Source organism: Bradyrhizobium semiaridum (genome assembly GCF_020329505.1).
Classification (GTDB): domain Bacteria; phylum Pseudomonadota; class Alphaproteobacteria; order Rhizobiales; family Xanthobacteraceae; genus Bradyrhizobium; species Bradyrhizobium semiaridum.
This window is the reverse complement of record NZ_JAGKJJ010000010.1, coordinates 168,047-219,831: the sequence shown is the minus strand read 5'-3', so window position 1 is coordinate 219,831 and position 51,785 is coordinate 168,047. Positions and strand designations below refer to the sequence as shown.

Annotated in this window: 50 protein-coding genes, 1 tRNA gene and 1 pseudogene (1 of these 52 cut by a window edge); 22 read left to right on the top strand and 30 right to left on the bottom strand. The window is 65.0% G+C overall.

Annotated features, from left to right (window positions below):
* From J6500_RS15065 to J6500_RS15045, 5 genes are all read right to left on the bottom strand, one after another.
* Positions 1-625 (bottom strand): carboxyl transferase domain-containing protein (locus J6500_RS15065; protein ID WP_283842920.1); only part of this gene is annotated, 625 nt, incomplete at its 3' end.
* Between the two features lie 5 nt (positions 626-630).
* Positions 631-1,593, bottom strand: coding sequence for a thiolase family protein (locus tag J6500_RS15060; RefSeq protein WP_225713481.1), 963 nt, complete (start codon positions 1,591-1,593; stop codon positions 631-633).
* Between the two features lie 66 nt (positions 1,594-1,659).
* A complete protein-coding gene (locus J6500_RS15055) occupies positions 1,660-2,409 on the bottom strand; it encodes an SDR family NAD(P)-dependent oxidoreductase (protein ID WP_225713480.1) in 750 nt (249 codons plus the stop codon).
* An 18-nt stretch (positions 2,410-2,427) separates the two neighbouring features.
* Positions 2,428-4,080 (bottom strand): AMP-binding protein, encoded by a 1,653-nt coding sequence (locus tag J6500_RS15050; protein WP_225713479.1) that lies wholly within the window; start codon positions 4,078-4,080, stop codon positions 2,428-2,430.
* A gap of 40 nt (positions 4,081-4,120) precedes the next feature.
* Positions 4,121-5,587, bottom strand: coding sequence for a flavin-containing monooxygenase (locus J6500_RS15045; RefSeq protein WP_225713478.1), 1,467 nt, complete (start codon positions 5,585-5,587; stop codon positions 4,121-4,123).
* A gap of 213 nt (positions 5,588-5,800) precedes the next feature.
* Between J6500_RS15045 and J6500_RS15040 the strand changes: the two genes are divergently transcribed.
* Positions 5,801-7,018 carry an ABC transporter substrate-binding protein gene (locus J6500_RS15040; protein ID WP_225713477.1) on the top strand — a complete coding sequence of 406 codons (1,218 nt, stop codon included), beginning with the start codon at positions 5,801-5,803 and terminating at the stop codon, positions 7,016-7,018.
* Between the two features lie 23 nt (positions 7,019-7,041).
* On the opposite strand, the gene J6500_RS15035 is transcribed toward J6500_RS15040, so the two are convergent.
* Positions 7,042-7,641 carry a TetR/AcrR family transcriptional regulator gene (locus J6500_RS15035; protein WP_225713476.1) on the bottom strand — a complete coding sequence of 200 codons (600 nt, stop codon included), beginning with the start codon at positions 7,639-7,641 and terminating at the stop codon, positions 7,042-7,044.
* Positions 7,642-7,898: 257 nt separating this feature from the next.
* On the opposite strand from J6500_RS15035, the gene J6500_RS15030 reads away from it, so the two are divergent.
* Genes J6500_RS15030 through J6500_RS15015 form a run of 4 tightly spaced genes read left to right on the top strand, consistent with a single transcriptional unit; the run spans position 7,899 to position 12,429 of the window.
* Positions 7,899-8,993: an acyl-CoA dehydrogenase family protein gene (locus J6500_RS15030; RefSeq protein ID WP_225713475.1), complete on the top strand. Its 1,095-nt coding sequence runs from the start codon at positions 7,899-7,901 to the stop codon at positions 8,991-8,993.
* A complete protein-coding gene (locus tag J6500_RS15025) occupies positions 8,990-10,138 on the top strand; it encodes an acyl-CoA dehydrogenase family protein (protein WP_225713474.1) in 1,149 nt (382 codons plus the stop codon). The genes J6500_RS15030 and J6500_RS15025 overlap by 4 nt, the downstream gene beginning before the upstream one ends.
* 54 nt (positions 10,139-10,192) lie before the next feature.
* Positions 10,193-11,248, top strand: a complete 1,056-nt coding sequence (locus tag J6500_RS15020; protein ID WP_225713473.1) for an MBL fold metallo-hydrolase — start codon at positions 10,193-10,195, stop codon at positions 11,246-11,248.
* A 44-nt stretch (positions 11,249-11,292) separates the two neighbouring features.
* On the top strand, positions 11,293-12,429 hold the full coding sequence (locus tag J6500_RS15015; protein ID WP_225713472.1) for a CaiB/BaiF CoA transferase family protein: 1,137 nt from the start codon (positions 11,293-11,295) through the stop codon (positions 12,427-12,429).
* 20 nt (positions 12,430-12,449) lie between these two features.
* Here J6500_RS15015 and J6500_RS15010 read toward each other — a convergent pair whose 3' ends face one another.
* The 5 genes from J6500_RS15010 to J6500_RS14990 all read right to left on the bottom strand — a co-directional run bounded on the left by J6500_RS15010 (position 12,450) and on the right by J6500_RS14990 (position 18,262).
* A complete protein-coding gene (locus J6500_RS15010) occupies positions 12,450-13,349 on the bottom strand; it encodes an isocitrate lyase/PEP mutase family protein (RefSeq protein WP_225713471.1) in 900 nt (299 codons plus the stop codon).
* Positions 13,350-13,361: 12 nt separating this feature from the next.
* Positions 13,362-14,531, bottom strand: coding sequence for an ABC transporter substrate-binding protein (locus J6500_RS15005; RefSeq protein WP_312018216.1), 1,170 nt, complete (start codon positions 14,529-14,531; stop codon positions 13,362-13,364).
* Between the two features lie 115 nt (positions 14,532-14,646).
* Entirely contained in the window at positions 14,647-15,474 is an 828-nt protein-coding gene (locus tag J6500_RS15000) for an SDR family NAD(P)-dependent oxidoreductase (RefSeq protein WP_225713469.1), read from the bottom strand.
* A gap of 168 nt (positions 15,475-15,642) precedes the next feature.
* Positions 15,643-16,728 (bottom strand): amidohydrolase family protein, encoded by a 1,086-nt coding sequence (locus tag J6500_RS14995; protein WP_225713468.1) that lies wholly within the window; start codon positions 16,726-16,728, stop codon positions 15,643-15,645.
* A gap of 124 nt (positions 16,729-16,852) precedes the next feature.
* On the bottom strand, positions 16,853-18,262 hold the full coding sequence (locus tag J6500_RS14990; protein WP_225713467.1) for an MmgE/PrpD family protein: 1,410 nt from the start codon (positions 18,260-18,262) through the stop codon (positions 16,853-16,855).
* Positions 18,263-18,548: 286 nt separating this feature from the next.
* Here J6500_RS14990 and J6500_RS14985 point away from each other — a divergent pair, with 286 nt between their 5' ends.
* The gene (locus J6500_RS14985; protein WP_225713466.1) at positions 18,549-19,010 is read left to right on the top strand and encodes a flavin reductase family protein; all 462 of its coding nucleotides are present in this window, start codon (positions 18,549-18,551) and stop codon (positions 19,008-19,010) included.
* 57 nt (positions 19,011-19,067) lie between these two features.
* Here the strand turns inward: J6500_RS14985 and J6500_RS14980 are convergent, their stop codons facing one another.
* Positions 19,068-20,291, bottom strand: coding sequence for an ABC transporter substrate-binding protein (locus J6500_RS14980; protein ID WP_225713465.1), 1,224 nt, complete (start codon positions 20,289-20,291; stop codon positions 19,068-19,070).
* Between the two features lie 121 nt (positions 20,292-20,412).
* Between J6500_RS14980 and J6500_RS14975 the strand changes: the two genes are divergently transcribed.
* The 4 genes from J6500_RS14975 (at position 20,413) to J6500_RS14960 (ending at position 24,668) form a co-directional block, all read left to right on the top strand.
* Complete coding sequence (locus tag J6500_RS14975; protein WP_225713464.1) at positions 20,413-21,375, top strand: LysR family transcriptional regulator; 963 nt, start codon at positions 20,413-20,415, stop codon at positions 21,373-21,375.
* A gap of 244 nt (positions 21,376-21,619) precedes the next feature.
* On the top strand, positions 21,620-22,975 hold the full coding sequence (locus J6500_RS14970; RefSeq protein ID WP_225713491.1) for an LLM class flavin-dependent oxidoreductase: 1,356 nt from the start codon (positions 21,620-21,622) through the stop codon (positions 22,973-22,975).
* Entirely contained in the window at positions 22,972-24,333 is a 1,362-nt protein-coding gene (locus tag J6500_RS14965; protein WP_225713463.1) for an acyclic terpene utilization AtuA family protein, read from the top strand. The genes J6500_RS14970 and J6500_RS14965 overlap by 4 nt, the downstream gene beginning before the upstream one ends.
* 2 nt (positions 24,334-24,335) lie before the next feature.
* Complete coding sequence (locus J6500_RS14960; RefSeq protein WP_225713462.1) at positions 24,336-24,668, top strand: DUF4387 domain-containing protein; 333 nt, start codon at positions 24,336-24,338, stop codon at positions 24,666-24,668.
* 67 nt (positions 24,669-24,735) lie between these two features.
* Here the strand turns inward: J6500_RS14960 and J6500_RS14955 are convergent.
* A pseudogene (locus tag J6500_RS14955) lies at positions 24,736-25,377 on the bottom strand (nitroreductase).
* 268 nt (positions 25,378-25,645) lie between these two features.
* On the opposite strand from J6500_RS14955, the gene J6500_RS14950 reads away from it, so the two are divergent.
* Positions 25,646-27,274, top strand: a complete 1,629-nt coding sequence (locus J6500_RS14950; RefSeq protein ID WP_225713490.1) for a class I adenylate-forming enzyme family protein — start codon at positions 25,646-25,648, stop codon at positions 27,272-27,274.
* Here the strand turns inward: J6500_RS14950 and J6500_RS32210 are convergent.
* The 5 genes from J6500_RS32210 to mnmA all read right to left on the bottom strand — a co-directional run bounded on the left by J6500_RS32210 (position 27,255) and on the right by mnmA (position 30,394).
* Positions 27,255-27,641 (bottom strand): alpha/beta hydrolase family protein, encoded by a 387-nt coding sequence (locus J6500_RS32210; RefSeq protein ID WP_376707805.1) that lies wholly within the window; start codon positions 27,639-27,641, stop codon positions 27,255-27,257. The two genes, J6500_RS14950 and J6500_RS32210, sit on opposite strands and share 20 nt — an antisense overlap.
* 294 nt (positions 27,642-27,935) lie before the next feature.
* Positions 27,936-28,012, bottom strand: a tRNA-Met gene (locus J6500_RS14940).
* Positions 28,013-28,125: 113 nt separating this feature from the next.
* Positions 28,126-28,500, bottom strand: a complete 375-nt coding sequence (locus J6500_RS14935; protein WP_225713461.1) for a hypothetical protein — start codon at positions 28,498-28,500, stop codon at positions 28,126-28,128.
* Between the two features lie 53 nt (positions 28,501-28,553).
* Complete coding sequence (locus tag J6500_RS14930; protein ID WP_225713460.1) at positions 28,554-29,192, bottom strand: class I SAM-dependent methyltransferase; 639 nt, start codon at positions 29,190-29,192, stop codon at positions 28,554-28,556.
* A gap of 17 nt (positions 29,193-29,209) precedes the next feature.
* Positions 29,210-30,394 (bottom strand): tRNA 2-thiouridine(34) synthase MnmA, encoded by a 1,185-nt coding sequence (gene mnmA, locus J6500_RS14925; protein WP_225713459.1) that lies wholly within the window; start codon positions 30,392-30,394, stop codon positions 29,210-29,212.
* Between the two features lie 389 nt (positions 30,395-30,783).
* Between mnmA and J6500_RS14920 the strand changes: the two genes are divergently transcribed.
* The 3 genes from J6500_RS14920 (at position 30,784) to J6500_RS14910 (ending at position 34,181) form a co-directional block, all read left to right on the top strand.
* The gene (locus J6500_RS14920; protein WP_225713458.1) at positions 30,784-32,370 is read left to right on the top strand and encodes a flagellar hook-length control protein FliK; all 1,587 of its coding nucleotides are present in this window, start codon (positions 30,784-30,786) and stop codon (positions 32,368-32,370) included.
* 10 nt (positions 32,371-32,380) lie between these two features.
* Positions 32,381-33,091 (top strand): flagellar hook assembly protein FlgD, encoded by a 711-nt coding sequence (locus J6500_RS14915; RefSeq protein WP_225713457.1) that lies wholly within the window; start codon positions 32,381-32,383, stop codon positions 33,089-33,091.
* Between the two features lie 178 nt (positions 33,092-33,269).
* Complete coding sequence (locus tag J6500_RS14910; RefSeq protein ID WP_225713456.1) at positions 33,270-34,181, top strand: right-handed parallel beta-helix repeat-containing protein; 912 nt, start codon at positions 33,270-33,272, stop codon at positions 34,179-34,181.
* A 430-nt stretch (positions 34,182-34,611) separates the two neighbouring features.
* On the opposite strand, the gene J6500_RS14905 is transcribed toward J6500_RS14910, so the two are convergent.
* From J6500_RS14905 to mdcA, 4 genes are all read right to left on the bottom strand, one after another.
* Positions 34,612-34,953 (bottom strand): DUF1236 domain-containing protein, encoded by a 342-nt coding sequence (locus J6500_RS14905; protein ID WP_225713455.1) that lies wholly within the window; start codon positions 34,951-34,953, stop codon positions 34,612-34,614.
* Between the two features lie 424 nt (positions 34,954-35,377).
* Positions 35,378-36,148, bottom strand: coding sequence for an alpha/beta fold hydrolase (locus J6500_RS14900; RefSeq protein ID WP_225713454.1), 771 nt, complete (start codon positions 36,146-36,148; stop codon positions 35,378-35,380).
* A 35-nt stretch (positions 36,149-36,183) separates the two neighbouring features.
* A complete protein-coding gene (locus J6500_RS14895) occupies positions 36,184-37,440 on the bottom strand; it encodes a malonyl-CoA decarboxylase (protein ID WP_225713453.1) in 1,257 nt (418 codons plus the stop codon).
* Between the two features lie 11 nt (positions 37,441-37,451).
* Complete coding sequence (gene mdcA, locus J6500_RS14890) at positions 37,452-39,083, bottom strand: malonate decarboxylase subunit alpha (protein ID WP_225713452.1); 1,632 nt, start codon at positions 39,081-39,083, stop codon at positions 37,452-37,454.
* A gap of 102 nt (positions 39,084-39,185) precedes the next feature.
* Between mdcA and J6500_RS14885 the strand changes: the two genes are divergently transcribed.
* The 7 genes from J6500_RS14885 to flbD all read left to right on the top strand — a co-directional run bounded on the left by J6500_RS14885 (position 39,186) and on the right by flbD (position 46,039).
* On the top strand, positions 39,186-40,046 hold the full coding sequence (locus J6500_RS14885) for a LysR substrate-binding domain-containing protein (RefSeq protein WP_225713451.1): 861 nt from the start codon (positions 39,186-39,188) through the stop codon (positions 40,044-40,046).
* Positions 40,047-40,446: 400 nt separating this feature from the next.
* On the top strand, positions 40,447-40,722 hold the full coding sequence (gene sciP / locus J6500_RS14880; RefSeq protein WP_002714638.1) for a CtrA inhibitor SciP: 276 nt from the start codon (positions 40,447-40,449) through the stop codon (positions 40,720-40,722).
* A 174-nt stretch (positions 40,723-40,896) separates the two neighbouring features.
* The gene (fliF, locus tag J6500_RS14875; protein WP_225713450.1) at positions 40,897-42,519 is read left to right on the top strand and encodes a flagellar basal-body MS-ring/collar protein FliF; all 1,623 of its coding nucleotides are present in this window, start codon (positions 40,897-40,899) and stop codon (positions 42,517-42,519) included.
* 1 nt (position 42,520) lies between these two features.
* Complete coding sequence (gene fliG, locus J6500_RS14870; RefSeq protein ID WP_225713449.1) at positions 42,521-43,606, top strand: flagellar motor switch protein FliG; 1,086 nt, start codon at positions 42,521-42,523, stop codon at positions 43,604-43,606.
* A complete protein-coding gene (locus J6500_RS14865) occupies positions 43,606-44,229 on the top strand; it encodes a FliH/SctL family protein (protein ID WP_225713448.1) in 624 nt (207 codons plus the stop codon). The genes fliG and J6500_RS14865 overlap by 1 nt, the downstream gene beginning before the upstream one ends.
* Before the next feature lie 19 nt (positions 44,230-44,248).
* Entirely contained in the window at positions 44,249-44,599 is a 351-nt protein-coding gene (fliN, locus tag J6500_RS14860) for a flagellar motor switch protein FliN (RefSeq protein ID WP_225713447.1), read from the top strand.
* A 54-nt stretch (positions 44,600-44,653) separates the two neighbouring features.
* Positions 44,654-46,039: a sigma-54-dependent transcriptional regulator FlbD gene (gene flbD / locus J6500_RS14855; protein ID WP_225713446.1), complete on the top strand. Its 1,386-nt coding sequence runs from the start codon at positions 44,654-44,656 to the stop codon at positions 46,037-46,039.
* A gap of 128 nt (positions 46,040-46,167) precedes the next feature.
* Here flbD and J6500_RS14850 read toward each other — a convergent pair whose 3' ends face one another.
* Complete coding sequence (locus J6500_RS14850; RefSeq protein WP_225713445.1) at positions 46,168-46,323, bottom strand: hypothetical protein; 156 nt, start codon at positions 46,321-46,323, stop codon at positions 46,168-46,170.
* Positions 46,324-46,475: 152 nt separating this feature from the next.
* Between J6500_RS14850 and J6500_RS14845 the strand changes: the two genes are divergently transcribed.
* On the top strand, positions 46,476-46,856 hold the full coding sequence (locus tag J6500_RS14845; protein WP_225713444.1) for a hypothetical protein: 381 nt from the start codon (positions 46,476-46,478) through the stop codon (positions 46,854-46,856).
* Between the two features lie 95 nt (positions 46,857-46,951).
* Here the strand turns inward: J6500_RS14845 and J6500_RS14840 are convergent, their stop codons facing one another.
* From J6500_RS14840 to J6500_RS14810, 7 genes are all read right to left on the bottom strand, one after another.
* Complete coding sequence (locus tag J6500_RS14840; protein ID WP_225713443.1) at positions 46,952-47,542, bottom strand: flavin reductase family protein; 591 nt, start codon at positions 47,540-47,542, stop codon at positions 46,952-46,954.
* Positions 47,543-47,549: 7 nt separating this feature from the next.
* Positions 47,550-48,395, bottom strand: coding sequence for an ATP-binding cassette domain-containing protein (locus J6500_RS14835; RefSeq protein WP_225713442.1), 846 nt, complete (start codon positions 48,393-48,395; stop codon positions 47,550-47,552).
* Positions 48,396-48,411: 16 nt separating this feature from the next.
* The gene (locus tag J6500_RS14830; RefSeq protein ID WP_225713441.1) at positions 48,412-49,218 is read right to left on the bottom strand and encodes an ABC transporter permease subunit; all 807 of its coding nucleotides are present in this window, start codon (positions 49,216-49,218) and stop codon (positions 48,412-48,414) included.
* A complete protein-coding gene (gene ssuD, locus J6500_RS14825) occupies positions 49,215-50,393 on the bottom strand; it encodes an FMNH2-dependent alkanesulfonate monooxygenase (RefSeq protein ID WP_225713440.1) in 1,179 nt (392 codons plus the stop codon). The genes J6500_RS14830 and ssuD overlap by 4 nt, the downstream gene beginning before the upstream one ends.
* Positions 50,375-50,524, bottom strand: a complete 150-nt coding sequence (locus tag J6500_RS14820; RefSeq protein WP_225713439.1) for a hypothetical protein — start codon at positions 50,522-50,524, stop codon at positions 50,375-50,377. Before J6500_RS14820 ends, ssuD begins: the two co-directional genes overlap by 19 nt.
* Positions 50,525-50,554: 30 nt before the next feature.
* Positions 50,555-51,505, bottom strand: a complete 951-nt coding sequence (locus J6500_RS14815) for a sulfonate ABC transporter substrate-binding protein (RefSeq protein ID WP_225713438.1) — start codon at positions 51,503-51,505, stop codon at positions 50,555-50,557.
* Between the two features lie 214 nt (positions 51,506-51,719).
* Positions 51,720-51,785, bottom strand: the end of a protein-coding gene (locus J6500_RS14810) for an LLM class flavin-dependent oxidoreductase (RefSeq protein ID WP_225713437.1). The gene runs 1,140 nt beyond the window's last position; 66 of the gene's 1,206 nt are visible here — the last part of the coding sequence; the start codon falls outside the window, past its right edge; it ends in the stop codon at positions 51,720-51,722.

The window sequence follows — 51,785 nt, the reverse complement described above, 5'->3', positions numbered from 1 at the left end:
CGGCGGTCACCACCTCGTTGGTGACGGTCTTCACCACGTCGGGGCCGGTGACGAACATGTAGCTGGTGTTCTTCACCATGAAGATGAAGTCGGTCATCGCGGGCGAATAGACGTCGCCGCCGGCGCAGGGGCCCATGATGACGGAGATCTGCGGGATCACGCCCGAGGCGATGACGTTGCGGCGGAACACGTAGGAATAGCCCGCCAAGGCGGCTACGCCCTCCTGGATGCGCGCGCCGCCGGCGTCATAGAGGCCGATGATCGGCGCCCTCGCCTTCATCGCCATGTCCTGCAACTTCGTGATCTTCAGCGCGTGGGTTTCCGACAGCGAGCCGCCGAATACGGTGAAGTCCTTCGCGAACACGAAGGCCTTGCGGCCGTTGACGGTGCCCCAGCCGGTGACGACGCCGTCGCCGGGGATCTTGCTTTTCTCCATGCCGAATTCGGTCGAGCGGTGCTCGACGAACATGTCGAATTCCTCGAACGAGCCCTTGTCGAGCAAGAGCTCGATGCGCTCGCGGGCCGTCAGCTTGCCGCGGGCGTGCTGCGCCTCGATGCGCTTTTCGCCGCCGCCGAGTCTGGCGCCTGCGCGCCGAGCCTCCAGTTTGCTATTGATAGTAAGCATCCTATTCAGGCCCGTTCTATAATTGTCGCATTTGCCATTCCGCCGGCCTCGCACATCGTCTGCAGGCCGTAACGGCCGCGCGTTTGTTCGAGCGCATTCACCATCGTGGTCATTAGGCGCGCGCCGGAGCAACCCAAGGGGTGCCCGAGCGCGATCGCGCCGCCGCGCGGATTCAAACGGGCAGGATCGACTTCGAATTCGCGATTCCAGGCGAGCGGAACGCTCGCGAACGCTTCGTTTACTTCGAAATGGTCGATTTGATTGGGGAAGCGCTGCGCGAGTTCCTCATTGCGGAACGCGGGCTTCAGCTGGGCGAGGCTCTCGACAGTGGTCGACGGCCGGATCGATTCGTCGACAGCGACCATGCGGCCGCGAACATCAACCCCGATGATCTCATCGACAAAGCCACCGGCCTCGCTCGTCTGCGCTGCAAGCTGCTGCGAGCGTGCCGCATAGGCGTCGAGTTCGGCCCGTGAGAGTTGCCACTTCGCCGCAACCAACTCGGCAGCGATCCCCTGCGAGACCAGTCCCGGTGCGAAACGGGCATGCACGCCGGGGCCGTGGTCGTCCATCCGCATCCGGTTCGATCCCATCGGCACCCGGCTCATCGATTCGACACCGCCGGCGATGACGATGTCGTGGGCCCCGGCGGCGACACCCTGTGCGGCGAAATGCACGGCCTGCTGGCCCGAGCCGCATTTGCGGTCGATCATCGTCGCCGGCACATGCACCGGAAAGCCGGCGGAGAGCACCGCCATCCGCGCGGCATTGGCCTGCTCGCCGGATTGCGTGACGCAGCCGACGATGACGTCGTCGACCAGAGCAGGATCGAGCGCGTTTCGCGCAATGACCGCCTTGAGGACGGTCGCGAGCAGATCAACGGGGTGCACGGATGACAGCGCGCCACCCTCCTTGCCCTTGCCCATCGGGGTTCTGACGGCGTCGACGATCACGGCATTGCGGGTCAAGGCAGCGCTCCTTCCAATCCAGCCCGACACTGTGCGGCTGCGATCGCCGCACGGCGGTTCCTTGCGTCAGGCATCCGCAGGCTGCGGCAGGAATTTCGCGATCGACCAGCCGCCGTCGACCGGGAGAACGACGCCATTGACGAAGCTTGCGGCGTCCGACGCAAGGAATGCACAGGCCTCGCCGATCTCCTCGGGCTGGCCGACCCGGCCGAGCGGGCAGTTCTCGATCATCATGCGGTGCCACCATGCGTTGTTCTTGATCCGGTCGTCGGTGCCGGGGCTCCAGATCAGGCCGGGCGCCACGGCATTGACGCGGATCCCGTCCCTGCCGAATTCGGTCGCCAGCATCCGGGTGATGCCGACGACGGCGAACTTGGTGGGGACGTAGGCCGCGGCACCCGCAATGCCGACCAATCCGAACGCCGACGCGATATTGACAATCGCGCCGCGGTTCTTCGTCAGGGCAGGAAGCGCGAGGCGGCAGAGCCGCAGCACCGGCCGGACATTGATCGAATAATATCGTTCGTAATCGTCGTCGGTCGTCTCCAGGAAGGAGCGGGCATTGCCGAGGCCGGCATTGTTGACCAGCGCGTCGAGCCCGCCGAAGCGATCGACGCATGCGGCCATGACCTGCTCGCAGGCGTTGCCGTCGCGAAGGTCGGCCGTGACGTGAGCATAGCTGCCTGACGCCGCGACCGTCTCGCTCGCCGGCTTCTGGTCGACGCCGAACACCTGCCAGCCATGCTTGAGGAACACCTTCGCGATCCCGAGGCCTACGCCCTGGGACGAACCCGTCACCATCACCGTGCGCGTCATATTGATCTCCCTCTGGTTTCAGCTCGTGAGTTTGTCGCGCTTGATCCGGATGCCGGCTTTCTCGCGATCCCAGGTGTCGGCCGTGATGCCCTGCTGCCGCAGCACGTACTTCTCGACCTTCTGCGTCGGGGTGCGCGGCAAATCGGCGACGATGCGCACGTAGCGCGGGATCATGAAGTGCGCGAGCCGGGCCTGCAGGAACTCCAGCAATTCCTCCGGCTGCACCGCCGCGCCGGGCGCCGGCGCCACGACCGCGAGCACGTCGTCCTCGGCAAGTTCGTTCGGCACCGCGACCACAGCGCATTCGCGGATCGCCGGATGCGACAGGATCTCGGCCTCGACCTCGAACGAAGAGATGTTCTCGCCACGGCGGCGGATCGCATCCTTGATGCGATCGACGAAGAAATAGTTGCCATTCTCGTCCCGGCGGAACGCATCGCCGGTGTGGAACCAGCCGTTGCGCCAAGCTTGCGCCGTCGCCTCGGGATGCTTGAAATAGCCAGAATTGAGGGCCCATGGCGCGTCGCTGCGGATGATCAATTCGCCGACGTCGCCCGGCGCAACTTCGCAATCATGCTGATCGACGATACGAAGCGCGTTGCCCGAACGTGCCTTCCCGCATGTGCCCGGCACCAGCGGATTGCGCTCGGATACGATCGGCGTGTTGAGCTCGGTCATGTTGAACAGCGTCCACACGTCGACGCCGAACCGCTCCGCGAATGCCTGGGAGTCGCCTGGAAGGGGAATCATGGTCACCTTCTTCAGCGTGTGCTTGCGATCGGCATCCGACGGCGGGAGCTTGGCGATGAAGCTCGACATCACGCCGAGCAGGATCGTGTAGGTCGCCTGTGTGGCATCGACGGTCGGCCAGAACCGATCGGTGCTGAAATCGCCGCCCAGCCCCACCGCGCCGCCGCGATTGAGCATCGCCGAGACCGGCAGCGTGCCGCCGATATGGAAGAACGGCAGGAAGCACAGCACGCTGTCGGTCTCGTCGAGCATCGGATAGGCGGCCGGACCGCACATGTGCCACATATGCGCGTAGGAGCTGACCACGCCCTTGGATCGGCCGGTCGTGCCCGACGTGTAGACGATCGATTGCGGATCCCAGGGCTCGATCGGCCGTGCCAGCGGCGGCAGATCCGCAGGATCAAGATCGAGCGCGGCGAGCGGGAGCTGCCTTTTCCCCGTGATCTCGGCGGCGGGCTCGCCGGCGACGACGATCGTCTCGATCGCACCGCAGTCGATCTCCCGCAGCCTGTCCACAAGGCCGGCGTTCGCCAGCAGCACCGTCGCGCCGCCATTGACCAGGACGTGCGAAAGAAGTCCGCCGCGATAGGCCGTGTTGATCGGCACGTAGATCCCACCGAGCCAGTTGATCGCAAACCAGGCCCGCACGATATCGACCGTGTTCGGCAGCCAGACATTGACCGTATCGCCCTGCTTCACGCCGATGAAGGCAAGGCCCGCGGCAAGCCGCTGGACCGAGGCGCAGAACGCGCCATAGGTCGTCACCGTGCCGTCGGGAAAGCGCAGGAACGGCCGCTCCGGATGCATGGCGGCGCGGCGCTCGAGCACGTAGCGCAGCACGGCTTCGTCGCGCGCGGGAACGCGTTGCGCATCGACCAGCGCCGCGGCGACGTCGGGTTCGTTCGCGATTGAACCGGCCATTGACCTCCTCCCTCTCAGTTGCTGGCGCCGCCGGCGGCGCCTAGGCGACCTTGAATTCCTCCATGCGGGGCTGCTTCAGGTCGGCCTCGAACCGACCGTACGACCACGGCCATGAGACGACCTTGCCCTGCTTGTCGAAGTACCAACTCGTGCATCCGCCGGTGACCCAGACCGTATGCTTGATCGCCTGCTCGACATCGGAATTGAATGCGTCGGTCGCCTGCTGCGTCGGCTCGACCTCGCGACAGGCGCCTTCGGCCAGCAGCTTTATGAGCTGCGTCACATAGCCGATCTGGACCTCGGCGGTGCGCAGGAACGAGAAATTTCCGATCGGGCTGTTCGGGCCGCCGATGAAGAACAGGTTGGGAAAGTCGGGGACCGCGACCGAGCGATACGCCTGGCACGATTCCTTCCAGCGCTCGTTCAGGCTGACGCCGTTGCGGCCGACGATGGTCGCCGGACGAAAGAAGGTGAACGGATCGAAGCCGGTCGCATAGACGATCACGTCGAGGTCATGCAGCAGGCCGTCCTTGGTTCGAACGCCGGCGGGCTCGATGCGCATGATCGCGGTGTCGACCAGGTGCGCGTTCGGACGCTGAATCGCCGGGTAGAACTTGTCCGACACGATCAGGCGCTTGCATCCGGCCTGATAGGACGGCGTCAGGCGCCGCCGAAGGTCCGGATCGCGAACGTTGTCTTCCAGGTTCTGGCGGCACGCCCGCGCCATTTCGGCGAGGCCAGCCGCGTTCTCGCCGACCAGTGACGCCGCGAAGCGCTCGTTGAACAGGTTGTTGAGGTGCTCGTAGAGATCCGCCATCTTCTGCGGTTCGTTTCGAAACGCGGTTTTCTTCGCTTCGGAGAACGGGTTGTTCGGAACGTTGATGATCCACTGCGGCGTTCGCTGGAACAGCGATACCGACGCAACCTCATCGACGATGGCCGGCAGGATCTGCGTGGCGGTCGATCCGGTGCCGATAATGCCGACGCGTCTGCCCGCGAGCGGAACCGAATGGTCCCATCGCGAGCTGTGGAATGATGCGCCGGCGAAGCTGTCGCGGCCTTCGATCTCCGGCAACACAGGCTTGTGCAGGACGCCGGTCGCCGCGACCACGGCGTTGAACAATCCCTCGTCACCCTTGACCGTGGTGATCCGCCACATCCCCTCGCCGACGAACTGCGCCCTGGTGACCTCGCTCGACAGCCGAACATTTTCGAGAACGCCGAGTTCGTCCGCCACTCTGCGGAAATAGGCGTGGATCTCCGCCGCCGGCGAATATTCGTGGCTCCACTCGGCGTTCGGAGCAAAGGAATAGCGATAGAGGTGCGAAGGAACGTCGCAAGCAAGACCCGGATAGGTGTTGTCTCGCCAGGTTCCACCGACATCGTCGGCACGCTCGAAGATCGTGTAGGCGATGCCCGCGCGCGCCAGATACACCGCCGTCGCGATCCCGGAGGCGCCGGCGCCGATGATAGCCACTCTGAAGGAGCCGTTGCTCGCGTTGATCATCTTTGACGCCTCCCGTGTCCGGACAGAGCCCATATTCTGATCGATATAAAAATATACCATCTAGTATATGTCAAGCTAGAATCGTCCTGCGCTGCCATCCTCCCGTCTCCGGCCGGGATCATCGATTTGGCGCGCTCCGAGTTGCCTTTGCGACGTTCGTACTGTATGAGATATAAAACTACCAATAAGTATATACGAGGAATGGAGGGTCTTATGCTGCTTCCTGCTGGTAGAATGCTGCTCGCGTGCCTGATCGTGCTGTCGGCGAGCGTCGCCCGGTCCGAAGAGCGGGTATTGAAGATCGGGGTCCTTGACGACATGTCGGGCCCCTATGCCGACCTGTCCGGACAGGGATCGGTCATCGCCGCGAAGCTGGCAGTAGAGGATTTCGGCGCGGGCCTGGGTCGAAAGATCGAAATCGTGTCGGCCGATCACATGAACAAGGCGGACGCCGCCGTCGCGATCGCGAAACGATGGATCGAGGCCGAGGGCGTCGAGATGATCACCGGCCTCAGCAACTCCGCGGTGGCGCTTGCGGCCCGCAACGTGGCTTCATCGAACGGAAAGATCGATATCGTCGTCAATGCGGGCTCCAGCGACCTCAGCGGCAAGGCGTGTACGCCGACATCGTTCCACTGGGTCTACGACAGCTACGGGCTCGCCAAGACAGTCGGCATGGCCACGATCCGCTCCGGTGCGGATACCTTCTACCAGGTGCTCGTAGACTACGCATTTGCCACCGCGATGGGCCGCGACGGCTCGCGCTTCGCGGAGGCCGCAGGCGGCAAGCCGGTCGGCAGCGTCCGTGTGCCGTTGAACACGGCGGACTACAGCTCCTTCATTCTGCAGGCGCAGTCGTCAAAGGCGAAGGCCATCCTGCTCGCACTCGCGGGAGCGGATTTCATCAATTTCGTCAAGCAGGCCCACGAATTCGGCATCACCGACAGCGGCCAGAAGCTGGCCTCCTTCATCACCTACGCCAACGATATCCACTCCCTCGGGCCCAAGACCGCCCAAGGCCTGCTGTCGTCGGAAGCGTTCTACTGGGATCTCGACGACAAGACGCGCGCCTTCTCCAAGCGCTTCTTCGCGGCCGCCAAGAAGATGCCGAACAGCATGCAGGCCGGCGTCTACAGCGCAGTGATGCATTATCTCAAGGCGGTGCAAGCCGCAGGAACGACCGACGCCAAGCAGGTCGTCGCGAAGATGCGGGAACTGCCGGTCAACGACTTCATGACCGACAACGGTCACGTCCGCGAGGATGGCCGTCTGCCGCGACCGATGTACCTGTTCCAGGCGAAGTCGCCGAAGGAGTCCGCCGGAGACTGGGATATCCTGAAGCCGATCGAGAAACTGAGCGCCGAGGAAGCGACCCGCCCGCTCTCGGAAAGCGAATGCCCGCTGGTCAAGGACGTGCAGGCGAAGAAGTAAGGGGAAGCGAGGTCGGATGCGCTTCAGGCGCGGACGCATCCGACCAGGTTCAAGGCAAGGTCGCTCATCGTCCGTGTCAGGTCCGCTACCGACAGCCGCCCCTGCGGCGAATACCAGCGATGCGTCCACCGTACCATGCCGCTGATCGCAAGCGATGCAATCATCGGATCGCTGACGTGAAACTCGCCGTTTGATGCGCCCTCTTCGATCAGGCGTGCGAGCCGGGCGTCGAAGTCGCGTTGCTTGCGCCTGATGTCGCCGATTTTCTTCGAGCTGAGGCTCTTCTCCTCCTCGAGCATGATCGCCGAGAACTTCTGGTATTCGATGTTCTTCGCGACGTAGAGCGCGACAAAACGTTGCAAGCGATCCTTGGCGCTGCCCTTCTTGTCGTTCAGCACCTGGGTCAGGTCGACATAGAGGTCGCCGTAGGACTGATCGAACAACTGCTCGAGGATCGCGTACTTGTTCTCGAAATAGGTGTAGATGAACGGCTTGGTGACACCGAGTGCCGCGCCGATGTCGTCGATCGTCGTCTTCTGAAAGCCCTTCTCGTAGAACAGCTTCGCAGCCGCCTCCAGGACCAGCTCCCGCTTGTATTCCTTGATGTGCTGCTTGACGCTCATGTCGGCCCCTCGTGGCGGTTCTTATTGATAGGTGATTCTCCGGGCTCCGCGCCAAACGCCACCTCAGCCGAGGCGTGCGGGGCGAGCGACCTACCGACATCCGGGAACCCGGTATCCACCTGGCAGAGCCGCCCGTTCTTCATAGCATATCGATTGGACAAATAAATATACTACCCAGTATATTGGATCAAGCCGTGGGGAGGACGCATCACCGTGAGCCGGGCCCCGCCACATAGCCACCGCGAATGGACCTGGATATGTCGACCTTGCAAGACCACAACGAGACGGGAGCGCTTCTCAATGAAAGCGCCGGCCGCCTGTTCGCATCCGTGCTTGACCGCGAGATCAGGGAGGCTCAGCTCGGAGAGTGGCCGGAGGCGCGCTGGCGGCAGGTCGAGGACGCCGGCTTTGCCCTGGCCTTGGTCCGCGAGGAGGCCGGCGGCTTCGGCGTCGATCCGGCGGAGGCTGTTGGGCTGTTGCGCATCGCCGGCTCTCACGCGGCGCCGGTGCCGCTCGCCGAAACCATGCTGGCCAATCGCCTGCTGACCGAAGCGGGATTCGAGGCCGCACCGGGTCCGGCAACGATCGCGCCCGTGACCGGCACGGCGGCCTTCTCGCTCGCACGACAGGGCGCGGGGTGGCGTGTCCGCGGCAGCGCCTCCGGCGTGCCGTGGGCGCGCCATGCCAAGGTGATCGCCGCGCTGGCCGACCATGACGGCAAGCCGTGGATGATCAGGCTGGACCGAAGGCGCGCCGACATCGCGCCGAACGCGTCGTTGGCGGGCTTGCCCTCCGATGTCGTCAAGCTCGACGCCGAATTGTCCGACGATGACGTGCGCCCGGCGCCATCACGCTGGACTTGCGAGAGCCTGACGGCAGCAGGCGCTGCACTGCGCGTCGCCGAGATGGCGGGTGCGCTGGAGCGCGTGCTGGAGATGACCGTCACCTACGCCAATGAGCGCGTACAGTTCGGCAAGCCGATCGGCAAGCAGCAGGCGGTGCAGCAGTTGCTCGCCGTCCTCGCCGGACAGGTCGCGGCTTGCGGGGGCGCCGCCGCGATCGCCGGCGCGGCGTTCGACGCGCTCGACATCCTGCCGATCGCCGCGGCCAAGGTCCGCGCCGGCGAAGCGGTGAGCATTGCAGCTCCGATCGCGCACCAGGTCCACGGCGCAATCGGGTTCACGGAAGAACACAGGCTACACTTCTTCACGCGGCGACTGTGGACCTGGCGGGACGAGTTCGGTCCGGAACGACACTGGAGCGCCATTTTGGGACGACGGGCAATCGCGGCCGGAGCCGACGGGCTCTGGCCATTCGTGACGTCGTTCGGCGCCGCGCAGGAGGCAAGATGACCTACTTCACCTTCCCCAACGCACCGCTGCTGCCGGAAGCCGAGAAGCTGCGGGGCGAGGTGCGCGCCTTCCTTGCCGAGGAGCTGCGCAGCGTGCCGGCCCATGTGCGGGCCGCCTCCTGGAGCGGCTTCGACGCCGATTTTTCGCGCCGGATGGGCGAACGCGGCTGGATCGGCATGACCTGGCCCAAGCAGTATGGCGGCCATGAAAGGAGCAGCCTCGAACGCTACGTCGTGCTCGAGGAGATGCTGGCGGCCGGCGCTCCCGTCGCGGCACACTGGATCGCGGACCGGCAAAGCGGGCCGCTGCTACTGCGCTTCGGCACCGAGGAGCAGCGCCGCAGCGTGCTGCCGAAGATCGCCGCCGGCGAGCTCTATTGCTGCATCGGCATGAGCGAGCCGGATTCCGGCTCCGATCTTGCCGCGGTCCGCACCCGCGCCGAGCCGGTCGACGGCGGATTCCGCGTCAACGGCACCAAGCTGTGGACCACCTACGGCCATCGCGCGCAATACATGCTGCTGTTCTGCCGGACCAGCGGCGGCCCCGGCGACCGCCACAAGGGAACCAGCCAATTGCTGGTCGACCTGACGCTGCCGGGAATCACGATCCGGCCGATCGCCGATCTCTCAGGCGCCAAACATTTCAACGAGGTCGTGTTCGAGGATGTCCTCGTGCCAGCCTCGGCGCTGATCGGCGAGGAGGGCAACGGTTGGCACCAGGTGACCAGCGAACTCGCCTATGAGCGGTCGGGCCCAGAGCGCTTCCTCTCTTCCTTCGTCCTGTTCGCCGAACTGATCCGCGTGCTCCAGCGCTATCCGTCGGAGCATGCGACGGTGGCCGTCGGCCGGCTGATCGCGCATTTCGTCGTGCTGCGCCAACTGTCGCGCGGCGTTGCATGGTTGCTGCAGAACGGCGCGAATCCGGCGCTCGAGGCCGCCATCGTCAAGGATCTCGGCGCACTGGTCGAGCAGGAGATGCCCGACGTGGTGCGGAGCCTGGTCGAGATCGAGCCCGATGCGGAGCACACACAGGAGCTGATGCGGACCTTGCACTACATCGTGCTTGCAGCGCCATCGTTCTCGCTACGCGGCGGCACGCGCGAAATCCTCCGCGGCATCATCGCGCGCGGCCTCGGCCTGCGCTGACCGGTTGGGAAGAGCCGCGGACCAAAACGACGGTCAAGGGAATGAGGAGCAATCATGACAATGCACACACGTCCCGACCGGCCGCGCGCGCTGACATTCCCGTTCGAAACGCCGCCCGCCTATGGCGAGGTATTCGAGGTGGCGCCCGGCCTGCGCTGGCTGCGGGTGCCGCTGCCCTACCGCCTCGATCACGTGAACATCTATCTCTTGGAAGATGACGGCGGCTGGGCCGTTTTCGACACCGGCATCCGCACGGCGGAGGCGCAAGCCGTCTGGGACCGGTTGTTTGCCGGTCCGCTCGCGGGCACGCGCATCACCCGCATCATCGTCTCGCACTACCATCCCGATCACATCGGACTGGCCGGCTGGCTTTGCGCGCGCTTCAACGTCCCGCTGCTGACGAGCTATTCCTCCTATGCCGCGAGCAAGATGCTCTCGCTCGACCCGCACTCGACCGCTTCCGAGCAGAACCGGTCATTCTACCTGCGCTACGGCATGACGGCGGAGACGGCATCGATCGTCGCGACCCACGGCCTCGACTATCTGCATGAGGTGGCTCCGCTGCCCGAGACGTTCTACCGGCTGCTGATGGGCGACACGCTGAACATCGGCCGCCGCCGCTTCCGCGTGCTGAGCGCCGATGGCCACGCCCCCGAGCAGGTGCTGCTCTACTGCCCCGAGGAATTCCTGCTGCTCGCCGCCGATCAGGTGCTGGAGAAGATCACGCCCAACATCAGCGTGTGGGCGGAGGAACCGACCGGCGATCCGCTCGGCCACTACATGCGCACGCTGCGCGGCCTCACCTCGGAAATCCCGGATGATGTCCTCGTTCTGCCGGGCCACCGGCGGCCGTTCTACGGCCTGCACCAGCGCTGCGCGGAAATCCTCCAGCATCACGAGGAACGTTGCCGACGGGCCATCGAGGCTTGCCGCGAAGGACCGAAGTCGGTCGACGAGCTCGTTCCCGCGCTGTTCCACGCCCGCAGTCTCACCCCGCATGAGATGAGCTTCGCCTTCACCGAAACCATGGCGCATGTGAACCGCCTGGTCAGGCGCGGCGATCTGGTCTGGCGCATCGACGCCGATCGCCCGGTCTGCGGGCTGCCGTGACCGCGCCAACCCGGCATACCCATCGATCTCGGAAAGGAAGCATCATGGCAAGCGCCGGCCCCCTCGCGGGCATTCGTATCGTCGAGATGGCCGGCCTCGGTCCGGCGCCGCTAGCCGGGCAGTTGCTCGCCGACCTCGGCGCCGAGGTGATCTGCGTCGATCGCGCGCCAGGCAAGGCCGACCCCACCGATATCAATCGCCGCAACAAACGCTCGATCGCGCTCGACCTGAAGCAGGCCGAAGGGCGCGAGGCCTGCAAACGCCTGATCGCGCGCGCGGATGTCGTGATCGAGGGCTTTCGTCCCGGCGTGATGGAGCGGCTGGGCCTTGGCCCCACCGAGATGTGCGCCGCCAATCCACTCCTGGTCTACGCGCGCATGACCGGCTGGGGACAGGACGGCCCCTGGGCGTCGATGGCCGGCCACGACCTCAACTACATCTCGCTATCAGGCAGCCTGAACTCGATCGGACGGCGCGGCGACCCTCCGGTGCCCCCGCTCAACTTCGTCGGCGACTATGGCGGCGGCACCATGTTCCTGATCTTCGGCATTCTCGCCGCGCTGGTGGAGCGGCAGAGTTCCGGGCGCGGACAAGTCGTCGATGCCGCGATGGTGGACGGCGTCGCGGCCATGATGTCGGTGTTCTACATGTTTCACGCCCGGCACGACTGGTCCGAACAGCGCGAGGCGAACCTGCTCGACGGCGGCGCGCCATTCTATCGCTGCTACGAGACCGCGGACGGCAAGGCGATGGCGGTCGGGCCGATCGAGCCGCAATTCTACGCCGAGCTCTGCGCGAAGCTTGGACTGCCGGAGCAGCCGGCGGAGGCGCAGAACGATCGCAGCACGTGGCGCGAACAGACCGAACGCTTCGCGGCGGCCTTCAAGACGCGAACCCGGGATGAATGGGCCGATGTCTTCGACGGCTCCGACGCCTGCGTGTCGCCGGTGCTGACAATCGCCGAGTCCGAACACCATCCTCATCTGATGGACCGCGGCACCGTCTTTCGCGGCAGCGGGGGCGTGCTGCAGGCTGCGCCTGCGCCGCGTTTCGAACGCACGCCGGCGCCGCAGGTCCGTCCGCCGCTGGCGGCCGGCGCCAATGGCGGCGAGATCCTCGCCGAGTTCGGCTACTCACCCGACGAGATCGATGGCATGCGCGGCCGCGGCGCGCTCAGGTAGCGATCGGAGCAAAGGCCCTGCTATGTCGGCGACGCCTTGAAGGCGGTGTCGCGCGCAACGTAGCTCTCGACGCCAACGGCCTGCATGATTTCGAGCCGATCGAGCGAGGCTCCCCGCTCGTGGAAGTAGGCCTCGGGGCGGCCGGTTTCGCGCGAAACCCGAAGCAATCGTCCCACGGCATCAAATGCGGCTTGGATCGCCGAGGTCGGCGAGAGCACGATCTTGCAGCCGAGCTTCTGCATGTCTTGCAGCGAGGAGCCGGGAACGGAATCGAGGCACATGACCGGCCCGCGGATCTCGCGGACGAGCCGGCGATATTGATCGAGAATAACGGACGGATCCGCCTCGGTATGCGGCTTGCCGTCGTAGACCAGCATCATCGGCAGCACGACGTCGGCGCCCGCCGCAAGATAGGCGTTCGACCGCGCGATCAACTCGTCGACGGACACGATGTCCGCATCGGTCCGCGCGATATTGACGAAGTCCTTGCTTGCACGCGCCGCGGCGGCGGTCCTGATGCGCGCGGCACCCTCCTCGACCGAAACGAGCGACTTGCCCGGAAGCACCGGGCAAAGTTTTGGGAACACCTGATCCTCGATCTGGACGCCCGAGGCCCCCGCGCGCTCCAGATCCTGCACGGTCCGCCAGATATTGTTCGGACCACCGAATCCGGTGTCGATGTCGCAGAAGATCGGAACCGTCGTGACCGAGGCGATCCGCGATATCGTGTGCGAGAGCTCCGGCAGGCTCATGAGGCCCATGTCGGGGGCGCCGATACCGGAGAGCTCGTAGGCAAATCCACCGAGATACACCGCCGGATAACCGGCGTTTTCGGTCATGCGCGCCGTGAGCACGTCATAGCATCCGACCGTCGTAAACCCTTGATCGATGAGTTGCCTGAACCGGGCATGTCTCGACATGGATCGGCGTCCTCATTTCCTGACAAGCGGACAAGCGCTGTCGGCCAGCGGCCGGAACGCCTCCTCGCCGGTCAGCTTCTGAACGACCTTCAGCATGTCCCACTCACCGGTCGATTCCGCCGGCGATTTCACCTGGAAGAGATAGAAATCGCGCAGCAGCCGGCCATCCTCCCGAACCTTTCCATTTGCGGTCATGAAGTCGTTGACCGGCAGCTCGCGCATCTTGGCCGCGACGACCTTGCCATCCGCAGTTCCGGCGGCCTTCACCGCCGTGAGATAATGCTTCACCGCACTGTAGGCGCCGGCCTGGATGCTGTTCGGCATCCGCTTCTGGCGCTCGAAATATCGTTTTGCAAAAGCGCGCGTCTCGTCGTTCAGGTCCCAATAGAAGGCTTCGGACAACAGCAAGCCCTGGGTGACCTTCAGGCCGAGCGCGTGGACATCGGTCGCGTAGGTGACGAACGAGGCTAGCTTCTGTCCCCCGCCGACCACATTGAATTCGTCCGCCTGCTTGATGAAATTGACGATGTCCTGGCCGGCGAGCCCGAGCAGAATGGCCTTCGCGTGGGTCGATTGCGCCCGCAGGATGAAGGAACTGTAGTCGGCCGTGTTGATCGGCACGCGAACCTCGCCGAGCGACTTTCCGCCGGCCGCAATACCGAACTGAATGCCGTCGCGCGTCATCGCCGTGCCGAAAGCGTTGTCGGTTGCAATGGTGAAGAAGGTATCGGCGCCCGACTTCACCGTCGCAGCGCCGATCGTCTTTGCGAGCGCGTAGGTATCGAAGACCCAGTGGAACGAGGTCGGCGAGCAGGCCTTTCCGGTCAGATCGCTCGACCCGCCGGTGGTCACGATGTCGATCTTCCCCCGCGCGCTGAGGACGGTTCGCGCCGCAAGCCCGACCGCGGAGCTTCCGGTCCCCGTGACCATCTCGACGCCGTCGAGGTCGATCCAGCGCTTGGCGATTGCCACAGCGGTGTCTGGCTTGCTCACCGTGTCGGCGTAGACGATTTCCACCTTGCGGCCGAGCACGGCACCAAAATCTTCAGCGGCCAACTGCGCGGAAACGACAGAGCCCATTCCCGTCGCGTCGGCATAAACGCCCGACATGTCCTCGAGCACGCCGATTTTCAGCGGCGGCTCCTCAGCCGCAGCTTGATGCGCCAGCAAAGAAACGCCCACGGCTGCGAAAAATCTAACAATTATGCGCATGTTTCCCCCAATAGTCGTCGCACAAAGTTAGCCGGCGTGGCGACAGATGCCGCGCTGGCTTGGTCTCTCCTTCTGCCGGAAAGCGTCACAAATCCGGATTGAACTTCTGCACCATCAGCGCCTGGGAAAGCCCGCCGTCGCAATTGAGGTTCTGTCCGGTGATGAAGGAGGCCATCGGCGAGGCCAGAAAGACGATGGTGTCTGCGAGCTCGGACGGCCGCCCCAGCCGCCCCATCGGGATGCGCGCCGCGCGCTGCTCGACGACCTCGGGGGTCAACACCGCGCGCATTAAGGGCGTTTCGACGGTGCCGGGGCTGACGATGTTCACGCGAACGCCGTCCTTGACCCACTCCATCGCCATCGTCTTGGTCAGCGCGATCAAGGCCGCCTTGGTCGTGCCGTAGGCGCCGCCATTTGGATAAGCGCCCATCCCGGACAATGAGGCAATCTGGACGATCGAGGCATGCGGGCTCCCGCGCAAATGCGGCAGGCACGTCCGCGCCAGCATGATCGCACCCTCGACGTTGACGCGGAAAGAAAGCGTCCAGTCGGCGAGATCACAGGTCTCGATCGGGCCGCCTTTCACCACCGCAGCGGCGTTGACCACGATGTCGAGCCGGCCGTAGGCCTCGATGGCCCTTGCGACCGCGGCGTCGATGTCTGCCTGATTGGCGACATCCATCGACACGGATGTTGCGTCTCCTCCCGCGGCAACGATCGCCGCGGCGACGTCGTTCGCCGCGTCCCCGCGAATGTCGGCGACGACGACCTTGCCGCCGTTGGCCGCGATGACACGCGCCGATTCCTCGCCGATACCGCTCCCCGCTCCGACAACGAGCGCAACGAGCCCGACCAGGCGCGAATGCTGCATCCAGTCACGTGGACGATCCTGAAAGGCCTGATCGGCTTCCATCTTGTCTCCTCCCAGCAGGGCGACGTAATCCGCCACACATCATACCTATTGATACTAATTTATACTGTTTAGTATTCCGAGGCAAGCGCCGGCTTTTGTCCCCATAATGCCGATTGCCGGAAAACGGGCATCGCGCGCCGGCGGTCGGCTTTCGCGTCAATCACCCGCTCAAATCGCTGGAAATTCGGACTCGAGCCGGTAGGCACGGCGCGCGGTGCCTGCGAAGAGCCACTTGAGCTCCGTGTCGGATGCCCCGGCACAGATCCGCTTGAAGGTGTTCCACAAGGTGGCGTAGCTGACACCCATCTTATCGACCGGAAAGTTGCTCTCGAACATGCAGCGCTCAGCGCCGAACGCCTCGATGCAGGTTTCAAACCACGGACGCCATAGCGCCGCCAGGTGCTCCGACGTCGGCGGACGCTCTGCATGGATGTAGTCAAAGGCTGCACCGCGCCCGAGCACGCCGCCAAGCTTGCAGAAAACGTTCGGATGTCGCGCCACCTCCCGGATCCCGGCACGCCATCGCGCAAAATTCTCCTCCTTGTTGCGCGCGTAAGGTCCGTAGCCGAGAGGGCCGCCGCAGTGATCCATGATGATCAGCAGATCCGGCAACGCGCTAGCCGTGTTCGCCAGTTCATCGAGTTGAGTGAAGTAGACCCAGGCGTCATATGACAGCTTCAGATCGGCGAGCTTTCGCAGCGCCTGCCGGATCTTCGGCTCGAGCAGCATATGCGCCCGGGTGCCGGGATTGCTGCTGATGACGTCCTCGCTCGCGTCCCAGGTCGTGGCGAAGCGGATACCCTTGAATCGCCCATTGCCGGCTGCGATGTGAGCCTGCAGCACCTCTTCGATGGCAGATCCAAGATTCAGATCTGCTGCCCCGAACATTCCGGCTGCGACGCGCGCAGGCCCGTAGCATCCGCTTGCGCTCATGGCGGCTACGCCGAGGGCAAATTCCGTCTCACCGACGGGACGCATATGGACGGGGCCGTCGGCGCGATACATGGCGAAGCAGTCCGCAAATACCGTACCGATCAGCTTGTGCCCGGTCATGGCATCCGCGAGGAACTCTTCAAACAGATACCGGAAATTCGGGAGATCCCAAAGATGATGATGGGTGTCGATGATCGGCAGGTCGGGCAGCAGGGTGTCCTCTTTCGGCGCGCGCGCAAGCCAGTCGTTGTCCGGCGGAAAGATTCGTCCGAACACCGTCGGGCGGCTGGATTGATCATTCGCGAATACCGAGGCAGCCATTATTCATCCCTTCAAGCCAGACGATCGCCGAAGCGCCCGCGATGGATTCCAACCAGGCGTGCGAACCACATGAATTTTGGTGCCGCGGCCTAGTACGCAGCACCGTCGTCGTGTCATTCATCAATCAAGACTCGTGCCCTACCCGACCGATGGCGAGCAGTTCTCTGATCGAGGAGCGCTTCTCGATATCGAGTACGAACTCCGCGATCCGGTCGGCGGCCGCGCCCGAGATCACGCGCGTCGCGTTTTTCGCGAATTTCGCTAGAAGCGCTTCACGCGACAGCGGGACGTCGATCGTTCCGAGACTGCTCGGCTTTCGACAGCCGAACTTGCGTCCGTCTTTCAGATAGACGATGACTTCACCCGGGAAATGGCCCGGATAGTCACTTTCGGGATCGTCGACGCACCAGGTTTTCTCGGCAATGACGGTTATGTCCGGCGCGTCCAGCGGATCGTCGTGAAACGCGGCAAGGTCGACGCGGCCACGCACCAGCGCCAGAGCGACCACATACTGGACGCTGAAGAGCGCTTCATAGGGATTGGACGGATAGATGCACCTGGCGCGCGGTTCGGCGACCATCTTGTGAAGTTGCGGCGTCAGCGGGCATTCGATCCGTTCGACGTCATCCAGTGCGAAACGGCCCCTGAGCTCGAGCGCCGCATCGACGAAGGCGTGAATGAAATGACAGCAGGGATAGGGTTTCAACGCAATGCCCCGCGACTGCCAGACGGCGCCGAGCGCATGGGACGGAAGTTCGCTCCCTGTCGGGATCCGGTCGATATGCGAATAATAGAAGCCCCGCGCCCCCTCAAACACTGTTGCTGGTCCGGTAAATCCCGCCTTGGCCATTGCGACCGCCGCGAGCGCGCTGTGGGCCGCCCACCCCGGATGCAGCCTCTTCAGCCAGGAGCCGCCCTGTTCGAGAATTCCGGCGGCCTGGCTTCCGCAGAGCCCGAGCGCCCAGACCAGGTGCTGATGGTCGAGGCCGGACAACCGTCCGGCGGCGACCGCCGCAGCAAAGGTGCCGCAGAGCGACGTCGGATGGAACGAGCGATCGTGAAACGCTCCGGCGCCCACGGTGGCAAGGCGGCAGCCGATTTCGAGTGCGCTGACAAGGGCCAGCAGCACCGCCTCCCCGCTCGCGTCATTGGCTTCGCCGGCGGCCAGCACCGCCGCAAGGGCCGGCGCGGTCGCGTGATAGATCGCCCCGATGTGGGTGTCGTCGAAGTCGAGACCATGCGCCAGCACGCCGTTGACCAGCGCAGCCGACGGCGCCGGCAATCGGACCCCGCTTCCAATTGCCGTGGCACCTGCTCCCTCCCCCAATTCCCTCGCGCCCGCGAGAATTGCCTTGCCGAAATCGAAGCCCGTCGACGCCAGCGCGATGCCGAAAGCATCGAGAAGGTGCTCCTTGGCCAGCACCAGCACGTCCGCGGGCACATCTTCCAGGCGCAGACCGAGGGCGAAGGCTGCGAGCCTGCCCGACTCGGTGAGATGGGCGCGCGCCTGCTGCATGCCCGCCGAAATATTCATCTCTCACCTCCCTACCCGTGCGCCGATGCCGCGCCCCACCTCTCGGATAGAGCATCGCACCAGCACCAGCGACAAATGCTCTTTCGAAATGGATCGATAGCCTGGTGCTATGGGTTCGGCAGTCCGTCGCGGGCCGAGTGCCATTCATGCCCGCAACTAATCTCTCCATAGCCTTTGCAAATTTGATGTTGCGCGGCCGTCGCCTAATCTCTCGAACCGGGACACGTCTTTGGGAGATATTCGAACCTTGAACGCACATTTCACCAGCAACGACTTTCGTGCCGCATTGGGCGCCTTCGTCACCGGCGTCACTGTGGTGACGACCCGTGATCCGGCCGGCAAGCCACATGGTGTCACCGCTAACTCTTTCAGCTCGGTGTCGCTCGATCCGCCGCTGGTGCTCTGGAGCCAGGCGGTCACCTCGAAAAGCCATCCAGCGTTTTGCGGCAGCGACCATTTCGCCGTTCATATTCTGGCCGAGGATCAGATCGCCATCTCCAACCATTTCGCCCGGTCCAGGGACGACAAGTTCGACGACGTCCTGCACACCGACGGAATCGGCGACATCCCGCTGCTCGCCGGCTGCGTGGCACGGCTTGAATGCGCCAAGGTTGCGGCCTATCCGGGCGGCGATCATATCGTATTCCTCGGGCGGGTCGAACGGATATCCTGTTCAGACCGGCGCCCGCTCGCCTTTCATGGCGGCAAATATGCACGTTGCCCCGTCCTCGACGATTGCACCACATAGGACAGGAGGATTGCGGCTCAGCACGCACGGCGCGCGTGCTGAGCCGCGACGGCGATGTCAGCGGCCCACCTCACCCTGCATGACATCTCCGAATGTATGCCAGGATTCACCGTCGAATCTCATAAGCTGCATCTGCTCGATCGGATAGAAATCGTTCGGCGCAGTCGTGACCTCGATCCCCGGCAGCAGCATGTCCAACTTGACGTGATCGAGGCTTGCGGCCTGCTTCATGAGATTGGTGCGCGTCAAATCGTTTCCACAGCGCCTGAGGATCTCCACCACGAGCTGCGCGGCCGAATAGCCATATACGGTGTTGGCGTTGGTCTTGTCGCCCTCGGGCATGTAGCTGTCCATGAAGGCGACCCACGCCTTCATGCCGGGGTCGTCGCTCCAGATCTTGTCCGTAGGATCCTTCGTATAGGCCGTCGAGATAATGTCCCTGGCGTTCTCAAGACCCGCGGGCTTGAGGATCGCCCCGACCGAGGTCGACGGATTGTTCAGGATGAAGGTCGGCTTCCAACCGATTTCGGCGACCTTCCGGATCGCCTGCGCCGCGGTCTTCGGCGAGAGGAAGCCGACGAACACGTCAGCCCCCGACGCCTTTAGCGCGACGATCTGCGAATCTACGGTCGGATCGGTCGATTCGAATTTCGTCTCGGCCACGATCATCGCGGCCTTGTCGCCGAGACCATCCCGCAATCCCTTGACCCAATCCTTGCCGGCATCATCGTTGATGGCAATGACCGCGATCTTGCCGTTCGGATGCTGGTCCAGAATGAATTTAGCGTAGATCCGCGCCTCGCTCTGGTAGCTCGGCTGCCAGCCCATGGTCCACGGGAAATGCTTGGGGTCGCCCCACTTCGTCGCACCGGACCCGACCAGCAGTTGCGGGACCTTCTTCGCGTTCAGATATTTCTGGACCGCCGAATTGGACGCGGTCCCCAGCGGGTTGAACAGAAAGAACACCTCGTCGCTCTCGACCAGTTTGCGCGCCTGCTCGACGGTTTTCGGCGGGCTGAAGGCATCGTCGTAGCTGATGAAATTGATCTTGCGGCCGTTGATGCCGCCTTCATCGTTGATTTTCCTGAAGTAGGCCGCCTCGGTCAGACCGATCACGCTGTATGACGATGCCGGTCCGCTATAGGGCATGAAGCTGCCGATCTTGATTTCCTTGTCGGTGACGCCGACGTCGTAGCCTTGCTCCGCCTTCGCCGCGCCGCTCGCAACGACAAGGCTCAGTGACACTGCCGCGCACCAGCCTGCAAATACCTGCTTCTGCATGAGCGCCCGTTCCCTCCACCGAATTTTGGTCTATCCAGAGCCGGTAGACTGGGTCGGCGTTGGGCTGTTATCAAATGATCGGTGGCTATCGTCCTATAGCTCGTGATTATATAAGTGCCGCATGACCAGCTCTTCGGCTTCCGTGAAACAGCGCTTCGATATCTCGCTCGAGGATCTCGAGACGTTCCTTGTCGTGGCAGATCTCGGAGGGTTCAGTCACGCGGCCAAGCAGCTCAACCTGTCGCAGCCGTCCGTCAGCAACAGAGTTCGCCGTCTCGAGGAGAAACTGGGTGTGCGGCTGCTGCTGCGCAACACGAGGAGCGTAGCCCTTACTGCCGACGGCAACCGATTGTACAAGCAGGCCTCCGCGACCCTTCACGATCTCAGGCTTCTTTGCCAGGACTTCAACGCGACCGCCGAAGCCAGGCGCAACCAGGTCGAGGTGGCGGCGACGATGATGGTGGCGACCATCGCCTTGCCTCCGATCGTCAAGGCGTTTACCGACCGCGACCCGCAAAGCACCGTCCGCCTGCTCGACAGCAGTCCTGCGGGAGCGATCAGCGCCGTCCGCGAGGGACGCTGCGACATGGCCGTGATGGTGCTCGCCGAGCCGACATCGGGCCTGCAATTCGAAACCCTCACCTCGGACGAATGCGTCGTGGTCACGCCGCGCAACCACCCGCTTCTCGCCAGGAGCCAGCCGACACTGGCGGAAGTGTTGGCCTATCCCCTGCTGAGTCCCGACACGCATGTGGCGCTGCGCCAGTTTATCGTGGACGAGGCAACGAAGCGTGGCTTGAACGTCCGATTGGCGCCCGAGGCGGTCGGCGTCTCCAACGTCATGACCATGCTGGCAATGACCGCGGCCGGTATCGGCGTCTGCATTCACCCACGGACTCTGATTCCTGCCGACTTTCTCCCTGCAATCGGCGTCGTGCCACTCAAGGACTGCCAGTTCGTTCGAACGTTCGGCATCGTGACCGCCGAAAACCACGAGCTTTCTCCAGCAGCGCGCAAATTCCGGGATTTCCTGCGCAGCGCGATCAAGCGCCCGGATGCAGGATGGCAAAGCGCGCTCGCCTAGCCGTGTCACCGCGACGTCGCGAATATCTATAGCGGCTCCCTATAAGTCCATTGCCTGCCGCGATTTGTCGGCCGACGCTGCAAGTCCTAGCCTGATGGCCATGCCGCGTCGCGGCTGCCGCCCGACCGCTTCGCCGCGCATCGATCGCGATGACGCGCACGGACGCGTCCGCGACCGCACCGGGACACCGCCCTCAACAAGTCAGGAAGGACAAGTCGCAGACATGACGCACCGTTCACGGCAGATGAGCCTCATCGCATTCATGCAGGCACAGAACTGCTCGAATTATGTCGGCTCCTGGCGCCATCCGTCCTCGATGTCCGACTTCCTCACGCCGCATTACTTTCAGCGCATTGCGCGCACGCTGGAGGATGCGAAGTTCGACATGGCGTTCTTTGACGACCGGCTCGCCATGCCCGACATCTACGGCAATGACCACCGCGAGACGGTCGCCAACGGCGTGCGGTGCGTCAAGCTCGATCCGAGCACGGTGCTCATGACGATGGCCGCGGTCACCAGGCGCCTCGGGCTCGGTGCCACCTACTCGACGACCTACTACCAACCCTTTCACGTCGCACGCCTGTTCGGGACCCTCGACCTGATGACCGGCGGACGCGTGGCCTGGAACATCGTGACCTCGCTGAACGACTCCGAAGCGGAGAACTTCGGGTATGAGGAACACCTCGCGCATGATCTCCGCTACGATCGCGCCGACGAGTTTCTCGAAGTGGTGAAGGGGCACTGGGACAGTTGGGAAGATGACGCGCTGATCGTCGACAAGTCCGACGGGCGCTTCGCGGATCCCGATAAGGTCCATCGGCTCGATCACAAGGGACGCTACTTCCGCTCCAAGGGGCCGCTGCCGGTGCCGCGATCGCCGCAGGGCCATCCGGTTCTGCTTCAGGCGGGCCAGAGCGGCCGCGGCACCGCCTTTGCTGCACGCTGGGCGGAGCTGGTGTTCGCGTCTTACGCGAACCTGGAGGCCGGCCGCAAACAATATGCGTCGCTGACGGCTGCTATCGAGAAAGCAGGCCGTGATCCCGCGCAGGTCAAGATCGCGCCCGCGATCAAGGTCATCGTCGGCGAAACGGCCGCGCAGGCACAAGAACAGCTCGCCTTGACCGAAGCGCTCGCGAAGCCGATCGACGCCCTTGCGCTGCTCTGCGAGGTTCTCAATGTCGACTTCTCGACGCGCCCCTATGACGAGCCGTTCACCGATGAGGAACTCGCCGCCGTGTCCTGGCACAGCCTGAGAGACAAGGTGATCGAGGTGTCGGGCAAGAAGAATCCCTCGGTTCGCGATTTCGTCGAGGCTTCGGGCCGCGGCACCATCCACGAAGGGCCGACCTTCGCGGGAACGGCGAAGCAAGTCGCCGACCAGATGGAGGAATGGTTCGGCACGGCCTGCGACGGCTTCGTGATATCGGCAACCTGCGTGCCCGGTTCATACGAGGACTTCGCCCGGCTGGTGGTGCCCGAGCTGCAGCGGCGCGGTCTCTACCGCAAGGAGTATCCCGGCTCCACCTTGCGTGAAACGCTCGGCATCGCCCGGCCCACGGTCGACGCGCGCCGCGCGACCGCCGAGCGGAGGCGCGCATGACCAAGGAGCTGAAGATCCTGACGCCGATCGGCATGCTCGGCTACGGCATACCCGAGGCGCACTTCTGGCGCGGGGTCGATCGCGATCCCGACGCCATCATCGTGGATTCCGGCTCGACCGATCCCGGCCCTTATCTGCTTGGAATGAGCAAGACGCTGGTGACACCCGAAGCATATCGCCGTGATCTCTCCCTGATGCTGCGCGCGGCCGCCGAGCGCAAGATCCGTTTGATGATCAGTTCTGCCGGCGGTCCGGGAATCGACCAGCATGTCGACGACATGATCGAGACGATCCGCGATATCTCGCGAAGCCGAAGCTACCATTTCAGGATCGCAGCGATCTACGCCAATGTCGACAGGACGATCGTCCACAGCCGCCTGGATGAGGGCCGGATCAAAGGATGCGGACCGGTTCACAGCCTCACCCATGAAGCGATCGACAAGGCGACCAACATCGTGGCGCAGATGGGCGCCGAACCGTTTGCGAAGGTCCTCCGCGAGCGGCCGGACATCGACATCATCGTGAGCGGCCGATCCTACGACCCCGCACCGCATGCCGCGCTTTGCATGGTCAATGGCGTCGATCCCGGTGTCTACTGGCACATGGGCAAGATCGTCGAGTGCGGCGCCAACTGCGCGGAGCCGAAGGGCCGGGTCATCCTCGCGACCGTCCGCAAGGACAGCTTCGATCTCGAGCCGATGAATCCCGTCGAGTGCTGCACGCCGGCGTCGGTCGCAGCCCATACCCTTTACGAGAAGACCAGGCCGGATCTGCTGCCGGGTCCCGGCGGCGTCCTCAATCTCGCAGGCGCGCGCTACGAACCGCTCGACGATCGGCGCGTCCGGGTCAGCGGCGGCGCGTTCGACCCGTCCAACCCCTACACCGTGAAGCTGGAGGGGGCGGCCGTGATCGGTCATCGAACGATCTTCATCGGCGGAATCAGAGACCCAATCCTCATCGGCCAAGTCGACGATTTCCTTGCCCGCGTGAGGCAACGAGCGGAAGCAATTTTCGAGCAGCTTGGCGACGGCACCGCCAGCCTTGCATTTCATGTCTACGGCAGGAACGCCGTGATGGGTGCATTGGAGCCGCTCAAGGAAGTCGTGCCGCATGAAGTCGGCCTGCTCGGCGAGGTGACAGCCCCCAACCAGGATCTGGCCAACGCGATTTGCAGCGCGGTGCGGATCGACGTGCTGCACATGCCGTATCCCGGCCAACTCGCAACGTCCGGCAACTTCGCCATTCCGCTCAATCCACCCGAAAATCCGATCGGTCCGGTCTGCGAGTTCTCGATCTATCACCTGATGGACATCGACGCTCCGGCCGACTTCTTCCCCATCCGCTATACGGAGACATAGCCGTGAACACCGTCCCCTTGCGAAAGCTTGCCAAGGTCATTCGCAGCAAGAACTCCGGTCCCTTCGAGCTGACCTTCGACGTCATCTTCGACGATCAAAGCGTCTATGAGAAGGTCAAGGCAAGCGGCGCCCTGAACAGGGAAGGCCTGGCGAAGACCTACAATGTCGACGTCAGCGACGTCGTGGCGTTCATGTTTTTCGACCCGGCCCTCGCCTTCAAGATGACCCTGCGCCGCAACTGGGGCCAGGGCACGACCGCCGAACGGGATACGTTCGGCGCGCAACAATACGCGCCCTTGCTGGACGTCGAGGTCCCGTTCTCATCCAATTGGTAGGCGCCAATCCCCGAACTGTCCGCCGTCCACGTCAATACCCGCGCCTTGGACGCCATCACCAATCGGCTTACCGGCCATCGTGGAAGCGGACGACCTCCGAAAGCGGCGCGCGGTCAGTCCGGAAGCCGTTGGCGGGATGGGATGGATCTGCGTAGCCGAACGAAATCGCGCATACGATCCGCCGGTTCGCAAGCAAACCGAAATGCTCCCTGACCAGATCAGATCTGACCGTCAATGCCGCCTGCGGGATCGTGGCGACGCCGAGCGCCGTCGCGGCATTGAGGAAATTGGCGACGAAGCCGCCGCAATCGATGGCGCCGTAGGTGGAAAGACCGGCGTCGGAGGAAATGATCGCGACGTGCGGCGCGCCGAAGAAGCGGTAATTTTCGGCCATCTGACGCCGGTAGCCGTCCTTGTCACCGCGCGCGACGCCGACGCTCTGGTACAGCGCAAATCCGCAGGAGCGGCGGCGGTCGCCGTAGACCCCCTCATAAGCCTTGGGCCAGAAATCGGTCACGGGCTGGTCCTCGACGTGAGCCAGCATCAGTCTGCGAAACGCTTCGGTCGCTTCTCCACGTGTGATCTCGATTTACCAAGGCTGGGCGTTGCATCAGGAGGCCGTGCGCTGCGCGATCTCGACGATCCGTCCGATCACCGCATCCGGCACCGGTTTCGGCAAGAAGCCGCGGCACGAGTGACGCCGACGCAGGAGGCGATCCAGCGTGGCTTCTTCAGTCAAGGGACTGGCCTCGATTTCATTGATTTCACTCATCATTCTTCTCGACGGTTGGGCTTCTTCGGTGTCTTGGCTTGATATACTTTGTAGTATATATTATCAACTCTCCGGTATTATCGACCGTCTGGCTTCTGCAAGCGCAGGAGCAACTTTTCACGCAATCCGGTGCGCTGACGCAGCGAGGTTGTGGTTGGCCGACGTTGGCACCGGATGCATAAAAACTGCGAGGGAGCAAAACGTGATGTCTGCAACCGCATCAAGATTCGGCGACTTGCCGCGGATCGCCGCCGATCGCTGGCGCGGCGAGGTCGCGATCTGCTTTCGGGATGCGCAACTGACCTTCGGCGAACTCAACGATGAGATCGACCGTGCGGCGCGTGCGCTGCTGGCACGCGGCATCCGCAAGGGAGACGTCGTCGGCCTGTGGGTGACGAACCGTATCGAATTCACGATCGCGCTCTACGCAACCCTGCGGATCGGCGCCATCGCGGCCCCCATGAACACCCGTTACCGGCAACATGACGTGGCCTATGCGCTCAAACTTGCCGAGTGCAAATTGCTGTTTGTCGTCGAACGCTCCGGCCCGGTCGAATATGTCGAGATGCTGAAGGCCGTGATCCCGGACTTCGACGGCGAACGATTTGATAAGACGGCTGGCTTTCCGCACCTGATGGACATCGTCGTCATGAGCGACACCGCTGATCAGGGACCGCTGTCCTGGGAGCGTTTCCTCGACGACGCCGAGCGGGTCACCAGCGAACGGCTCGAAGAGGTCGCGGCGAGCGTGAAGGTCGAGGACATCGCGCTCATCGTGTTCACGTCGGGCACCACGGGCAATCCGAAAGGCGTGATGCACGATCACTCGCTGTTACGCAACATTTGCGAGCGCTACGACATTTGGCCCTTGCAGGAGGGAACCACCGTCCTCAACTTCCTGCCGATGTTCCACCTCTACGGCATGTCCGAGACGGTGTTCGGCTGCATGCACGCAGGAGCCCGTCAGGTGGTGATGGATACATGGGATCCCGAGCTCGCGGTGCGGCTGATCGAGAAGGAGCGCATCACAGGCCTGCATGGCTTCGAAACGCACTATGCCGACATCATGCGCGCGCAGCAGCATCTGAAGGCCGATCTTTCCAGCCTGCGTTTCGGTTCGCTGCCTGCGGGTATGGAGAATTCCAACGCCGTCGCCGCGCTGGTTCAGAAAGCCATATGCCCGACCGCGTCAGGCTGGGGCATGTCGGAAGCCGGCTGCTACGTGTTCCTGAGCTCACTCGACGACACCGAGGAACAGCGCTGCACGACGTCCGGCCGCCCATCGTCCGGCCTGGAGTTCAAAATCCTCGATCCGGCGACCGGCGAGGAGCGCCCTAATGGCATCGAGGGTGAGATCGCCGTACGCGGTTACACGGTGATGCGCGGCTATTTCCGCGATCCGGAGGCGACTGCGGCGGCGATCAACCGCGACGGATGGCTACTTACTGGCGATCGCGGTTTCAAGCGGCCTGACGGTTTTCTCCAGTTCCTGGGGCGATACAAGGAAATGCTCAAAGTTGGTGGGGAGAACGTGTCGCCTGCCGCGCTGGAAACTGAACTGATGGCTCTAGTACCCGCGATCGAGCAGGTCGCCGTCGTGGGCGTCCCCGATCCAAGGCTAATTGAAGTCCCTTGCGCTTACGTTGTGCTCAAGCCAGGCACAGAATGCTCGCTCGAGGACGTGAAGGCCCGCTGTAAGGGGAAGATCGCCAGCTTCAAGATTCCGCACTATGTGGTGCCTGTGGATGCCTTGCCAATGACCGCCTCCGGCAAGGTCCAGCGTGTGCTTTTGCGCGATCGGGCGCGACAGGAGATCACGTTGAACTCTGAATAGATTCGACAAACCGGCTCACACCGTTTGCCGATGGTCGGCTCGGCGCAGGGCATGAACCACGCTTGGCAGCGCTCAGCGAGATTTGCCCTGAGCATCTCTCAGCGAGGGTCGACGCCGCTTTGGGATCGGGCTTGTTCGGCCGCGTTGCGCTAGTGCCGAGATGCTGCCTGAGAGATGGAATGAGCTTGGCGAGCGCCTGCGCGACCGGCTCCGGCTTGTCATAGAGATCGTAGTGGGACCATCCATCCAACTCGACCAATTGCCGGTCCTTCGAGGCAGCCGAACGCCAGTAGATTTCCATGCCGTCGCGATAGGCGCCGAGCGCTCCCACCTTCTTGCCGACCACGACCATCATCGGCTGCGTCATGAGCATCTCCGCGAAGGCGAATGCATTCCCAACCAGCGTGTTCTGGGCATGCGAGAACAGCATCCGGGTCGAGCCGCCGGGCTTCTGGTCGGTCGGCTTGAAGGAGCACTGGGTAAAGCTGTCAGTGCGGGCGACGGAGAGGGCGCAGAAGCCATCAGGGACCTGGTGAGACCGTCACTGTGTTCCGTGATCCAGGACGCCCAGCTGGAGTAGCCGTGGAGATAGCAGGCCGGCTAAATGCCCTGCTCGGGGAAAAGGCCTATCCAAACCAGGTCAAAGGAGTGTGGGGAAAGGTGGTAGCGGGGGAGGGACTCGAACCCCCGACCCCAGGATTATGATTCCCGTGCTCTAACCAGCTGAGCTACCCCGCCACGGCGTCGCGGCCGGCGGCGATGCCGCGGGCGCGAATGCGCGGCATATAAAGAGCGGGCGCCGGGCCTGTCAAGCAAACCCGGCCCCGCCCGCAACGTATTGGACAGCGGTGCTATTTCGGCCGGACCGACTGGTCGCCGCCGGGGCTGCCGGGCGGCGGGATCACCGGGGTGGTGCCGCCTTCCGGGGTCGGCGCCCGCATCTCGGGATCGACGCCGGTCGGCGGGCACAGCACGCCGTCCGATTTGGCGAGCTTGTCGCCCAGCGGCTGCGAGCTCTGGCCGGTGGTGGTTCCCTCCGGCGGCTTGGCATCCGGATGCGCCGGCTGCTGCTGCATCGGCACACAATCGTTGGCGGCGGCATGCATCGGCGATGGCGGCGCGGTCTGGGCCGGCGGAGTCGCGGGCGTCGGCGGCGCCTGGGCGAACGCTGCAACCGGCGCCAGCATCAGCGCGCAGGATAAAGCGAGTGTTCGGTTTGTCCTCATGAGGAGAAAACCGCGACGGCTCGCCGATGTTCCCGGTCAGAATCGTCGCAAGCTCACGATTTGCGGAAGCGGATCAGCGAGAAATGCCCCATCGGCGGCATCGGCCGCCGTTCTGCAAGGCTGACGCCGCCATGCTTCGCGGCCCAATCGGTCAGCCGTGCCCACGGAAATTCCGGCCGCCAGCCGAGCCGCCGCGCCAGCGGCGCGAAGGCGAGTTCGAAGATGCGCCGCGGACCGCTTTCGGCACCGATGTGATTGACCAGGATCAGCTCGCCGCCGGGCTTCAGCACGCGAACAAAATCGTCGAGCGTGGCCTCGGGATCGGGCACCGCGGTGATCACATATTGCGCGACCACGGCATCAAAGAACGCGTCCGGAAAGGCGAGGTTCTTGGCGTCCATCACCGCCAGCGTCTCGACATTGGAAAGACCGAGCGCCCGCACGCGCTGCTGGGCCCGCCGCAGCATCGGCTCGGATATATCGACGCCGCAGAGTTTCGTCGTGCGCGCATATTCCGACAGCGACAGCCCGGTACCGACGCCGACATCGAGCACGCGCCCGCCGATCCGGTCGGCCTCCGCGATGGTCGACTGCCGGCCCTGATCGAACACCTTGCCGAACACCAGATCGTAGATCGGCGCCCAGCGGCCATATGCCTTTTCGACCCCCTCGCGGTCGATGTCCCCAGCCATCCCCTGCCCCGATGCCTCTATCCCCGCACGGCTTCCAGCGCATCACACGGCGCAGCCCGCCCCACGCGGCTTGCGCTCGCACTCTTGATGAATCCGCCGCCGAGCACCCGCGCCTGCCCGGAGGGCGCATCGTAGAACACGCAGGCCTGGCCGGGCGAAACGCCCTCCTCGCCGGCGATGAGTTCGACCTCATAGCCGCCATCGGCGGCGCGCAGCCACGCCGGCTGCGGCGCGCGCGTCGAGCGGACGCGGACATGCATCTCGATGCCGTCGCCGATCACGCGATCCAACACGCCGTCGCCGATCCAGTTGACGTCGCGCAGCGCGATGCGGTCCATGCGCAGCGCCTCGCGCGGCCCGACCACGACACGGCGCGTCGCCGCATCCAGCTTCACCACATAGAGCGGACTGCCGGAGGCGATGCCGAGCCCCTTGCGCTGGCCGACGGTGAAATGAACGATGCCCCGGTGCTGGCCGATCACCTTGCCGTCGAGATCGACGATGTCGCCGGGTGCGATCGCATTCGGCTTCAGCCGTCCGATGATGTCGGTGTAGCGGCCGGTCGGCACGAAGCAGATGTCCTGGCTGTCCTGCTTGTCGGCGACCTCGAGGCCGAAGCGCCGCGCCAGCTCGCGGGTCTCCGGCTTGGTCATGTCGCCGAGCGGGAAGCGCAGGAAGCCGAGCTGCTCGCGCGTCGTCGCGAACAGGAAATAGCTCTGGTCACGGTCGGCATCCGCCGCGCAGACCAGCGCGCGCGATCCGTCGCCGAGCCGGCGCGAAGCGACATAGTGGCCGGTGGCGAGCGCCTGAGCGCCGAGCTCGCGCGCGGTCGCGAGCAGATCGCGGAACTTGACCGAGCGGTTGCATTCGATGCACGGCACCGGCGTCTCGCCGAGCGCGTAGCTGTCGGCGAAATTGTCGATCACCGATTCCCGGAAGCGGCTTTCATAGTCGAGCACGTAATGCGGGATGCCGATCCGCTCGGCAACATTGCGCGCGTCGTGGATGTCGCGGCCGGCGCAGCAGGCGCCCTTGCGATGCGTCGCGGCGCCATGGTCGTAGAGCTGCAGCGTGATGCCGACCACGTCGTAGCCCTGCGACTTCAACAACGCAGCCGTGACCGACGAGTCGACGCCGCCGGACATGGCGACGACGATCCTCGTATCCTCAGGGCGGCCTTCGAGATCCAGAGTGTTGAGCATCTTAAGGGGTCATCGGTCGTTGTCGCGGCGAGCTTTTCGCGCTCCGCAACGGAATGTGAAAAAGCCTTTGTTCAGAGAGCCCTGGAACGCATCCAAGGCCGGAAAGGCCGGTTCGGGGACGCATTGCAGACTCTCTTTAATATAGGCCGCATTCCGGGGAGGCAATCAGCCGGAGACGGCCAACTGCCCGCCGCGGACGGCAAATCTTGCCGCCGGGCAAAAAGGAGACCGCCGGGAACCCTTCCTTGCGCCAGGATCATCGATCTAAGCATCTGAAATTATTTAATATTATTCCGCACAATGATTGGCCCGCTCCTTGCTGACCTTTGGCCGGAAGTTTCATCGCGAGGTCGGCTGTGGTCAGCGTTACGTCGGAAGCATCGGCAGGTTTGTCTTTTCAGGGCGCTCCCTCGCGTTCGAGCCGGCCGGAACCCGGTGCGGCGGCGGGGAACGACAGCTTTGCGTCGCTAATCGACAACAATACGCCGGCCAAGACCGACAATCGCCCGTACGACACGCCGCCGGCGCCCTCGCGCCGATCCGACGATTCCGCGTCGGCGGCCGACGCGCGCTCGCGAGACGACACGACGACCTCCGGCCGGACAGCGCGGGACTCCGCCGGCCCACGAGATGACGGCAAGGTCGATGGCGACAGCGACGGGCCGCGCAAGAGCAGGTCCAAAGCGAAGCCGGACGATCCGAAATCGGCCGGCGATGCCCAATCCACGGATAGCAAGTCTGCGGCGGCGCCAACCGACGCGGCGCAGGATCCGGCCAATCCAGCCACGTCCAATGTGACGGCAGCTGCGACGGCCGTACCGCTTCCCGTTGCCACTGCGCCGACCGACCCGGCGACAACCGCCGCTTCGTCCGACAAGCCCACTGCGCCACTGGCGATCGCGGCCGCAGCGATTGCCGCGAGCACGGCGATCACCGGCACTGCAGCTCCTGCAGGCACTGACACCGCAACCGCGACGGCCGCCACCGCGAACGCCACCGGCATCGCCAATGCCGCCGGCGTCAAGACCGGAGCGCAAGTCGTGGTCGGCGCCGATCCGGCAGCGTCCGCGGAAACCGGAGAGACCAAAGAGCAGGCAACAGCTCAGGGCACGGCGACCGCAAGTTCCAATGCAACGCTCGCGGCGGCCGTCACCACCGGGATTCGTCCCGCCAAGGCGACCACGCAAGCCGCACCAGCCGTAGCCAAGGACGGTGCCGTCACCACAGCCGATCCGGACAGCACAACACGATCCGGCAACACCGCCGCGCCGGCGCCAACGACGATCGTTCCCGCAGCCGCACAGCCGGCCGCCGTTGCCGGCAAGGCGAAGGCCGCTGACGGTGCCGCCGATGCCATCAAGCCTGATGCCGGCGGCAACGCCGCCGCAGCGCCGGTGCCGTCCGCGAGCAGCCACCCGTCCGCGCAGACTGCGCTCAACACGCCCGATGCCGCCGCGCAGGCCGCGAACAACTTCCAGCCGCAGCTGCCGACCGCGCAAACGACGCCGGCCGCGGCGTCGCAATTGACCGTCACCACCGCCGCGCAAACCGCCGCCGTGCCGCTGAGCGGGCTTGCGATGCAGATCGCAGCCTCTGCCAACAGCGGCAAGAGCCGCTTCGAGATCCGGCTCGATCCGGCCGAGCTCGGCCGCATCGACGTCCGCATCGACGTCGACCGCAACGGCCAGGTGACCTCCCATCTCACCGTCGAGCGTCCCGAGACGCTGTCGATGCTGCGTCAGGACGCCAACCAGCTGCAACGCGCGCTCGACAATGCCGGCCTGTCGACCGGCAACAGCGGACTGCAATTCAGCCTGCGCGACCAGTCGCAGTCGGGCCAGAACAACAGCGGCCAGCAGAATCCAAGCGCACACCATTTGATCGTCAGCGAGGAAGACAGCGTCCCCGCCGCCGCGGCGGGCCGCTCCTACGGCCGCGCATCCGGCGTCCTCGGCGGCGTCGATATCAGAGTGTAAGGAGCCAGCGATGTCAGTCGATGCAACCATGCCGACGCCGGTCGTCTCTGCCCCCGGCACCAACAGCAGCGGTTCGAGCACCGGGAGCAACAACACCTCGTCGACCTCGACGCAGGGCATTGCCGACAATTTCCAGACCTTTCTGACGCTGCTGACGACGCAGCTGCAGAACCAGAACCCGCTGGACCCGCTCGACACCAACCAGTTCACCCAGCAGCTCGTGCAATTCGCCGGCGTCGAGCAGCAGCTGAAGTCGAACGAGCAGCTGAAGTCGCTGATCGAGATCGAGAAGAGCGCACAGTCGACCCAGGCGCTGGTCTATGTCGGCAACACCGTCGCGGTCGACGGCAGCAAGGCGCAGTTCGACAAATCCGCGACCTGGAATCTGAATGCACCGCAGGACACCAGTGCCACGATCAACATCACCAGCGCCAACGGTACGGTCGCCTATTCCGGAAATTTCAGCCTGAAGCAGGGCAATTCCAGCTTCGTGTGGGACGGCAAGGGCAATGACGGCACGCAATGGCCGCCCGGCAGCTACACGCTGACCGCCACCGGCAAGGACTCCAAGGGCAACGACATCGCGATCTCGACCGAGGTTCAGGGCGTGGTCGATTCCGTCGACCTCACCGCCTCCCCGCCGCTGCTCTCGATCGGCGGCCAGACCTACACCACCGACAAGATCAAGCGCGTGGTGCGTCCGTCGACCAGCAGCAGCTGATCGCCGCAGGATTGCGGGCGCGAAGACGCCACGCATATTGCCGTCGCCCTTGCTTGAGCCGAATTGTCGCAGGCGCCCGCCGGCGGCAAATGCCGTTTGTCTTGCGTTCGCGAACATGGCTGACTGGCGGCGGGCGCTCAACATTGGGAGATCGAGAGCATAAACAGGAGATGGACTTATGTTTCGCAGCAATTTTTCTTTAGCGATTGTTCTGGCCGTTCTGACACCCTTCCTCGCATCGGCTCCGGCCCATGCCCAGGCAACCCGGACATGGGTTTCCGGCGTCGGCGACGACGTCAATCCCTGCAGCCGTACGGCGCCCTGCAAGACCTTTGCCGGCGCCATTTCCAAGACGGCGGCCGGCGGAGAGATTAACTGCCTCGATCCGGCTGGCTATGGTCTTGTCACCATCATCAAGTCGATCACCATCGATTGCGAGGGCACCTTCGGGTCCATCCTCGCGTCCGGGAGCACCGGCGTGACGATCAACGGCGCCGGGATCAACGTGGTGCTGCGCAACATCAGCGTCAACGGCGCCGGTACCACGCCTGGCGTCCGCGGTATCAATATTGTCGCCGCCAACTCCGTCTGGATCGAAAACCTGAAGATCTTCGGCTTCTCCCAGCAGGCGATCCGCGATGTGCGCTCCGCGAGCGGCACCCTCAGCATCCTCGATACGGTCGCCCGCAACAATACCGGCGCCGGCCTCGGCGTCGCGCCGACGGCCGGCACTGTCAAGGTCCTCATCAACAACTTCCACTCGCTGAACAATGGATTCGGCGTTGCGCTCGGTCCCAACGTCCAGGCCACGATCAGAAATTCGGATCTCTCAAACAACACGACGGCGGGAATCAGCAACGAAGGCGGAAACTACGTCGCCAACAACAATTCGATCTCCAACAATGCGACGGGGGTGCTGAACAGTTCGGGCGTGGCCAGGCTGTCCAACAACGACATCGCGCACAGCACGACCTCGATCAACAACGCGGGCGGCACCGTGATCTCCTTCGGCAACAACCGCACCAACACGCCGACGTCGGGACCGATTACACCCGCCGGCGGCGCAACTTCGGATCTCGGCCAGCAGTAGCCGGCAGAAGATTTGGTGCAGTTCAAGAACCTCGGGCCGAGGCCCGAGGTTCTTTTCGTCGCGCCCGCGATACACGGCATTGCGTCTGGCGAGAGCAATACGGCATCCTAGCAACCCACAGATGTGCTATGATCATGCCCGGGATCGCATACAGTCGGGCTGGCCGTCACTATCCTGTCGACGTCGACGGCCAGTGCAGACCTCAAATGCTCGTTCAGTAATCCCGGCATTTCACTGGTGCCGTGCGGCAAACGCTATGCCGCCAACTACGATGCTTGCCGGAATACGTCATCGAGCATGGCGCCACCTCGGGTGAAGCCATGTGGTGGTGCACGAGTCAGGGCTACACCAGATACTCACCGACGGGCCCGGAGAGGCTGCTCGAACGGCAGCCTCGACGGGCGTCCCCCGGCAGCCCGGCGCATATTTGTCAGTCGATTTCCTGGACGACCACGCGGCTTTCGGGATCCACCAGCATCACACGTTCGCCGGAATAGACGTAACGATACTTCGTCAGCGAGGGTCCCCACTCGGCCGGCACGGCTTCAAGCTCGACATCGCGCGGCACCGGCGACCCCACCACGATCCTCTCGCGGGTCTCGACCGGACGGATCCTGTGTTCGGTGACGTAGCTATGGATGCGCGTGCGATACTGCGGCTCGATCTGCACCGCGGCTGCCTGACCCCTTCCTGTCGTGGTGACCGTGGTTTGCGCGAACGCCCCCGTCGACGCCACCAGCGCGGCGACGGAAATCAGCAGATACTTCTTCATCGACCTTTCCTCCTCACCGCTCCATGCGGTACTTTCCAGAAACCACCGAGGGTCAGCGATGTTCCAATTCGGGCCTTCGCGCCGCATCGCGAGCAGTCAACGAGCGCGGCTTGCAAGTCGTGCTCATGGAACCGGCGCCCGATCACGGGATTGCCTATGGGGAGCGAACCTGTCGGGTCGCGCATCATGCTCGCGGCCATGCGTGCGAGCGCAGACCCCGCCGTTTCAGTCCTGCATGGAGTGAACCATGGACGGTACCAAACAGGAGATATTGGTGCTGGGCGCCATCAGCCTGGCGCCGGTCCTTACGCTGACGGCGGCCGTCGTTGCCATGGCCATCGGTGCACAATAATCGCGCGGTCGCCTCGTATCGGTGCGCCGGCGGGGCGGCCGCTGCGGACCGCCCCGATCTCGGCGATCACGCCTATGCACCCGCTGCATCGAGGATCAGCTTCGCGATCGCGCCGGGCTGCGAGATCAGCGCGAGGTGGCTCGCCTTCACCTCGATCGTCGTGGCGCCCATGCGCTTGGCCATGAAGCGTTCCAGATCCGGATTGATGGTGCGGTCCTCGGTCGAGACGGCGTAGAAGCTCGGCTTGCTGTGCCACGCCGCCCGGGTGGTCTTGCCGGCCAGCAGCGCCTTGTGGAAAGGCTGCTGCACCGCATAGAGCACTTTCGCCTTGGCCGCCGGCAGGTCGCCGGCGAAGTCGCGCAGGAACGCCTCTTCGGTCAATCGTCCCTCATCGCCGTCGAAGACGATGCCGGCGCTCGCCGGCGGTGTCGGATAGGTTTTCGCCAGCGCCGTGTAATCCTCGCCGGCGTCGGGTGCGCGCGCCGCGACATAGACCAGCGTCGAGACGTTCGGATGCACGCCGGCCTCGGTGACGATCATGCCGGAGAAGGAATGGCCGACCAGGACCGTCGGGCCATCCTGGCGATCGAGCACGCGCTGCGCCGAGGCGACCGCTTCGGGGAGCGTGGTCAGCGGGTTCTGCACCGACGTCACATTGAGACCGGCGGCCTGCAGCAGCGGAATGACCTCAGTCCAGCACGAGCCGTCGGCAAACAGGCCGTGCACCAGCACGACGTTGCGAGCCTTCACCGGCGGAGTGGTTGCAGCCATGCCGCGCGTGGAGAGCAGCGAGGCCGCCGCGCCGGCCAGCAGGGCGGCGCCGAATGTGCGTCTGTTCATCATGACATTGCTCCAGGATTGTGCAGTAGGTTGAAGGGTTACAGAAGCGCGTTCACCTGCGATGAACGGACAATCTCTCCTACGTTCGCGAAGGCCTCGTGGTTACGCTCGATGCTGTCGCGATCGTAAAGATAATTGACCATGATGCCGAAGGATTCCGCGATCGCACGATCGGCGGTGTTGCCGAGCCAGTTGATGCGCTCCAGCCGCGCGCCATTGCCGAGGTGGAAGCGCGCCACCGGATCGATCCGCGTTCCCGATGCCGGCGACCGTGTGAGATATTGCGCGCACAGTCTCATCAGCAACGGACGCAGCCTTTCGCTGGTCGCACCATCACGCCACCAGCCGTCGCTCACGAGCTCGCGCAACACCGCGGTGTCATCCGCGGCCGAGGGCTGCTGCTCGAGCCAGCGGCGAAAACCCGGCACTGGCGACAGCGTGGAGAAGCGCTTCAACTGCGGGAATTCCGCCTGCAGCTCCTCGACCACCTGCTTGATCAGGAAATTGCCGAACGACACGCCGCGCAGTCCGTCCTGGCAGTTGGAGATTGAATAGAAGATCGCGGTGTCGGCGCACGCGGCGCGGGTGCGCGCCGCGGCTTCATTCGTGTCCTGCACCAGCAGCGGCGGGACGGCGGTGGCGAGCCCCTCGACCAGCGCGACCTCGACGAAGATCAAGGGTTCGCCCGGCAGCGCGGGATGGAAGAAGGCAAAGCAGCGCCGGTCGGGCGCGAGGCGGCGGCGCAGATCGTCCCAGCCCTTGATCTCGTGCACGGCCTCATAGGCGATCAGCTTCTCGAGCACGGCGGCCGGCGAGTCCCAGTCGATGCGGCGCAGCTCGAGGAAGCCACGGTTGAACCATGAGGCGAACAGGTGCTTGAGATCGGCGTCGAGCAGCTTCAGCTCCGGCTCGGTGCCGAGACGGCGCGTGATCTCGCTGCGCATCGCGACCAGCGTGGCGGTGCCGCCGGGCGCCATGTTCATCCGACGCAGCACCTCCTGCCGCGGCGGATCGGCGGCTTGCGCCAGCGCGGCGGCGGCTACCGCCGTGCCGTCGGTGAGATAGCGCGTCGCCGCCTCGCGCAGCTTCGCCGCATCGGGCTGAAACGTCGTCGCCAGATAGTGCTGGAAGCCGTGCCGCCCATCGGCGTCGATGGCATGCACCGTCTGCTGCAGCTCGCGCGCGATCATCGCGCCGGAGGCTTCGCCGCGCTCCGACAACAGGGCCGCAGCGAGTTGTTTGGCGGTAGCGAGCGCGGCCGGCGTGCCGCTTGATGTCTGTTCAGTGTGGGTCATGGCAGCCTCCTTCAGGTGCGGAATTTGGCGGGCGGCACATAGAGGCCGCCGGATGCGGTGACGAGATCGCCGATGGTCTTGGCGGCGAGCCAGTCGCGGGTCGCGGTCGCCACCTCGATGCCGAGATCGGAAGGCAGCATCACGATGCCGCGGCGGCGCAGCGCCTCTGTGGTCGCAGCGTCCTGCCGCATGCCGAAATCGGTGTCGCCGGCGACGGCACGCAGCGCGGCCTCGCGCTCCGCCAGCGAGCGGCAGCGTAACAGGTTGCAGACCCCGCGCTCGGTGACGACGTGGGTCACGTCGTCGCCATGGATCATCACCGGCGGCAGCGCGAAGCCGGCCGAGGCCGCGAGCTCGAATGCGTCGAGCCGTTCGACGAAGCTCGGCGCGCCGTTCGGCTGCCGGGTCTGCACCATCTGCACCACCAGCTTGCGGCCGCGCAGCTGCTCGCCCGCTTCCTCGCCGGCGCGCAGCCAGGCGGGACTGTCGTGACGGCGGCCGCGCGGATCGGCGCCCATGTTCGGCGCGCCGCCGAAGCCGGTGATGCGGTCCCTGGTCGCCGTGGAGCTGTTGCCCTGCGGGTCGATCTGCAGCGTGCCGCCGACGAAGAGATCGCAGGCATATTGTCCGGCGACCTGGGCCAGCGCGCGGTTGGAGCGCAGATTGCCGTCGGCACCGACCGGAAACACCTTGGCGCGGCTCGCGACGTAGCGCTCCATGCCGAGCTCGGAGCCGAAGCAATAGACATTGTCGACGAAGCCGGCCTCGACCGCGGGGATCAGGGTCGGATGCGGGTTGAGCACGAAATTGCGCGCGACCTTGCCCTTGAGCCCGCGCCGGGCGGCGAAGGTCGGCAGGATCAATTCGATCGCGGCGGTGGCATAGCCGATGCCGTGGTTGAGCCGCGTCATCTGGTAGGGCTCGTACACCGCCGCGATCGCCATCATCGCCATCAGGACGTTCTCGTTCCTGATCTTGGCGGGATCGCGCGTGAACAGCGGATCGATCGCGTATGGCTTCGGGCCGGGCACCACGACATCGACCCAGCCGCCGGGGATGTCGACGCGCGGTAACCGGTCGACGATCTCGTTGACCTGCGCCACCACCACGCCGCCGCGGAACGCGGTGGCCTCGGCGATCACGGGCGTGTCCTCGGTGTTGGGGCCGGTGTAGAGGTTGCCCTCGCGGTCGGCCTTGTCAGCGACGACGAGCGCGACTTGCGGCGTCAGGTCCACCAGCATGCGCGCGTAAAGTTCGAGATAGGTGTGGATCGCGCCGACCTTGAGCGCCTTGGCGGCGACCAATTCGGCAAGCCGCCGACTCTGCGGACCGGCAAAGGAGAAGTCGAGCCGGTTGGCGATGCCGCGCTCGAACACGGCCAGATGATCCGGCAGCGCCAGCACCGACTGCACCATGTGCAGATCGTGGACGCGCGCCGGGTCGACCTTCGCCAGCGACGCCGCGAGGAAGTCGGCCTGCTTCTGGTTGTCGCCCTCGAGCGCGACACGGTCGCCCGGGACGATCACGGCTTCGAGCAGCTCGGTCGCGCGGTCGGGCGGACAGATCTTTCCGCTGACGCCGCTGACGGCACGGGCGCGAGCCAGTCGCGCCGCGCGGTCGGTGGGTTGGGTGGTCTTGGACATGGTCGCCTCGCTTCGCTTGATCTGCGGCGAAGCTAGATGGCGGCGATTGATTATAGAAACGATATTCTATAATATCATTGATTACAAAAGTGGATTAATCAGATGCTCGAGCTGGAACTGCTGCGCGCCTTCGTCGCCGTCGCCGATTGCGGCGGCTTCCACCGCGCGGCCGAGCAGCTCAATCTGACCCAATCGACCGTCAGCCAGCAGATCAAGCGGCTCGAGCTCGAAACCAGACGGCCATTGTTTCGACGCACCACGCGCAGCGTCGCGCTGACCGACGAGGGCGAGATGCTGCTCGGCGACGCGCGCCGCCTGCTGCAGCTCGAGGAGGCCGCGCGGCAGCGGCTGCTGGCGCCGCGACTCTCCGGCGCGGTACGGCTCGGCGTGGTCGAGGAAGTCGCCGGCGGTTCGCTGCCGTCGGCGCTCGGCCGCTTCTCGGCGCTGCATCGCGGGGTCAAGCTCGAGGTGCAGATCGGCGTCAGCGCCGAGCTGATCGAGCAGCTCGATGCGGGGCGGCTCGACCTTGTTTTCGCCAAGCGTCCGCTCGGCACCTCCAAGGGAAAGCTGGTGTGGCGCGAGCCGCTGGTCTGGGCCGCGGCCGAGACTTTCGATTTGGTGCGCGGCGCGCCGCTGCCGCTGGCGCTGTATCGCGAGCGCTCGGTATCGCGCGACGCTGCGCTCGCGGCGCTGCGCGACAGCGAGCTCGGTTGGGAGATTCTCTACACCAGCCCGAGCCTGACCGGCGTGCGCGCGGCCGCGGTCGCCGGCCTCGCCATCACGCCGCTGCCGCTCAGCGCTGTGACCGCCGGCCTGCGCGTGCTCGGCGCTGAGGAGGGCCTGCCGCCGCTGCCCGATCTGGAGTTTGCGATCTACGAGAAACGGCGGCCGGACAAAGCCGCCGAAGCGCTCGCCGCCGCCTTGCTGGCGCTGTCTCGCGGCCCGGCACGGCCGACGATTTGAGTTGCGGCGCGCTGGCAGAATTGCGCGGGTGAGATTCGCGCCGATGATCGTGCCCGGCGCTTACCCCTCTCCCCAACACTCCCCCGCAAGGGGGGAGGGAGCCTGACCAACGTGCTCACCTCACGCCGTGCTTCGCTGCGAGGCGACTTCGATCAATCAGTGAGGGAGGCACCGACGTAAGGGTTCCCTTTCCTCTTGCGGGAGAGGGGTACCGCTTGCTCCACTGCAAAAAAAGCAACACGCGAAGCCTCCGCGCGACGCCTGAGGACGACCCCGAATTGCCCGGTTCCCGGCAGTTTCAAGGAGAATCGTATTGAACCCTAGGGCTTAGCCAAATTTTAAGCCGCAAGGGGTAGGTTCGCCATTGTGAGTTCAGTGGTCGAGAGTTTGTGAGTACGCCATGACAGAACCCCATCGCCCGAGGGTGAAGTACGTCATCGGGCCTGACGGCAGCCCGTTGACCATCGCTGATTTGCCGGCGCCCGGCACCAAGCGCTGGGTGATCCGGCGCAAGGCCGAGGTCGTCGCCGCGGTTCGCGGCGGTCTGCTCTCCCTCGAGGAAGCCTGCAGCCGCTACACGCTGACCGTCGATGAATTCCTTTCCTGGCAGTTCTCGATCGACCAGCATGGTCTGGCCGGGCTGCGCACCACCCGCATCCAGCAGTATCGGCAGTAAACCTCGCCTAAATCGCGAATTTGACGAAAACCGGCCGCGTTTCGCGAGGCCGGTTTTTTTCATGTCCGCGTTTTTGCCGCGGTCCTTAATGGTCGTTAACCAGATGGAAACCATACCCTAGGCAATAATTGCCCAGTCGGACCCGCCATGGGCCGCATGCCTGGGGGCCCGTTGGTGCAAAGTCTGGTTGCTTTCCTGAGAGGTCTTGGTGCGGCCCGCCTTGCGGCCATGGTGGCGGTCACCGCCGCCCTGATCGGCTTCTTCGCCTTCGTCATCATGCGCGTCACCACGCCGCAGATGACCACTTTGTTCACCGACCTGTCGACCGAGGATTCCTCGGCCATCATCAAGGAGCTGGAGCGTCAGGCGGTCCCGTTCGAGCTGCGCAATGACGGCGCCATCATCATGGTGCCGAAGGACAAGGTGACGCGGCTCAGGATGAAGCTCGCCGAGGGCGGCATGCCAAAAGGCGGCGGCGTCGGTTACGAGATCTTCGACAAGTCGGACGCGCTGGGCACCACGAGCTTCGTCCAGAACATCAATCATCTGCGCGCGCTGGAGGGCGAGCTCGCCCGCACCATCCGCGCCATCGACCGCGTCCAGGCCGCGCGCGTCCACCTCGTGCTGCCGGAGAAGCCGCTGTTCTCGCGCGAGACGCCGGAGCCGTCGGCCTCGATCGTGCTGCGCGTGCGCGGCGCGCTGGAAGCGCAGCAGATCCGCGCCATCCGCCATCTCGTTGCCTCCGCCGTCAACGGACTGAAGCCGCAGCGCGTCTCGATCGTCGACGAGGCCGGCCGGCTGCTTGCCGACGGCGCCCAGTCCGACGCCGAGGCCGCGCTCGGCGAGGATCGCCGCGCCGCTTTCGAGAAGCGGATGCGCAAGCAGGTCGAGGACATCGTCTCCTCGGTGGTCGGTGCGGGGCGCGCGCGCGTCGAGCTCTCGGCCGACTTCGACTACAACAAGATCACCCAGACCTCGGACAAGTTCGATCCCGAGGGCCGCGTGCTGCGCTCGACCCAGACCCGTGAGGAATCGAGCCTCACCGCCGACAATAGCGGCCAGGTCACGGTCAACAACGAGCTGCCCGGCAACCAGAACCAGGACAACGCCGCCCGCGCCCGCGACCAGAGCAAGAAGAGCGAGGAAACCAACAATTACGAGATTTCCCGCACCACCAAGACCGAGGTGACCGAGGCCGGCCGCGTCAACCGCATCTCGGTCGCGGTGCTGGTCGACGGCGCCTATGCCAAGAACGAAAAGGGCGAGATGGTCTATCAGGACCGCCCTAAGGAGCAGCTCGACCGCATCGCGGCCCTGGTGCGCTCGGCGATCGGCTTCGACCAGAAGCGCGGCGACCAGGTCGAGGTCGTCAATCTGCGCTTCGCCGAGCCGCCCGCGACGCAGCCGCTGCCCGAGCCGGCCGGCCTGCTCGGCATGCTGCAATTCACCAAGGACGACATCATGTACGTCATCGAGCTCGGCGTCATGATGATGCTCGGCCTCGTCGTGCTGTTCATGGTGGTCCGCCCGCTGGTCAAGCGCATCGTCGCCGCCGACGTCATTCCCTCGCTTGCACCCGTGCCTGCCCTCGCCGAGGCCCGCGCCGAGAGCGCGCCAGCAACCGGCCAGGCGCTGATCCCGAGCGGCACCGGCGCGGCGCAGCTGATCGACGTCGCCCAGATCCAGGGCCAGGTCCACGCCCAGGCCGTGCACCGGGTCGGCGAGCTCGCCGACCGCAATCCGAACGAAACCGTCTCCATTGTCCGTCAATGGCTGAGCGAGCCGGCTGAGAGCTGACATGGCTTCCGTACCGCAGACCACCAACGCCAACGACATCGCCACCGTCCTGTCGACGCTGGCGAACCGGCAGAACGGCCGCCCCAAGGGCAAGCCGCTGCCCGGCCCGAAGCGCGCCGCGATCCTGATGCTGGCGCTCGGCGAGCAGTATGGCGGAAAGATCTGGTCGATGCTCGACGACGACGAGGTCCGCGAGCTGTCGGTCCACATGTCGACGCTCGGCACCGTCGAGGCCGACGTGGTCGAGGATTTGATGCTGGAATTCGTCTCGCGGATGTCGGCCTCGGGCGCGCTGATGGGTAATTTCGACGCCACCGAACGGCTGCTGCAGCAATACCTTCCGAGCGAGCGCGTCGCCGGCATCATGGACGAGATCCGCGGTCCCGCCGGCCGCAACATGTGGGAGAAGCTCTCCAACGTGCAGGAGGAGGTGCTCGCCAACTATCTGAAGAACGAGTACCCGCAGACCATCGCCGTGGTGCTGTCGAAGCTGAAGCCGGAGCATGCCGCGCGCGTGCTGGCGATCCTGCCCGAGGACATCGCGCTCGACGTCGTCGGCCGCATGCTGCGGATGGAGGCGGTGCAGAAGGAAGTGATCGAGCGCGTCGAGCAGACGCTGCGCACCGAGTTCATGTCCAACCTGTCGCAGACCCGCCGCCGCGACGCCCATGAGGTGATGGCGGAGATCTTCAACAATTTCGACCGCCAGACCGAGACCCGCTTCATCACCTCGCTCGAGGAGGAGAACCGCGAATCCGCCGAGCGGATCAAGGCGCTGATGTTCACCTTCGACGACCTGATCAAGCTCGACGCCGCCTCGGCCCAGACGCTGATGCGCAACATCGACAAGGACAAGCTCGGCGTGGCGCTGAAGAGCGCCAACGAGGAGGTGCGCGCCTTCTTCCTCGGCAACATGTCCTCGCGCGCCGGCAAGATGCTGATGGACGACATGGCCGCGATGGGGCCGGTGCGGCTGCGCGACGTCGACGAGGCGCAGGCGCTGCTCGTCAACCTCGCCAAGGACCTCGCCGCCAAGGGCGAGATCACGTTGACCAAGAACCGCGCCGACGACGAATTGGTGTACTGATGGCCGCGCCCGCAAAGTTCATGTTCGATACGGACTTCTCCGCGCCGGACCGCACCCGCGAGCGCGCCGCCACGGCGGCCGAGGTCGCGCAGAAGATCGCCGACGCCGAGGCGCGGGCCTACCGCGCCGGCTACGATGCCGCGCTGCGGGAGGCCAAGGTCGAGAGCGAAAGGCGCACGGCGCAGGCGCTGGAGGAGATCGGCAGCTCGATCCGGGGCATCGCGGCGCGCTTTGCCGGCATCGAGACGCGGATGGAGACCGAGGCGGTCGACGTCGCGGTCGCGGTCGCCCGCAAGCTCTGCACCGAACTGATCGCGCGCGAGCCCCTCGGGGAGGTCACCGCGCTGGTCAGCGACTGCTTCTCGCATCTGGTGGCGACGCCGCATCTGGTGGTCCGCATCAATGACGCGCTCTACGAGGCGGCACATCAGAGCATCGAGCGGATGGCGGCACAGAGCGGCTTCGAGGGCCGGCTGGTGATCCTGGCCGAGCCGACGATTGCAACCGGCGACTGCCGGATCGAATGGGCCGATGGCGGCGTCGTGCTGGAGCGCGCCGCGATCGAAACGAAGATCAGCGAGCTGGTCGGGCGCTATCTGGCATCCCGCGACCAGGCCGGCTGACGGAAATGAGGACTGAACCATGAGCGACACCGACGGACACGTCCCGCTTCCCGATCTCAACGCCGCCGATGCGCCCGGGATCGACGATGTCGGCTACAACGAAGACGAGAATGCCGCGCGCATCGCCGCCGACCTCGAGGCGGTGTTCGACGTGCCGGTGCAGGTCTCGGCGGTGCTCGGCCGCTCCAAGATGGAAGTCGGCGACCTCCTGAAGCTCGGGCCGGGCACGGTGCTGGAGCTCGACCGCCGCGTCGGCGAAGCGATCGACATCTATGTCAACAACCGCCTGGTAGCGCGCGGCGAAGTGGTGCTGGTCGAAGACAAGCTCGGCGTGACCATGACCGAAATCATCAAGGCGGAACGCAACTAACAATTCTCACGGCACCGCGCGGGGCCTGCGCGACCAGACGAACAGGAGATACACATGCGGCTTCTCATCGTAGGCACCCTGAAGGGTCAGCTCACGACCGCCACCAAGATCGCGATGGAGAACGGCGCCACGGTAACCCATGCCGAGGCGGCCGAACAGGCGATGAACGTGGTGCGCAGCGGCAAGGGCGCCGACCTCCTGCTGGTCGATGTCGGCCTCGACATCCGCGACCTCGTGATGCGGCTCGAGGCCGAGCACATCCACGTGCCGATCGTCGCCTGCGGCATCACCAGCGATGCCCGCGCCGCGGTCGCCGCGATCCGCGCCGGCGCCAAGGAATACATCCCCTTGCCGCCCGACCCCGAGCTTATCGCAGCCGTGCTCGCCGCGGTCGCCAATGACGCCCGCGAGCTGGTGTGGCGCGACGAGGCGATGGGCAAGGTGATCAAGCTGGCGCAGCAGATCGCAGGCTCGGACGCCTCGGTGATGATCACCGGCGAGTCCGGCACCGGCAAGGAAGTGCTGGCGCGCTACGTGCATTCCCGCTCGGCCCGCGCCAAGCGTCCGTTCATCTCGATCAACTGCGCCGCGATCCCCGAGCACCTCCTGGAATCCGAGCTGTTCGGCCATGAGAAGGGCGCCTTCACCGGCGCCATCGCCCGCCGCGTCGGCAAGTTCGAGGAGGCGACCGGCGGCACGCTGCTGCTCGACGAAATCTCCGAGATGGACGTCCGCCTGCAGTCGAAACTGCTGCGTGCGATCCAGGAGCGGGTGATCGACCGTGTCGGCGGCACCAAGCCGGTGCCCGTCGACATCCGCATCATCGCCACCTCGAACCGCAATTTGTCGGAGGCGGTGCGCGAGGGCAGCTTCCGCGAAGACCTGCTGTTCCGCCTCAACGTCGTCAACCTGAAGATCCCGCCGCTGCGCGATCGCCCGGCCGACGTGCTCGAACTGGCCCAGCACTTCGCCAGGAAATATGCCGAGGCCAACGGCCTGCCGGTGCGCCCGATCTCGGCGGAGGCCCGCCGCGTCCTGACCGGCAACCGCTGGCAGGGCAACGTCCGCGAGCTCGAAAACACCATCCACCGCTCAGTGCTGATGGCGCAGGGCGACGAGATCGGACCCGACGCGATCATCACCCCGGACGGCGACCGGCTCGACCTCGCCAAGACCGCGCCCGCGGTCGCGCATGCCACGCTCGCCGCCGAGCAGGTCACCCGCGCGCTGGTCGGCCGCACCGTTGCCGACGTCGAGCGCGACCTGATCCTGGAGACGCTGAAGCACTGCCTCGGCAACCGCACCCACGCCGCCAATATCCTGGGCATCTCGATCCGGACGCTGCGCAACAAGCTGAACGAATATGCCGACGGCGGCATCCCGATCACGCCGGCCGGCAATGGCGGCGCCGATTATCAGCGCATCGCAACTGCCGGTTGAAAACGGAGTTTCTCCTCAGCCGTCATTGCGAGCGCGGCGAAGCAATCCATACACCCGCGTATGCCGCACGATGGATTGCTTCGCTGCGCCCGCAATGACGGCCAAGTCTGCCGCACGGTCGCCTCGCCTCACGAATAGCTCGGCGCGTCGGGCTTGCGGAAGATGTGAATGGGGTCGCCGGGCGTGATGTCGCGGCCGGTGAACGTCGCATAGGCGTACAGCGCGAGATAGCCGACGGCGACTGCGCCGACGAGATAGAACAGCCAGGCTCCCACGCGCTTCATCACACCGTCACGCCTCCGAAATATCCGCGGCTTTTAATCCGCCGGCGCGCCGCGCGCCACGGGCAACATGCCGCGCTCCTCTTGAAACTTGCGGCCGATTGCCGTACTCAATCTCCTATTGTTTTAATCCTTCTGAACAACTGGAGAGAGATATGGCCTACGTGCAGACCAACGGCACTTTGACGACCACCTCCGGCTCCTTCACTCCGATACCTGGCCTTACCCTGACGATCCCCGAGGGCGTCGGCACCAACGCCATCGTCATTCTCAACGTTCCGTTTCCCTACGCGACGGGCAACGACACGCCGGGCGGAACCTTCGGCATCGCCCTCAACGGCGCGGTTTCGACGGTCATCGCCGGCTTCACCTACAATGAGGCCGCGCCATCGGCGTTCGGCCGCGTTCCCACCACACTGGTTCTTGCGATCCCGCTCGGCAACGCGCCTCAGACCATCCAGGCCGTCTGGAGCGCCGTTCGCGGCAGCACCGTGATCATCGACAGCCCGGCGTCGCTGACCACGATCATGAATTAGAGCCCGACAGCGTCAGGCTGCACTTGGACCGATCGGCGCACCCCTCCCTTTTGGGAGAGGTGCGCCGCGCAGTCCTTCACGCTTTTCCGGCTGCTCTAGCGCGATCCTCGCGCATGGACGTGACGCGACGGCAGGCTGACCTCGGCCAGCCTGACGGCGTCCTCTTCCCTGTCGATCGCGACATACTCGCCGTGCCAATAGGCCAGCGCGGCGGTTCGGTTCGACGACACCACGTCAAGCACGCGGCCGATGACGATCGCGTGCGAATGGCGTTCGATGGTTTCCTCGACCTCGCAGTCGAGTGCCGCGAGCGCACCGGCCAATAGCGGTACACCGGAGGCGCGCGTCGTCCACTCGGCGCCGGCGAACCGCTCGGCGCCCTTCAGGCCGCCTTTGCCGGTGAAGCGTTCGGCGATATCGAGCTGGTCCGCGGTCAGGATGTTGACGCCGAACACGCCATGGCGCGCGATCAGCGGCCATGACGAAGCGGCGCGGTTGATGCTGACGATCAGCGACGGCGGATCGACCGACAGCGACGACACCGAGGTTACCGTCATCCCCGAGATGTCGCGGCCGCGCCCGGCCGTGATGACGCTGACCCCGCCGGTCAAATGACGCATCGCGCCGCGGAATTCGTCGGTGGAGATCGCGGATGCGACGGCGACGTTGCGGACGATGGAGTTCATGGCGGCCTCACAGATCGGACGTGTCGTCACTGCCTTCGAGCAGGTGCTTCAGGATCTCGCCTTCCAGCGCGGCGAGCTCGGCCGAGCCGCGCCGGCGCGGCCGCGGCAGGTCTACCGTGACGTCCCGCGCGATGCGGCCGTCCTCGATGACGAGCACGCGGTCGGCGAGTGCGACGGCTTCGGCGACGTCATGCGTCACCAGGATCGCGGTGAAGCCCTGGTCGCGCCAGACCCGCTCGAGCAATTGCTGCATCGAGATCCGGGTTAGCGCATCGAGTGCGCCGAGCGGCTCGTCGAACGCCAGCACGCGCGGCCGGCTGACCAGCGCGCGGGCCAGCGCCACGCGCTGCTTCTGGCCGCCCGACAGCACCGACGGCCACTGCGTGCGCTTGTCGCCGAGGCCGACCTCGACCAGCGCATGCTCGGCGCGCGCCTGCGCGTCGGCGGACGAGCGCTCGCGCCCCAACCCCACCTCGACATTGGATAGCACCCGCGCCCACGGCAGCAGCCGCGGCTCCTGGAACATGACCCGGACGTCCTGCGCCCTCGGCTGCTCGCCGAAGCCGATGCTTCCCGCCGTCGGTGCTTCAAGGCCGGCGATCAGGCGCAGCAGCGTGCTCTTGCCGCAGCCGCTGCGGCCGACGATCGCGACGAACTGGCCGGCGGGGATGTGCAGGTCGATGCCGCGCAGCACCTCATTGTCGCCGAACGATTTGCGCAAGCCGCGGATGGTCAGCGACAGGCCGCGGGCCGCGGCGTCCGATCCGCGCCGCAACTGCCGCGCCTTGACGACGATGTCGGCGTGGTCGATCGGCTCGGCATCGACCGGCCGGAAACGAAGCGCTTCTTGCATTCCTGTTCTCTCTTGGTCACTTCTGCTGGAAGGCGGGGTGCCAGGCGAGCGTCAGCCGCTCCAGCGCCCGCGAGGCGCTGTCGGCGAGCTTGCCGAGCAAAGCGTAGATCAAGATCGAGAGCACGACGACGTCGATCAGCATGAACTCGCGCGCCTGCATCGCCATGTAGCCGAGGCCCGACGAGGCCGCGATGGTCTCCGCCACGATCAGCGTCAGCCACATGATGCCGAGCGCAAAGCGCAGGCCGACGAAGATCGACGGCAGCGCGCCCGGGAAGATCACCCGGCGGAACAATTCGCCGTCGGTCATGCCGTAGATGCGGCCCATCTCGATCAGCTGCGGATCGACGGTACGGATGCCGTGCAGCGTGTTGAGATAGATCGGGAAGAACACGCCGAGCGCGACCAGGAACAGTTTTGCCGACTCGTCGATGCCGAACCACAGGATGACCAGCGGGATCAGCGCCAGATGCGGGATGTTGCGCACCATCTGCAACGTTGTGTCGGTGAGTTTTGCGGAGAGCTGCGACAGGCCGTTGGCAAGGCCGAAGGCGAAGCCGATGCCGCCGCCGATCAGAAAGCCGATCGAGGCTCGCCAGAAGCTGACCCAGATGTTGCGGACGAGTTCGCCCGACAGCAGCAGCTTCCACCCGGCCAGCGCGACGTCGGTCGGCGCCGGCAGCACGCGCGAGGGGACGAAGCCGGTGACGCAGGCGAGCTGCCAGATCAGGATGATCGCAAGCGGCACGATCCACGGGATCAGGCCGTCGGCCTTCGGCAGTTTGGGCGCGCCGACGCGCGGGAGAGAATCGATCAAGCTCATGATTGCGATGCCTGTTTCTGCGGACGGTAGTCGTTGCCGATGGTCTCACCGAACGGCCCGGTGTTGACGCGGATCGGCGTCACGTTGTCTTGCTGCAACGACAGCAGCGGGAACACCAGCTCGGCGAAGCGGTAGGCTTCCTCGAGATGCGGATAGCCGGACATGATGAAGGTATCGATGCCGATGTCCTGATACTCCTTGATCCGCGCCGCGACCGTCTGGGGATCGCCGACCAGCGCGGTGCCGGCGCCGCCGCGCACCAGGCCGACGCCGGCCCACAGGTTCGGGCTGATCTCGAGCTTGTCGCGGCGGCCGCCATGCAGCTGCGCCATGCGCTGCTGGCCGACCGAGTCCATCCGCGAAAACACCTTCTGCGCGGCGGCGATGGTGTCGTCGGTAACGTGCTGGATCAATTCGTCGGCGGCACGCCACGCCTCGGCATTGGTCTCGCGCACGATCACGTGCAGGCGGATGCCGAACGACAGCTTGCGGCCGCGCGGCGCCGCCACTGCCTTGACCTTGGCGACCTTCTCGGCGACCTGCGCCGGCGGCTCGCCCCACGTCAGGTACTTGTCGACGGTGTCGACCGCGACGTCGATGCCAGCATCCGACGAGCCGCCGAAATACAACGGCGGCCGCGGCGACTGCACCGGGTTGAAGAGCAGGCGGCCGTCCTCGATCCGGATGTGCCTGCCCGCGACATTGACGGTCTTGCCGGCGAGCAGGTCGCTGTAGACGTTGAGAAACTCGCGCGTCACCGCGTAGCGTTCGTCATGCGGCAGGAACACGCCGTCGCCCTTGTTCTCGACGGGGTCGCCGCCGGTGACGACGTTGATCAGCAGGCGGCCGTTCGAGACCCGGTCCAATGTCGCGGTCATCCGCGCGGCGACGCTCGGCGACTGCAGCCCGGGCCGGACGGCAACGAGATAGCGCAGCCGTTCGGTCCACGGCGCGACGGCGGAGGCCACCACCCAGGAATCCTCGCAGCTGCGCCCGGTCGGCAGCAGCACGCCGTAATAGCCGAGCTGGTCGGCGGCCTGCGCGATCTGGCGCAGATAGTTGAAGTTCACCTCGCGGCCGCCGATCGACGTGCCGAGATAGCGGCTGTCGCCGTGGGTCGGCAGGAACCAGAGAATGTTGGTGTTGGTCGAATTGCTCACGTGCCCGGCCTCCATGCGACGTCGGAATTGTGTTTGGCTGTAACGGTGACGACCTTGTCCTCGCCGTAGCAGGCGCCGACGGTCGCGGCGACCATGCTGACCGACAGCACCGCGTAGGCGATCCAGCGTCGAAACAAACGCGTCATGTGAAGTCCCCGGATGGAATGATTGCAGGGTCAGGTCTGCGGATTGCGCCAGACGATGTCGCGGATCGCGATCTGCCTCGGGATCAGGCCGAGCTTGTAGAAGCGGTCGGCGACGCCCTGCTGAGTCGCGATGATGTCGTCAGTGACGGGCCCGACCCTGAACGCCGAGCGGTTGGCGGCGATGGTCTGGATATCGAGCGCGATGCCGGTCACCGCGCTCAACGCCTTCGCCACCTCGTCGCGATGCGTTTCCGCCCATGCCGCGGTCGAGCTCGTGACGTCGATGATCTGCTGCAACAGGCTTGGGTGGTTCTTCGCGAAATCGCGGTTGGCGATGTAGAACGAATTGGTCTTGGTGATCTCCTGGGCGTTGACGAGGATGCGGCCGTTCTGTTTGGTCTCGCCGATCGCAAAATACGGATCCCAGATCGCCCAGGCATCGATGCTGCCATTGGCGAAAGCCGGCCCGGCGTCCGGCGGCGTCAAATAGACCGGCGTGATGTCGGCATAGGTGAGCCCGGCCTTCTCCAGCGTCTGCACCGTGATGTTGTGCGCGCTCGACCCCTTGGTGAAGCCGATCCGCTTGCCCTTCAGCTCGGCGATGGAGTGAATCGGCGAATTCTGCGGCACCAGAATGCCCTGCCCGTTGGTGATCGGCTGGCCCGCGGCATAGACGATCGCGGCGCCCGCGGCTTGCGCGAACACCGGCGGCGAATCGCCGACCGCGCCGTAATCGATGCTGCCGATGTTCATCGCCTCCATCATCGGCGGGCCCGAGGAGAACTCGACCCATTTCACCTCGATGCCCTGCGGCCTGAAATGATTTTCCAAGGTCGCGCGCTGCCGCGCGATGACCAGCACGCCGTTCTTCTGGTAGCCGATACGAATTTCCTTCGCGCCCGCCTCTGCCTGCGCACGCTGTGACAGCGCGACAGCAGCGGCGGAGCCGAGCGAGAATTTGAGGAACTCACGACGCTTCATTGCAACAACACTCCTGACGATCGCACGGCTGCGCTGCGCGATCACGCGTTGTCAGGATGATGGGGCGCGCCAATGAAGCTGTCGAGCGCCGCACAAAAATAGCGATGCCAGCACTTTGGTGCTGGCATCGCGCGTGCCGTTTCTTTCAATGCACAGATGACGTGTAGCGAATTATTTTCCTCACGAGATCGCGAGGCCGCTGCACAAAGATCGATCAGCCTGCCGCGGCGGTTTTCGGCCCGACGCTGACGGCGAGCTTGCCGTAACGATCGGTGAACGC

Excerpts from the sequence above, each read along its gene's own strand:
- J6500_RS15055 (WP_225713480.1), bottom strand. The coding sequence starts at position 2,409 with ATGACGCGCACGGTGATGGTGACGGGTTCGTCCCAGGGCGTAGGCCTC.
- J6500_RS15050 (WP_225713479.1), bottom strand. The coding sequence starts at position 4,080 with ATGGCCGGTTCAATCGCGAACGAACCCGACGTCGCCGCGGCGCTGGTC.
- J6500_RS15045 (WP_225713478.1), bottom strand. The coding sequence starts at position 5,587 with ATGATCAACGCGAGCAACGGCTCCTTCAGAGTGGCTATCATCGGCGCC.
- J6500_RS15040 (WP_225713477.1), top strand. The coding sequence starts at position 5,801 with ATGCTGCTTCCTGCTGGTAGAATGCTGCTCGCGTGCCTGATCGTGCTG.
- J6500_RS15035 (WP_225713476.1), bottom strand. The coding sequence starts at position 7,641 with ATGAGCGTCAAGCAGCACATCAAGGAATACAAGCGGGAGCTGGTCCTG.
- J6500_RS15030 (WP_225713475.1), top strand. The coding sequence starts at position 7,899 with ATGTCGACCTTGCAAGACCACAACGAGACGGGAGCGCTTCTCAATGAA.
- J6500_RS15025 (WP_225713474.1), top strand. The coding sequence starts at position 8,990 with ATGACCTACTTCACCTTCCCCAACGCACCGCTGCTGCCGGAAGCCGAG.
- J6500_RS15020 (WP_225713473.1), top strand. The coding sequence starts at position 10,193 with ATGACAATGCACACACGTCCCGACCGGCCGCGCGCGCTGACATTCCCG.
- J6500_RS15015 (WP_225713472.1), top strand. The coding sequence starts at position 11,293 with ATGGCAAGCGCCGGCCCCCTCGCGGGCATTCGTATCGTCGAGATGGCC.
- J6500_RS15010 (WP_225713471.1), bottom strand. The coding sequence starts at position 13,349 with ATGTCGAGACATGCCCGGTTCAGGCAACTCATCGATCAAGGGTTTACG.
- J6500_RS15000 (WP_225713469.1), bottom strand. The coding sequence starts at position 15,474 with ATGGAAGCCGATCAGGCCTTTCAGGATCGTCCACGTGACTGGATGCAG.
- J6500_RS14995 (WP_225713468.1), bottom strand. The coding sequence starts at position 16,728 with ATGGCTGCCTCGGTATTCGCGAATGATCAATCCAGCCGCCCGACGGTG.
- J6500_RS14990 (WP_225713467.1), bottom strand. The coding sequence starts at position 18,262 with ATGAATATTTCGGCGGGCATGCAGCAGGCGCGCGCCCATCTCACCGAG.
- J6500_RS14980 (WP_225713465.1), bottom strand. The coding sequence starts at position 20,291 with ATGCAGAAGCAGGTATTTGCAGGCTGGTGCGCGGCAGTGTCACTGAGC.
- J6500_RS14975 (WP_225713464.1), top strand. The coding sequence starts at position 20,413 with ATGACCAGCTCTTCGGCTTCCGTGAAACAGCGCTTCGATATCTCGCTC.
- J6500_RS14970 (WP_225713491.1), top strand. The coding sequence starts at position 21,620 with ATGAGCCTCATCGCATTCATGCAGGCACAGAACTGCTCGAATTATGTC.
- J6500_RS14965 (WP_225713463.1), top strand. The coding sequence starts at position 22,972 with ATGACCAAGGAGCTGAAGATCCTGACGCCGATCGGCATGCTCGGCTAC.
- J6500_RS14950 (WP_225713490.1), top strand. The coding sequence starts at position 25,646 with ATGTCTGCAACCGCATCAAGATTCGGCGACTTGCCGCGGATCGCCGCC.
- J6500_RS32210 (WP_376707805.1), bottom strand. The coding sequence starts at position 27,641 with ATGACGCAGCCGATGATGGTCGTGGTCGGCAAGAAGGTGGGAGCGCTC.
- J6500_RS14935 (WP_225713461.1), bottom strand. The coding sequence starts at position 28,500 with ATGAGGACAAACCGAACACTCGCTTTATCCTGCGCGCTGATGCTGGCG.
- J6500_RS14930 (WP_225713460.1), bottom strand. The coding sequence starts at position 29,192 with ATGGCTGGGGACATCGACCGCGAGGGGGTCGAAAAGGCATATGGCCGC.
- mnmA (WP_225713459.1), bottom strand. The coding sequence starts at position 30,394 with ATGCTCAACACTCTGGATCTCGAAGGCCGCCCTGAGGATACGAGGATC.
- J6500_RS14915 (WP_225713457.1), top strand. The coding sequence starts at position 32,381 with ATGTCAGTCGATGCAACCATGCCGACGCCGGTCGTCTCTGCCCCCGGC.
- J6500_RS14910 (WP_225713456.1), top strand. The coding sequence starts at position 33,270 with ATGTTTCGCAGCAATTTTTCTTTAGCGATTGTTCTGGCCGTTCTGACA.
- J6500_RS14905 (WP_225713455.1), bottom strand. The coding sequence starts at position 34,953 with ATGAAGAAGTATCTGCTGATTTCCGTCGCCGCGCTGGTGGCGTCGACG.
- J6500_RS14900 (WP_225713454.1), bottom strand. The coding sequence starts at position 36,148 with ATGATGAACAGACGCACATTCGGCGCCGCCCTGCTGGCCGGCGCGGCG.
- J6500_RS14895 (WP_225713453.1), bottom strand. The coding sequence starts at position 37,440 with ATGACCCACACTGAACAGACATCAAGCGGCACGCCGGCCGCGCTCGCT.
- mdcA (WP_225713452.1), bottom strand. The coding sequence starts at position 39,083 with ATGTCCAAGACCACCCAACCCACCGACCGCGCGGCGCGACTGGCTCGC.
- J6500_RS14885 (WP_225713451.1), top strand. The coding sequence starts at position 39,186 with ATGCTCGAGCTGGAACTGCTGCGCGCCTTCGTCGCCGTCGCCGATTGC.
- sciP (WP_002714638.1), top strand. The coding sequence starts at position 40,447 with ATGACAGAACCCCATCGCCCGAGGGTGAAGTACGTCATCGGGCCTGAC.
- fliG (WP_225713449.1), top strand. The coding sequence starts at position 42,521 with ATGGCTTCCGTACCGCAGACCACCAACGCCAACGACATCGCCACCGTC.
- J6500_RS14865 (WP_225713448.1), top strand. The coding sequence starts at position 43,606 with ATGGCCGCGCCCGCAAAGTTCATGTTCGATACGGACTTCTCCGCGCCG.
- fliN (WP_225713447.1), top strand. The coding sequence starts at position 44,249 with ATGAGCGACACCGACGGACACGTCCCGCTTCCCGATCTCAACGCCGCC.
- flbD (WP_225713446.1), top strand. The coding sequence starts at position 44,654 with ATGCGGCTTCTCATCGTAGGCACCCTGAAGGGTCAGCTCACGACCGCC.
- J6500_RS14850 (WP_225713445.1), bottom strand. The coding sequence starts at position 46,323 with ATGAAGCGCGTGGGAGCCTGGCTGTTCTATCTCGTCGGCGCAGTCGCC.
- J6500_RS14845 (WP_225713444.1), top strand. The coding sequence starts at position 46,476 with ATGGCCTACGTGCAGACCAACGGCACTTTGACGACCACCTCCGGCTCC.
- J6500_RS14840 (WP_225713443.1), bottom strand. The coding sequence starts at position 47,542 with ATGAACTCCATCGTCCGCAACGTCGCCGTCGCATCCGCGATCTCCACC.
- J6500_RS14835 (WP_225713442.1), bottom strand. The coding sequence starts at position 48,395 with ATGCAAGAAGCGCTTCGTTTCCGGCCGGTCGATGCCGAGCCGATCGAC.
- J6500_RS14830 (WP_225713441.1), bottom strand. The coding sequence starts at position 49,218 with ATGAGCTTGATCGATTCTCTCCCGCGCGTCGGCGCGCCCAAACTGCCG.
- ssuD (WP_225713440.1), bottom strand. The coding sequence starts at position 50,393 with ATGGAGGCCGGGCACGTGAGCAATTCGACCAACACCAACATTCTCTGG.
- J6500_RS14820 (WP_225713439.1), bottom strand. The coding sequence starts at position 50,524 with ATGACGCGTTTGTTTCGACGCTGGATCGCCTACGCGGTGCTGTCGGTC.
- J6500_RS14815 (WP_225713438.1), bottom strand. The coding sequence starts at position 51,505 with ATGAAGCGTCGTGAGTTCCTCAAATTCTCGCTCGGCTCCGCCGCTGCT.